Genomic DNA, 43,421 nt, shown 5'->3' on the forward strand with positions numbered 1-43,421 from the left:
GGCGTTTGAAATTTATTATTCCATCGGAGGTGGGTTCATCGCCACCGCTGACGAACTAGAAAACGGCACGCAACAAGATGAAGTCGCGGTACCATTTCCTTTCACATCAGCGGATGAGATGCTGGAAAAAGCCGAGACTAACGGTTTTAGTTTGGGAGGTATGATTCTACAAAACGAACTGGCATTCCGCTCAGATGAAGAAATTAGCCAAAGAGCAGAACAAATTTGGAAAGTGATGTCGCTCTGCATGCAACGTGGTTTCGATACGGAAGGGATTTTAGAAGGTGGTCTCAATGTCACTCGTCGTGCACCAAACCTTTTGAAGAAGCTCGAAGCCAACGCTGCAGTTGAGAATGATCCAATGGAGATCATGGATTGGATTAACCTCTTTGCCTTTGCGGTTAGCGAAGAAAATGCAGCTGGCGGACAAGTCGTTACTTCTCCAACTAATGGCGCTGCGGGGGTGATTCCGGCGGTATTGATGTACTACCATCGCTTCATCAAAGAGCTTGATATTAAACAACTGAAAGACTTTCTCGCAGTCGCTGGCGCTATCGGCATCTTATACAAAACTAACGCGTCAATTTCCGGCGCCGAAGTGGGTTGTCAGGGAGAGGTCGGGGTTTCTTCATCCATGGCAGCCGCTGGTTTAACGGCACTCAGAGGCGGCAGTAACGAGCAGATTTGTATTGCTGCGGAAATTGCGATGGAGCATTCATTAGGAATGACTTGTGATCCGATCGGCGGCTTGGTTCAAGTGCCTTGCATTGAAAGAAATGCCATGGGCGCAATGAAAGCCATTAATGCCTCACGTATGGCATTAAAGCGCACGAGCAAATGCCTTATTTCATTAGATAAAGTTATCGAAACCATGTATCAAACTGGTAAAGATATGAACAAAAAATACCGTGAAACTTCCTTAGGTGGCTTGGCCGTCATTCATATGGCACCGCCATGCGAATAGTCAAATAAGCCCGCTATATCATTGCTGGCGATGCACTTCGTCAGCAATTTCCTTTCTCGCAAGACCTCTTTTTATTTGCCGTAATCCTATAAAACCCCATTAGCTCCAATCAGTAACAAATACAAAAAAATTAAACAAAAATAGAATTAAGCACTGCTTTATTCAAATTGATCTAGAACAACACATTAGCATTTAGCCACCTAAGCATTAGAAAATATAGTGCAGCATTTCCACGTTATGCGACAATTATTTCAATACTCAATCTTTCGTTTCATTACTATTTAATAGAAATAACAATACCTACCTTTCTCCGCTAATGTGAGTACAAAATTATGTGGAATAAACTCAATAAATCCATGATGTTCTGCCAAATGATGTTTGGCTTATCATTTTACGGTGTATTAGTAAGTCTAACTCGATTTTTTCTAGAGGATCTAAATTACAACGAAGCCGATACGATGATGATCGTTGGTGCTTTTTCGGCGATCGGGCCACTTTTCGCGATCGCGGGCGGCTTTATTGCAGATAAGTTTTTAGGCGCTTATCGCTCACTTTCTATCGCATATTTCGCTTTTGCATCCGGTTACGTATTACTCGTGTTGGGGGCTTCTGCTTCTAACGTTCCACTTTCAATGTGTGGTATTGCGCTCGCCAGTTATGGCCGCGGCCTGATGTCACCCTCTTACCCTAGCCTCTATAAACGAACGTTCAAATCACAAGAAGATTTTGAAAAAGGATACCCAATCAATTATTCAGTGAATAATGTTGGCGCCTTTTTAGGTCAATATTTGTTCCCAATGATTGTCCTTGTGATCGGCTTTAATGGCGGTTTTACCATCTCTGCTGTTATGGCAGCAGCGGCATTGATCATGCTATTGGTATTCCGCAAAGATCTTGTTGGCGTAGCCTCTGAGCTTGATCAAAAAACCGTAAGTTTAAAAAACTGGGTACTTTTTGCATTGATTTCATTGGCAATGATCGCGTTGGTATTTTTCATGTTTTCAAACATGGATATTGGCCAAAATATCGTATACGCCATCGGAGGGGCGGCGATCGCATACTTCATATCTCTGATGCTTAAAGCAAGCAAAGCTGAGTCTTTGAAGATGGGGACCATCTTAATTGTGACCTTGCTGACAACCTGTTTCTTTGTTTACTACGGACAAATGATGACCTCGATGAACATGGTTGCTATCAACACATTAAAAGGCTCTCTATTTGGTTTTATTCCGCTCGAACCAGAAGCAGCAATGGCAATGAACCCGCTTTGGTGTATGGTTGGTGGCCCTATCGTAGCTGGCTTTTTTGGGTTGCTGGAAAAGCGTGATATCTACCTCTCTACCGCGACAAAAATCGCCTTGGCATTTGTACTGACCGCGATAGCGTTTGGTATCTTGACGTTTGCCGTGACTACCGTGGGTGAAGATGTCGTGATCATGCCAGAAATCTTTCTCGCTATTCACTTCTTCCAGGCGATTGCAGAAGTCATCGTGGGTTCGATGGTCGTAGCGTTTATTCTTTCCGTCGCGCCGAAGCACATCGAAAACTTCTCTGTGAGCCTATTTTCTGTGGCAATCGCATTAAGCGGTATTATTGGTGCTGCATTCTCAACCTCTATCGCGTTAGAGAAAGGACAGACCATCACACAAGACATTGTACAAAACGTATATGGTGATTATTTCCAATTACTCACTGTCCTTGCTGTTGTGATGGTCGCTATCGCAATGGCAGCGTCACTCATTATTCGCAAGATGCTTGATGCGGCGAAAGAAAGCAATACTCAAGCGCAACCAGTCGAGATCGAAGCTGGGGTTGAAGTTCAAAGCTGAGTTTGATGATTTACCTATCTCAAAATATAAAAAATGCCGCGATATTCGCGGCATTTTCTTAACAACATGTTCGATTAATCACGTCGACCACGAAGTTCAATTTTTTGTGTAGCAGCATCCGTTTGGATGATTACCCCGCCATAGGCCGTTTCATTTCGACCTTTCAGCGTCAGTTGAGAATCTGCGCGCTCGACGTCGACCTGATTTTTCGTAGCCATCGTCATATCAATCGTGCCCGTGTATGACCCATCGCCAGCTAATGCTATGTTTGTTGAGCAAACCATCAAACCAAGTGCGATTAATTTTTTCATACGTCACCTCTGTTTTTGTTCTTACTTTCTTTCGATGAAAAAACTGTAACAACAGAAACATGTTCATACGAGGAAAGTCATCATTTACCAAATGGAAATCCAAACCACTAAATTGATATGACCAAGCATATTTGCTGTCCACCGTCGCCTTCAATAAACCATAAGATACGACAGCATGCTTAAATTGACCGAACGTTGTCTTTTATTCAGAAATTCAGAGATATGATTTCTCGGCAGAAGATAAATGAGACGATGTATGAGCATTAATCTGGACATTCAAAACATATTGGTACTAAAACTGATGTATGAGTTACGTAGCGTCCGATTGGTGGCAGATTCACTCGGAAAGACATCAGGATCAATCAGCAAAAACCTGACAAAAATGAAAGCGCAGCTCGATGACCCTTTGTTCATTCAGACTAAAAATGGCTTTGAACCGACCACTTTTGTCGAGGCGAACATGCCACATTTTGAACAAATCCTCACCAGTATTGATTCCATCAAACCACAGAGTTTTTCACCCGCTAATTTTGACGGCTCGATCACTATTTATGCGAACACATTGTTTTGGGATTACTTTGGTGACAAGTTTTACTTAGAATTACTAAAACACGCCCCAAAAGCAAAGTTCTCTTGTTTACGTTGGGGGAGCGACGCGAAAAAGCGATTAACTGAGGGTGAAAACGCTATTGCGATTCATTATTTTGATGAGGATCTTCCGCAGTCAATTATTCAAAACGAACTAGGTCGAGGAAAAGCCGTATTTTTTGTTCGAGATGAGCATCCCGCTCAACATTTCCAAGAGCTAGAAAACTACCCCTTTTTACTTTTCAAAACGCCGGGATGGAACGACTACCGATACCCGTTGTTGGAAAGGCTCAACCATATGGGGTTCAGAACCACACCTAAGGTAGAAATTGAACACCCTGCGATGATTCAAAAAGTGCTCCTACAAACGGATCATTTTGGTATAACCATGAGTGGACATGTGCCTAAGGGCTGCCGAAGTATCGCGCTTCCTGGCGGGTTAGAGCTTGATGTTCGCTACGTGATGAGCTGTCGTCGATCACAACAGCAAGCCCCGATAAACCAGTGGTTATTCAATGTCATTAAAGATATCACCCAGCCCTAACCTAAAAGTCCTAGGGTGATGACTTGTCTATGTTTTCTTAGGTACTCGATATCGTTGAGGTAAGCGGTATGATGGCAATCTTCTAGGTTCGCTTGAAACCTATCATCACCTTGAGCTGCGACCCCTCTCATATAATCAACTAACGCGGAGGGTCGATGTGTCATCACCTCCACCAGCTCTTCCCGTTCCAATCTCGAACACCCATAAGCGTCACAGAAAAGTTTTGCACGCTGAATTTGTTGCTCCAAACAGCCCATTTTATCGCGCTCATCGGTTTTAAATGGTGCCCAACCATAGACCGAAAAAGCGACGTCCCAAACTCTTGGCGCCGGATGCGCCGTATCAAAATCAAACACACCAACGACAAACTCTCCACGGAGTGCCACGTTATATGGCATGAAATCACCATGACAAATCACCTCTTGTGGTGTTCGTGGTGGCAGCATCCAGTGCAGCGTTTCATTTTGATATTGCTTAAGGAAACTCTCAGATGCATCGTGCATATCGCGTAACATTTTTGCCGCAGATTGGAGCGCGGAAACAGAAGCAATGTTGCCAATCAATGGATAGTTGTAAGTCTCTCCTTCGACATAGCTAACCCACTCTTTTCCTTTTTCAATACCAACCGCTTTAGGGCATGCCGTAAAGCCTCGTGAATGAAGATAGGTAAGTAGCAGATGGACAGTCATCGTCCAATAACTGGCAGGACGAGATATCAAATTCCCTTTTCGATAGATGGCATTTTCTCTACCGCCTTGCATTGTTTCCATAACAGTATCCTGTGTGGATTAAGCGCGCATCAGATAACGTAAAGCTAGATCATCATACACTCAAAGCTTTTAGAGAAGGTTGACTGACCCTATAAGAAACCGCGCATTTTGTTAGGTAAATCGCAAGAATAAGTACCGCTGTAAAAATAGACCGTAAAACATCAAAGGCTTTGTATTAACCATTGGGCAAAGGTGTTTACGTCTGACTTTTCTGATGCTCTAACCATCATATAGTGTGCGCCGGAGCTGGGCATGCCCCAATCTCCGATTTGCACTAATATCCCTTTTTGCAACTCATCCTCAACAAGAAAGTCTCTCACCAGCAAGACACCAAGTTGATTGGTTGCAGCTTGAATAGCAAGCAATGAATGTTCAAATTCTGCTATCACTTTGCTCACCTTGCCTTGATAACCTTGGTACGCAAACCATACCTGCCAAGATTCATGATAACCGCCGGTGCAGATTTTAGGTGTTTGAGACAGCTTCGTGAGGTCATCAATCGGATTTAACTGAATAAAGCCGGGGCTTGCTACAACGATCCAGTTTTCTTGGGTAAGCTGAATAGCTTGTTGTTCTTGCCAATCGCCATCTCCGTTAATAATTTCTATATCTGCAATCGCACTGGCGTTTGGAACCGTATTCGCGGTTGTCGAGATCTTAAAGGAAACATCTGGAAATTGACGCTGAAAATCGGCCAGCCTTGGCATTAGCCATTGCGAGCAAAAACTGTGGGCGACATGTAAGGTAATTTGCTTGTTCTGTGGGCGAGTAAATAAATGATGGGTCGATGTTGATAAGGTTTGAAGCACATGGTTAACCACCGGCCAGTATTCTTTTGCTGAGCTGGTCAGCGTAAGGTGCGTACCCTTGCGCTCGAATAATGTTGCATTTAACTGCAGTTCTAGCGATTTCACCTGCTGACTGACGGCCGCACGGGTCACATTTAGCTCCTCTGCGGCTTTAGTGAAGCTCTGTAATCGCGCCGTGGCTTCAAACGCTCGGAGCAAATTAAGCGGCGGTAAACTTTGCATAACACTCTCCCAAATACTCAGTAGCCATGGTATGAACTGGTGATGACAAATTGATGAAAGTGCTGAGTTTGTTAAGCGGGATCAAAAAAGCCAGCGTGATACACGCTGGCTTTTGGAACTGTCTCTTAAGCAGGAATTATTCTGCTTTCTCAGTGGTTTGGTATTCAAACGCAGGGACAACTACTTCAACACGACGGTTCATTTGACGACCTTGACGTGTTTCGTTGCTTGCTACTGGGTTAGCTTCACCCATGCCTTTCACTGTCATACGCTCAGCCGCAATACCTTTTGCTTGGAACTCGTCAGCAACGGCTTTCGCGCGTTTTTCTGTAAGTTGCTGGTTGTACGCAGCAGAACCCGTCGTATCACTGTAACCCGTGATCTCAACTTGAGCTTGTGGGTAAGTGTTCATCAGATCAACGGTACCAGAAAGGGTCGATGCATCTTTCACTTCTGCACTTTCTAGGTCGAATTGTACTGTCGCTGTTGTTTGAGCAGGGTAAACATGCTCAACAATGCGTGTTGCAGGGCGTGTTTCTACTACTTCCTCAACCACTTCTTCTTGAACTACTGGTTCAGAGCCGAACTTGTAGTTAAAACCAATACCGAAGAAATCTGAATCCATATCTTCAATCACGTCATCAGACATATCTTGGTAACGTTGGTATTCAGCACGTAGGCTCCAGTTGTAGTTGATTTTGTACTCAGCACCTAGAGAGCCTGTTGGTACGAAATCTTTTTCGTCACCCGCCATCATGTATGCAGCACCAACTTTCGCGAATAGATTCCAAGAATCCGTTAGCGGTAGGTTGAATTTAGGAGCAAGAGTCAACGCCCAAAGATCACCGTCAACGGTGTTTAGGCCCGGCTTTTTGAAGTTTGCAGTGAAGTCACCAAGGTAATCAACACCGTACTCTGCTGCAACGTACTCGTTGAAGCTGTAGCCCAGGTGCATAGATGCTGAAAAACTGTCGTCGTCACAAGGTTCGTTTAGGTAACACGCATCATTTAGAGAGTTGTAACCTACTTTACCGCCCATGTAAGTGTCAGCAAGTGCAACGTTTGAGATCACACCACCAGCAAGTACAGTAGCCACTGCTATAGCGATTTTTTTCATTATTCTTTTCCTTTTTCTTGTACACAAAGCAACACATCGAGGCAGCATACTGCCGTAAAATATGAAGCCGTAACTTTCTCTTTTCTTCGAACAGAAATAGCTAAATAGCGTAGGAAAGAATCAAAAAATGATATTCAAACGCCAATGACGTAAAACGGAGAAAGATAACCTCAAGACCATCTATTCATGAGCTTCATCCGCATACCCAACCGAGAAATAAAGTCTCGTTGCGTTGGTTTAGCCATAGTCAATTCGTTGCGGAGAATATCACAAAATAGCCAGTTTTCTGTGACGCAAATCACCATAAAAACCCATATTCTCAAATTTAAGAATCGACATTTAAGCCTGTGAATGGCAACAAATTTTTACAGGAGAGAATGGATACCGAAGGCATAAAAAAACAGCTCATTTAAAATGAGCTGTTTTCGAAATAATGAACAGACGTTAAGTTATCGAACTAGATTTTATCCGCCACGGTAAGCGTTGCAGCTAAGACATCTTGCCCAAATAATACACTGCGTTCTGGTGACCAACCATAAAGCGGATCTGGGTGATTGTTGTTATCTTTAAATGGCATCTCGATCGTGTACGACAGGCATTTGAACTGCTCCGCGACCCAGTTTGAGCCTACCGTCAAATTCGCTTTACCCGGCTCATCTTTATCATAACCAATCTCATCTTGGAACTCAGGTGTAATAGTCAGTAACGCTTGCTTAAATGATGCCTCTAAAGTGGCAAGATTTTCATCGTAAGAAGGAATACCTTCTGAGCCAGCGACGAAGTTGTAAGGAATTGCTTCATCACCATGGATATCTAAAAACATGTCAACACCCGTTTCCAGCATACGTTGACGCACAAGGTAGACTTCTGGACTTTTCTCCATAGACGGAGTTTGCCATTCACGGTTCAAGTTCACGCCTACCGCGTTCGTACGCAAGTGGCCGCGAATACCACCGTCTGGGTTCATGTTTGGTACCACGTAAAGCACTGCTTTTTCCAGTAATGCACGCGCAACAGTGTCATTTTCATCCAGTAAACGTTGGATCATGCCTTCCATGAACCATTCAGCCATGGTTTCACCCGGATGTTGGCGTGCAATCATCCAGATTTTCTTTTTGCCTTCTTCCGGCTCACCAAACGTTAGCAAGCTCATGTCATTGCCGTCTAATGTGTGGCCTAATGTTTCTAGTTGGCAGTGGTGCGCACTTTGTGCCATGTGTAACAAGTCTAAATGACGATCGTATGTGTAAGGCGCAAAGTACGCGAAGTAAATTGAGCTACGCTCAGGGATAACAGTGAAAGTCAGCGTGTCGCCATCGAACTCTGCTGGTATACGGAACCATTCTTCACGGTCGTAAGACGCCGCGACATCGTAACCTTGCCACCCTTCTGGATAAGCCGACTTAGCCAAATCAAGCAGTTTGATCGTGTGCGACTGCTCGGCTTCGGTTTCTAGACGGAAATGGAACCACTGGTAGAATTCCGACATATTGTCATTAGGGATTTTAAGTTGGATGTCATTTTTGTCGTCCGCTTTCACTACGTGAATGCTGCCGCTATCGAAGTTGCTGAATACTTTCATTATATTACTCACCTTTTAAATCTGAGCTTGAAAGACAGAGGCTAACACAAGGCTACATCGCCCCCCAATGACTTTCACTGCAAACTGTCTCGTTTGTGGCTAAAGTCTTCAGTTTAGTCGAGCTTATCCGCTTTGCCTGCTGGTCCTGCGAGTTTCGCTAGCCATTTATCCCAAACAAACGGATGTTTCTCATTGTCTTCCGCTTCCTCTTTTCGGCGAACAGCATTTCGTACCATCATTGCTCCCAGCCAACGTATTGGTTCTGGTGGAAAATACCCAAGCGGTCCTTGCGCTAAACCACTTCGCGTCCATTCGTTATCTAGCCCTAACACCAACGACGATAAAATTTTTCCACCCATTCGAGTTTGGGCAACGCCATTACCTGAATAACCAAACCCGTAAAAGACATTACTTTGCTCATCCAATTGGCCAAAAAAAGGAAAACCAGTTGCGGAACGATCCGAACCGCCAGTCCAAGAGTACTCAAATTCAGCCCCTTTTAAGCGAGGAAAAAGGTTGTCGAATGATTTTTTTAGTAGCGTTTGATAACGCGTCGGCTTGTTAAACATCGCATCAACTTGGTTGTTGAAAGAGAACTGATTACCGCCTTTACCTAGCATCAAACGGCCATCTGGCGTATCTCGGTAATAATGTACGAAGATGCGTGAGTCCAAGACACTCGAACCTGCTTGCCAACCAGATTGAGACAACGTATCACCAAGCGGTTTGGTAATAACCATATCCGAAGACACCACAACAATACTGTTTTTGAACTGCTTAAATTGCTCAACCATCCATGCGTTCAATGCCAACACCACCTTATGTGCTTGAATTTTGCCTTCAGGAGTACAAACAGTCGCAGGTTCTCCATAATCTAGACGCGTCATTGGCGTGTTCTCATAAACTTCTACACCCAGATCAATAGCAACACGGCGTAACCCTCGCGCGAGTAAGGCGGGTTGTACGTTAGCAGCAACCGGAGAGTGATAGCCTTCAATATGGCGAGGTGAACCCGCATTGGCACGCAGTTCCTCCACCGAGCAACGACGCCAACTGTTCACATCTAGCCGTTGTAACTCGTCGACAACTGGTTGCATTCCACCTTTCTGAGCCTGATTGGTTGCGGTGTAATAAACCCCTTTTAACGATAATTGCGCATCGATATTGTATTGCTGACAAAAGTCGTCAATCTCCAACACCGCTTGTTCCGACTCTTTTACCAACCAAACAGCATGTTCTTCACCGAATAACCGTTTCAACGTCGGGAACTTGGTAGACCATGTCAGCATACAGCCACCATTCGCGCCAGATGCCCCACTGCCACACAAGCCCTTTTCGATAACAACCACCTGTTTTTCAGGAGATTGCTGCTTAATCATAATCGCTGTCCAAAGTCCGGTGTAGCCACCACCGACAATAGCAATATCGGTATCAATATTTTGATGTAATGGTTGCGGCGTTTCTGGCTGTTCAGCTTCAATGGCCTGCTTGAACCAGTATGAACTGTGTGTCATCGGATATCCTTGTTAGTGCGTTGCATCGTTTCTGTAAACACTTTACAAACGATGAGCACAATCAACGAGCAAGAATATCTAACGCTGAGCGATAGCAAATGTTGCGCTGAGAGAGTGGAAGTTTCCGCTATCAATGAATACAAAAAAGGGGAGCAGCGCTCCCCAAAACAAACAGCAAGGATATAAATTATCGGAAAATCGAGACCGTCTTACTGGTTAGTATTTACCGGTTTCACGCATGCGGTACTCGTATTGAACATTGAGAATAGGCTGGTATACAACTTGCCCGTCACTTTGCAAGAACTCATTCACCATGACTTTTGAGTCGGTGATAGAAAACGACTGGCGATCAACATACTCTGTAAGGCTTGTAAACTCGTCACGAAGCTGACCTGGTGATTTGCTTTGATAGTTCTGAATCATGTCACGACCCATTTCATAAGCCGCTTGTTTGCTATCCATAACATCACCATGGATCGTTTCGGTATCGTTTGTCCACTGATAGCCACCAGCAAAAACAACAGAAGGTGCAGCAGTCAGAGCAATCATACTTGCTAAAGTCATTAAGCGTTTCATAAACCTCTCCTTACTTACCTTTATATCGGGCCTAAATTGGCTCGATACTTATAAGGTACGTATAAAGACCAGAAACACGTCAAAATAATTTCAAATAACGTTCAATTATTGTTCAACTCATTTCACTTTAACTTAGCAACACGGCATCATACTCTGCCAACACGAGCATTTTTCTACCTCGTAATCACAACGTTCAAAGTGGCTTCCAAACTGACATTTCCTTACCAACCCGTACAATACCTAAGGTCAATTTTCTCTTAGAATCCCAACAAAAGAACAGTGTTCAAAACCTTATATAAACGTCGGGCACAGCAAAACCTCCCCTTTTAGTAGTGCTTTGCATTTCCCCCTTTTTCGGGTTCTTCGCTGCTCGTCCGTCGGTTCTTAATTGTGGCTGTTGAGCACACGTTAATCTGGAGTGAAAATGACCGCGAACAAATCCATTTTTTACCATAGCAAATCAATTTACTCAGATGATTATGCTGATGTCTATAAGCCAATTTGGACCTACAGAGCTAAGTTCATCTTGCGCGCACTTTACTACAAACGAGCGTTTAAGCACCTGTCAGATAATATTGAATCGTCATTGCTAGAGATACTTTGTGCACGTACGCACCGATTTTTAGAAAAACCGTTTCGTCCCTACATCATCAAAAATAACTCAGCGTTCGATCGTTCAAACCTAGTGGTTGATCACTACAAAACCATTTCAGAGCTGTTTTCTAAACAGACCATTGAAGAGATCTATACCGATTCGACTGGCTTAACATTAACATCATTTGAAATCGACGAGACATTGTACTCTGTGCGCTTGGTGTACGAAGCGCGTTACCAAAAAGAAGGCGACATGAGCCTAGTGCTACACAGCGCGGAGGATGGCAACTTCTATACGCTCTCATTTACTCTCGGCCACATAGAATCTGGACGCAGCATTATGATTGGCGGCTTGCAAGGGCCACGCAGCAGTGAAGAGAACAACGCGAAAATTAAAAAGTTAACTCGTAAACTTTACGGGCAAAGACCAAAAAGCTTGATGGTGAGTTTGCTCACTTTACTCGCGCAAATTTGGGAAGTGAATACGATTCTAGCGGTAAAAACACAATCCCATACTTATGCTGCACGACGCTACAGTAAAGGACGAATCAAAACGGATTACGATGCACTCTGGCAAGAGTTGGGCGGCACCGAATACAACCGTCATTTCTACTCACTCGATGTGAATGCCCCGCGTCGTGATATCGAAGGCATGTCGCGTTCTAAGCGTTCGATGTATCGACGTCGTTACGAATGGTTAGACAATACCAAAGCGGAGTTCATAACAAGGCTACGTTAACCCAACGCAGCACATGACGCTTTGTTTTTCATTTTATGATTCGGAGTTTTTATGTCTTACAAGTACGCCGTTGCATGCTTACTGTCCGCACTTTCCTTAACGGCTCATGCACAACCAACCCAACATGTTGTTGGAGCAAATTTAGGCTACGGTAATGTTAGTTACGATGTGAACAATAGCCATGATGAAGGTGACATGTTCCTTGGTGATGTATATTACCGTTACATGTTCGATCACAACTTTGGTATTGAAGCCGGCTATAAGGGCGCATTTAACGGCATTGGCTCCGTACTTATCAGTCCCTTAACAGAAATCACCGATGTCAGTTATGGCGGGCCTCGACTCAGCGGTTACGCAAGTTACCCTCTGGGAGCTGGCTTTGAGCTTTACGGGAAAGGTGGTATCACTTACTACACGTTAAGTTACACGCTTAAAAACAATGGTCAGAATAAAGAATATGACGAGTCTAGTCTTGGCGGAGAAGCCGCTGCTGGTGTCGCTTGGGCCTATAAACACTTTGGTTTGAACTTAGAGTACAACTACGCCAAGAATAGCGATTTTGATTCTGGCGGTGTGATGTTTGGTGCACAATTGCGATTTTAAAAATTTAGCTGTGCCAAGGCACCGAATCGACATCGGTGCCTTATACCTCAAGCAGAGCTCAATGACATAATGATTCCGCTCAGGATCAACAGCACCCCGACGCCTCGCGTGAAATACCATTTTTCAGCCAACAACCACACGCCCATTAATAAACCAAATACAATGCTGATTTGTCGCAAAGCCACAACAAGGCTGACGTTATCAGTCATAGTCATCGCAAACAGCACCAAGCCGTAGGTGGATGCCATCATGATGCCAGCCATGCTCGCACTTTTGCGAATCATCCAAGCGGTTTGTAGTTCTTGCTGACTCCCCGAAACAATACACCACAATAAAACCGGTACTCCCATAACCCAAAACTGCACGCCTAGATAAAAAATCGCGCTATAGTGGTCGTTAAGAATGGTCGATGTTTGTTGAGTTAGCAGATTCAGTGCTTGCTTGTCCACAACGGAGTAACCCGTCGTGCCAAACGCCGCAATCAAGGCCCAAAATACACCAACATTCAGGTACTCCCCAAGAGTAATTTGACGAAAACTGGTCACTGGAACTAGGACACAACCTAAAGTAATAAGCAGGAAACCCAACCACTGCTGAGCATTCAACTCATAACCTAAGGCGACGGTGAGTGCGCCCACCATCATTACAGGAAGTGCTCTCGCAATCGGATAAATCACTCCCACATCGGCGTGCTTGTAGGCCACGATCAAACCAACCAAATAGACGATTTGAGATAAACCACTGATAAACAGCATTCCCCAAAACACGCTGGGCAACGTCGCCCAGCCAATGTTAAAGAGATACCAAATAAGGTAGGGCGTGAGCAGAAGGCAAGCAGATAAACTTGCCGCCATCGTAAACGCGAGCCCTGAACCAGCGTTGCTTTTACCAAGAATATTCCAGCCAGCATGCATAACCGCAGACAATACAACGAGTGCTATTGCCAAGAGATCCATTCCGTTTTCCTGTTTATGATATTTAGATACCCTCATGGTGCTTGGGTACAACAAAGGCCCCAATATGGAGCCTTTGAATTTGAGATATAAACTGCTCGCCGCCAACTAGACAGATGACCAGCAAACAGAGATTAATTCAGCTCTGCGACAGACTCGATGCTGATGGCATCATGACGCCAGTATTCGATGTCACAGTCAATCAACTCACCATGTTGGTTGTAGTTGATACGTTCAACCACCATTGCAGGCGTACCAGAAGTCGCGCGCAATGCCTGTGCCACCTCACCCAACAAAGTACTAGTCGAAATGCGGTAACGAATTTTTTGATACGTCACACCGTAGTGTTCACGATAAATGTCGGTTAACGAGTTTGATAAATCATAAGACAATAAGTTGGGAAATATGTCTGGTCGAATGTAGTTCGTGACATAAACCACCGGACGCTCTTCTAGGTAACGAACGCGGTCGACACGAAATACGTCTGAAAACGGCTGAAGGTCCAACAAACGAGCGGCCAATTTATTAGCCAAGGTGCCTTTTGCGGCTATCACTTCTGTTTTTGGCACGCGATTTTGCGCTTTCGCCATGTTCGGGAAGTTTAGCGTTTGGGTAGGGTCGTAACGCAATGGCTCAGGTGAGATAAACCAACCTCGGCGATCTTCGCGATAGATTCGACCTTCCGCTTCGAGCAGTGATAAAGCTTCACGCAGAGTGACACGTGTAGTATCGAACGACTCCGCCAACTTACGCTCTGCTGGCAGTTTTTGACGCGGCGATAGCATGCCCGCTTCAATCTGTTCAACAATCGAATCTTTAATTTTTACGTATTGCACGAAGTGTCCTTATCTTTTGCGCCAAGCTTGTGTGCGATTCTCTAACAATTTACCCAAAGTCATCTGAACAATCTTCGCAATTGCGGCAGCAATCATGATCATCACAGCCATTGCCGCTGCAGCGCCAGTTTGACCTGCATCGTCCATATTCAGAATCGAGACCGAAGCCGGAATCGTATCGGTTGAGTAAAGGAATACTACCGCAGAAGTGGTGGTCAATGCATTAACAAACAAGTAAGTCGCAATGTCCAAAATCGCAGGTAAACACACAGGTAATGTCACTTTAAAGAACAACTTGTATTGAGGAAGCTTCACCGATGCTGCTGTGGCTTCAATCTCCGATGGCAACTGCTTTAGCGCTGTCAGTGCAGTCATGTGACCCACCGTGTAGTAATGCACTACCGTGTTAATTACCAAGAATGCCATGGTGCCATAAAGCACATTCAGAGGATTGTTCGCATCATTGAAGTAAAAGATGTAACCCAAGCCAAGCACCATACCCGGAACCGCCATTGGCACCACGCTAAGCATTTGCATCACCTGACGAATTGGACCGAACGCACGCCCTTTCTCAATACAGTAAGCACCGACAAATATGATGGCAGTACCGATCACTGCCGTCCAACCTGCCAGCGTTAGCGAGTTGAAGAATGGGCTCCAACCGTAAGTGCTCATTTCAGCAAAGTTGTAGTTGTTTAGCGTCAGCGCTTTGTTCCAAGGCCAGAACGTAACTAACGAGCCATACACCGCCATGCCAAGCACAGCCAACACTGCGATAGAAATGATGCTGCAGTAAACCAAACAAATGCTGTCGCGCGCTTTGTTAGGTTCTGGCTGGTAAGGCACTGAACGTGTGTCGAACAAGCTCTTCTGCTTTTTCTGTACCCAGCGGTCTGCGCCGAATGCCATTACCGCAGGGAATAACAACATAATGCTGGTCACTGCACCCATAGCAAAGTTTTGTTGTCCCACAACTTGTTTGAAGATGTCAGTCGCCAGAACGTTGTAGCTGCCACCAATCACTTTCGGCACACCAAAGTCCGTGATAACCAGTGTAAAGACCACGATAAGCGTACTGATCAAACCGTATTTCGCCGCAGGTAACGTCACCATAAAGAAGGTTTTGATGGGTGATGTTTTCAGTGCGCGGGCAGCTTCATACAAACGGGCATCAGAAGTACGCAGTGAAGTGGTCAAAATCATCAATGCATGAGGGAAGGTCCAGAAAATCAAACCCATCGAGATACCAATCACGCCGTAAACCGAGTTTCCTAACAGCATCTCTTTGGCAATGCCTTGATTACCGAAAAGGAAGATCAAACTGATCGCCGGCAACAACGAAGGCGCGAGAATCGGCGCAGTACCTAGGATTTGGAACAAACCTTTAAACGGCATACATGAACGAGTCAGCGCGTAGGCATAGCCAAACGCAAGCACACCCACTACCGAGGTCACTATCACGCCCAAAGTGAAGGTGTTACCCACCGACACCCACAAGCTTGAAGAAGAAAAGTACGTCGCAAAGTTTGCCAATCCGACAAATTCGCCATTGGCATTTTGTACACTCTTGGTCAACATTGCCCAAAGCGGCATTAAGATGAACAGCACCATCATGGTCGACAAACCAGCGAGCAAACCGAACAATACTAGGTTATCGCGGCTGACTCGTCCGAGTAGGGATTTTGCTTTGTCTTGTGTGGTCAGGCTATTCATCGTCATTGTCTTCGCATCCATGTTTACACCTACGCCGCTAGCGCTTTATCAACCGAGGGCACGGCGTAACCATGCAACCCTTCTTCAGCAAACTGGATGTAACGTACATCGCCCGCTTTGATATTGAGTTTTTGAACCGTTTCCACAGGCACATCCACTACGATGGTTTTCGTTGAGCTGTCGTTTTGCAATACACAATCAATGCGGAAAAACGCCCCAAGAAACTCGGTTGCGGTAACTCGCACAGGTAAAGAGTTGGTGTAGTTTTCAACGAATTTGATGCTTTCAGGACGCACCGCAAGGTCGAAGCGGTCACCACGTTGGATCTTACGATTGGTCAAGCTTGGCGTTGGCATTAGGGTTTCTGCAATGCGTACTTGGGAGTCCGTTGCGACTGAGGTTTCAATAAAGTTCATGCTACCGACAAACTCAGCGACAAAGCGCGTTGCTGGTTGTTGGTAGATCTCTTGAGGTGTGCCGACTTGCTCAATCACACCATGGTTCATTACCACAATACGATCCGCCATTGACAGCGCTTCGTCCTGATCGTGCGTAACCATGATGGTGGTGATGCCAAGCTTGCGTTGCAGCTTACAAATTTCGTCACGTAAGTGAACACGTACTTTTGCATCCAGCGCTGACAGCGGCTCATCCAATAACAGCAGACCCGGAGACAACGCTAATGCGCGAGCGAGTGCCACACGCTGCTGCTGACCACCAGAAAGTTGGTTAGGGAATTTCTCACCAGAGGTTGGAAGACCAATAGTTTCTAACCAATAATCTACTTTCTCTAACGCTTCTTTGGTCGACATGCCTTGGTTCTTCAAACCCACCGCAATATTCTCTTGCACAGTTAGGTTCGGAAACAAAGCATAAGATTGAAATACAATGCCGAAATCGCGCTTCTCTGGTGGCAGGAATGTGGTCTCTTGACCGTTTTGAAAAATCGCACCAGACGTTGGCAAGTCTAAACCTGCAATAGCACGTAATAGAGTGGTTTTACCGCAGCCAGAAGGGCCAAGAAAACAAACGAACTCGCCCTTTTCAATCGCTAGCGAGATTTTCTTTAATGCAGTGAACTGTCCGAATTGCTTCACTACATTTTCGATATTTAGGTAATGTTGGTTAGTTGACATAACACACGCTCCAAATGGTATATACCAACTTTAGTTTTGGAGTGTTACGTTCCAATGACAAATTTATAGCCAGAAGATGACAAATAGATGAAGGGAGATGAGGTTTGTTTAAGTGGTAATTAGAGATTCCCGACTCACTCCTTCGTCGCTCTCGAGAATGACGTTGTGAGTGTAGGTAGAAGCTCCCAACTTTCTTAAGTCCGTCATTCCAGCGAACCTAGGTGAGACTAGGAATCTACTTTCAACAAACTCTGAAATAAAAGAGAAAACAAAAAATCCACCTCAACCGAGGTGGATTTCAACATTCAACTCAAAGCAAATTCCATTAAGACTTTGGCTCTGACTTCGCATCAAATTTTTCAGACCATGCCGCTAGAATCTCTGCACGCTTGCTGCCCATTTGCGCAAAGTCCATCTTCGCCATGTTCTCTTGAACGTTCGGGAAGTTAGATACTGTCGCTTTCACTTCTTTATGTGCAACCACTGGGTACATTTCCACGTAAAGCTCGTTTGCTGCTTTAGAGATTGACCAGTCGACAACGCGCTTTGCTGCATCAGACTCTTTTACTAGACCAACGGCTTCTGATTCCCAGCCGATGCCTTTTGGCGTGATAACCGCTAGTGGTGCACCTTGTGTTTTCAGCTTCGCGCCGCGGCTCGCCATCGAAATACCGATAGCCACTTCACCCATACCCGCTTGAACACATGGCTTAGAGCCCGAGTGCGTGTAGTGTGCAATGTTCTTGTCTAAGTCACGCATGTAGTTCCATGCCTGATCTTCACCCATGTTTTGTAGCCAAGCAGAAACCTGCATGTAGCCAGTGCCTGAAGAAGCTGGGTTAGGCATTGCTATGTGACCTTTGTAAACCGGCTTTGTTAGGTCTTCCCAAGACGTTGGTTTAGGCAGATTAAGCTGTTTCGCTACCGCTTCGTTGAAACAAACTGCGTTAAAGAACGCATCGTTACCAAACCAAGCTTGGTTTGATTTAGGGTCGTTTAGGTTCGCATGCAGCTCTTCCAAACCTTTTGGTGTGTAAGGCTTAAGAAGACCTTCATCTTTAAGCAGTGCCATTGACGAGCCAGCAAGCCCCCAAACCACTTCCGCTTGAGGGTTGTTCTTTTCTGCCAGCAATTTCGCCGTCATGATACCTGTTGAATCACGAACCCACTTAATCTTGATATCTGGGTTGTCTTTCTCAAACGCAGACTTGTATTTAGCAAGAATGTCAGTTTCGAAAGCGGTGTAAACCGTGACTTCCTGTGCTGCCATTGCATTCGTAGCTAGCAGAGAGACAAGTGCAGCCAGCGATCCTTTCATCAAACGGTTTTTCATCATTTTCTCCAGTTAATTTGGCCAAGTTTTCATTTGGTCTGTACCAGTTGACGATAACCACCCTACTGAGCCTTTGTGACGAAATCATGACCATTAAATGGCAGTTTTACGAAAATTTGCGATGAATAATCGTTCAATTGATCCGCAATTTTCTGGATATTAAAGTTTTATGAAATTGGACATTCGCCTATTTACTGCCCTTTTCTTCCTCGCTAGAGTTAACTCGAAATTTGGTGTAGACCAATTAGCCTATTCTGATGGAAATCGAGATGAAAAACGAATACCTACTACTGACTCCAGGTCCTCTATCTACTTCTGAAACAGTACGTGAAGCCATGCTAAAAGACTGGTGTACTTGGGATGATGAATACAACAAAGACATTGTAGAAGTGATCCGCACTAAGCTTGTAAAACTGGCGACGGAGCAAGACGGCTACACCAGCGTACTAATGCAAGGTAGCGGCACCGCATCAGTAGAAGCAACGATTGGCAGTGCCATTGGCAAAGCTGGAAAATTGTTGGTTGTCGACAACGGTGCTTACGGTGCGCGTATCGCTCAGATCGCTGATTATCTAAATATTCCATGCCATGTAGTTTCCCCAGGCGAAACATCACAGCCACACTTGAACGAGGTGGAAACTGCATTGGCATCGGATCCTACAATCACACACGTGGCGATTGTTCACTGTGAGACAACCACTGGCATGCTTAACCCAATTGAGGCATTTGCTTCTGCGGCAAAAGCACACGGTAAAGTGGTGATTCTCGATGCCATGTCGAGCTTTGGTGGTATTCCTATCGATATAGCTGAGCTAGGCATCGATTTTATGATCAGCTCAGCGAACAAATGTATCCAAGGCGTACCGGGCTTTGGCTTTGTGATTGCGAAACAAACTGAGCTAGAAAAGTGCCAAGGTCAGGCACGTTCTTTGAGCCTTGATCTTTACGACCAGTGGCACTGCATGGAAGTGAACCACGGCAAATGGCGTTTCACGTCTCCAACGCACACGGTTCGCGCTTTCTATCAAGCCTTGCTAGAGCTGGAGCAAGAAGGCGGCATTGAGGCTCGTCATCACCGCTACCAAACTAACCAGAAAACACTGGTTGCAGGTATGCGTTCTCTGGGGTTTGAGCCACTACTGAGTGATGACCTTCACTCGCCAATCATCACTTCTTTCTACTCTCCGACGCACAGTGATTACCAGTTCAAAGCGTTCTACACGCGTTTGAAAGAGCAAGGTTTTGTGATTTATCCGGGTAAGGTATCGAACGCAGATTGCTTCCGTATCGGCAACATTGGCGAAGTTTACCCAGCAGATATCGAGCGCTTAATCGGTGCGATTGAAAAAGCAATGTACTGGCAAGTTGCGTAAAGCAACCTTCTGATTGAGAGAGCGTTATGACTCAGAATATCAAACCGACCCATTTCCGTAGCGAAGGCGATGTCAACACGACACCAGCGCGCCAAGCTTGGAATGCATCGATGGATGACGAACGCACGCAAGCCTTGTTGAAGCGTGATTCGGAGGTCTTTCTTCATCAAGCCATGTCGACGCCTTGCTTAGATACCTTGGAAGCAGCAGAAGGCATCTACATCCAAGATTCTACGGGCAAAAAGTACATGGACTTCCATGGCAATAACGTCCATCAGTTGGGCTACGGTCATCCGCATGTGATTAAACGTGTGCAAGAGCAAATTGCCAAACTGCCGTTTTCTCCACGTCGTTTTACCAATGAAACCGCGATTGAATGTGCCGAAAAACTCACGCAAATCTGTGGTGGAGAATTAAACCGCGTTTTGTTTGCTCCGGGTGGCACATCTGCGGTTGGCATGGCACTTAAACTAGCGCGCCACATCACGGGCAACTGCAAGGTAGTGTCTCTTTGGGATTCCTTCCACGGCGCATCGCTAGATGCCATCTCAGTGGGTGGCGAAGCGTGTTTCCGCCAAGGCATGGGACCATTAATGGCAGGTGTTGAGCGCATTCCACCAGCAGTGTCTTACCGTGGCGCTTTCCCAGTCGCGGACGGCAGCGATGTGCATTACGCCGATTACCTTGAATACGTGATTGAGAAAGAAGGTGGCGTGGGCGCGTTTATCGCAGAAGCAGTTCGCAACACGGATGTTCAAGTGCCAAGTAAAGCCTACTGGAAACGCATCCGTGAAATCTGTGACAAACACAATGTCATGCTGATCATCGACGACATTCCTAACGGCATGGGTCGCAGCGGTGAATGGTTCACCTACCAAGCCTACGACATCGAGCCAGATATACTCTGCATCGGTAAAGGTTTGGGCGGAGGCTTAGTGCCTATCGCAGCCATGGTAACCAAAGACAAATACAACACTGCCGAGCAAATCTCCATGGGTCATTACACTCATGAGAAAAGCCCTATCGGTTGTGCTGCAGCACTGGCCACCATGGAAGCCATTGAGCAAGACGGCTTACTAGATAAAGCCAAAGCCGACAGCCAGTTCATGCGTGAAAAGCTGCTAGAGATGAAAGCTAAGTACCCAGTGATTGGTGATGTTCGTGGCATTGGCATGTTGTGGGGCATTGAACTGGTCACCGACCACGAAAGCAAAGCACGCGCGTATGACGAAGCGGAAGCTGTGCTGTACCAATGCCTCAACAATGGCGTGAGCTTCAAGGTATCGCAAGGTAACGTGATTCAACTCAGCCCACCGCTGATCATCACTCGCGAACAACTGACAGAAGCGTTGGCGATCTTCGAAGAAGCCATCGCCAAAGTGTGTAAAGACTTTAACTACTTTTAAGGTCAACTGACCTCAACAAAAACCAATTTACCCAGAGCGTGGTTCAACGTGTAGGCAAGCGCTCTGGCAAGCAAGAAAAAGGATTGAACATGAGCAAATCACCAATTCAAGCAGTGATCTTTGACTGGGCTGGCACTATCGTCGATTTCGGCTCTTTCGCGCCAACCAGCATCTTTGTGGAAGCGTTCAAACAAGGCTTTGATTTCGATATTGACCTTGAAGAGGCGCGTGAACCAATGGGGCTTGGTAAGTGGGACCACGTCCAAGCTGTGGGTCGCATCCCTGCAGTTGATAAACGTTGGAATGAGAAGTTTGGGCGCTCAATGACCAACGAAGACATCGACGCAATTTACGCGGCATTTATGCCTCTGCAAAAAGCAAAAGTGGCTGACCACGCAGAACCAATCCTCAACGCAGTTGAAGTGGTAAACGGTCTGAAAGACAAAGGCATCAAGATCGGTTCTTGTTCTGGTTACCCCCGCGAAGTGATGGACGTGCTGATTCCAGTGGCAGCGGATTACGGCTACAAACCAGATTACGTAGTAGCAACGGATGACCTGCCTCAAGGTGGTCGCCCTGCACCATTTATGGCACTGAAGAACGTGATTGAGCTGAATGTTACTGACGTTAATGCGTGTATCAAAGTGGATGACGCAGCACCGGGCATCGATGAAGGTCACAACGCCGGTATGTGGACCGTTGGCTTGCTGCTTTCTGGTAACGAAGCCGGTCTAACGTTTGAAGAATACCAAGCTGCGGACGAAGCAACGCTTAATACTGCTCGTGAAAAGGCGCGCGCGAAGTTTATCAAGAGTGCACCTCACTACTTAATCGACACCATCTCCGATCTGCCAGAGGTGATCGGAGATATCGAACAACGCCTAGCCGCGGGCGAACGTCCGTAGTTTTCGCTCGCGAATTCAGAATGTAAAAAAGCCTCTCCATATTGAGAGGCTTTTTGTATTTATGGAAAGCGGAAGTGTCAATTAATCGCGGTACTTGCTCGACGCTTTAGCTTAAAGCCCATACTGGTTGGCCTTTCTTCTGGCTCACCTTTGATGGCATGCAACAGTTTTTCTGCCGCCTTGGTGCCCATGCGCTCGTAATCAAATTCTGCCGATGTCAAACTTGGGTAAGCGTGCTCCCCCATAGAAGAGCCTTCAAGACAAATAATGGCAATGTCGGTCGGGACTTTGAGCACGCGGCGATGGCACTCAAAGAGCGCACCAATTGCTATCTCCTCATGGCTACACACCAAAGCATTCAAGCTTGAATCGCGCAGCAATAACTTCGCCAATCCTTCCGCACCCAATTGTGAAGATGGCGCTTCATGAGTCGTCAGAAAATGATCTGGGGTGAGATAGTTTTCAATCATCGCACTTTGCCAACCGTGTAACTGGCGTTGCAACGTTGAGTGATTCCCGCGCGCCCCAATAAAACCAACGTTCTTAAAACCTTGTTCAATCAGGTGTCTGGTACAGGCCTTACCCACTTCGAAGTGATCCACGCCAATGTTGAGATAACTGGCCTTTGAGCTCAGTTCGGCAATCTCTAACACTGGCGTATTTGACGCCTCTAACAGTTGATGCGTTCGCTGACTATGCTCACTTCCAAACAGTACAACGCCCGCAGGACGGCTCTCTAAAAAGGTCGAAAGCAACTTTTCTTCTTGCTCAATCGAGTAGTCGCTGTAACCCAGTAATAATTGATAACCCGCTTTGTTTAACGCCTGTTGGAAGCTTGGTAAGAAATGCGCGCATGCTTTTTCAAACAGTGACGGAATGATAAGAGCGATGGAATAACTTTCTGCAGATGCGAGTGCCCCTGCGGCTTTGTTCGGGATATAGCCGAGCTCATCAACCACTTGTTGAATTTTTTCTCTCAGCTTATCGGATACCAGCTCTGGCGTTCGTAATGCTCGCGACACCGTCATAGTGCCTACGCCTGCTTGTTTGGCGACATCAGCCAAAGTGACATTGCCGGTACTTCTTCGTTTGCGAGGTTCGCTCATTGTTTTTATTTAATGTTCTCTAATTTCAGCTGCGACATCTTATCACAGCGCTTTAATGGTTTTGATATTAGCGCATTAGAACTCGAACACCAGCACATGAAACTTCGATGCCTGATAAAAATGATAGCGCTATCACAATTAATGGTAGCGCTATCAGATAGCGCTACCATTTGTGATCACTATCAGGTTTTTCTGGCAAATTGATCGATAAAGTACGCAGCAACAAAACAACAAATCGGAAACATTCCAATGCTACGTGAACTGATTACCTCTGATGTCATTCGCATCCATTCTGACGCAACCGACTGGAAAGATGCGATCAGCAAATCTTGTGAAGCTTTGATTGAAAATGGCGCGATAGAACCAAGTTACGTTGAGGCAATTTACCGCTCGCACGAAGAGCTTGGTCCTTACTACGTGGTAGGTCCGGGCATGGCGATGCCACACGCTCGCCCTGAAGATGGCGTTAACCGCTTGTCATTGGCGATCACGGTGATCCAAAACGGCGTCAACTTTAACTATGAAGAAAATGACCCAGTAAAAATGCTGGTCACGCTAGCGGCAACGGACAGTAATAGCCACGTTGATGCGATTTCGAAACTGGCGGAATTGTTTATGAATGAAGAGCATGTAGAGGCCATCTGCAACGCTCAAAGCAAAGAAGATGTTCTTGCGATCATCGACAAATACTAAGTTTTACTCCTGACATACCCCATTCACAAATGGGTATACCCCCTATAAAAAAGAAAAGGTCTGAATTATGAAAATTATGGTTGTTTGCGGTCACGGTCTTGGTACTAGCCTAATGATGGAAATGAGCATCAAAAGCATCGTAAAAGAATTGAACGTCGATGCCGCTGTAGATCACATCGATCTTGGCTCAGCAAAAGGCACAAGTTGCGACATTTTCATCGGCACAAAAGACATTGCAGAACAGTTGGAAGCACTTGGCGTTGAACAACGTATCGTAGCGCTTGATAACATGGTCGACAAAGTCGCAATGAAAGAGCGTTTATCTGTGGCACTTCAAGAGCTTGGCGCTCTATAAGGTGGCGTTATGGAATTCTTCAGTTTCTTAATGAACGATGTCCTATCAGAGCCAGCGGTTCTGGTCGGTCTCATCGCTCTAATCGGCTTAATTGCCCAGAAAAAACCAGTCACCGAGTGCATTAAAGGCACGGTAAAAACCATTCTTGGTTTCATCGTGCTTGGCGCAGGTGCAGGCTTAGTTGTGAGCTCGCTAGGCGACTTCGCGACCATTTTCCAACACGCATTTGGCATTACAGGCGTGGTTCCAAACAACGAAGCTATCGTCTCTATCGCGCAAGAAGCGTTTGGTAAAGAGATGGCGATGATCATGTTCTTCGGCATGTTGGTGAACATTCTGATCGCTCGTTTCACGCCGTGGAAATTCATCTTCCTAACCGGTCACCACACGCTATTTATGTCGATGATGGTGGCGGCGATTCTGGCATCTAGCGGCATGAAAGGTGTTCCACTGATCGCTCTTGGCTCTGTGGTTGTGGGTTCTGTAATGGTGTTCTTCCCTGCAATTGCGCACAAATACATGAAGCAAGTAACAGGTTCAGACGACGTTGCGATTGGTCACTTCTCAACGCTTTCTTACGTCCTAGCTGGTTTCATTGGCAGCAAGTTTGGTAACAAAGAGCACTCAACTGAAGAGATGAATGTCCCTAAGAGCTTGCTGTTCTTACGCGATACGCCAGTGGCTATCTCGTTCACAATGGGCATCATCTTTATGGTGACGTGTTTGTTCGCTGGCGGTGATTTTGTCCGTGAAGTCAGTGGTGGTAAACATTGGTCTATGTTTGCGCTAATGCAATCCATCACTTTCGCCGGTGGTGTGTACGTCATCCTGCAAGGTGTACGTATGGTTATCGCAGAAATCGTTCCTGCATTTAAAGGCATCTCAGACAAACTGGTTCCAAACGCAAAACCTGCACTGGATTGTCCGGTTGTGTTCCCATACGCACCAAATGCGGTATTGGTGGGCTTCCTATCTAGCTTTGCAGCCGGTCTAGTGGGCATGTTCCTGCTGTACGTGATGGGTCTTACTGTGATTATCCCGGGTGTCGTTCCACACTTCTTTGTGGGTGCGGCTGCGGGTGTATTTGGTAACGCAACAGGTGGTCGTCGCGGCGCAATTCTAGGTGCGTTTGCACAAGGTCTACTGATTACTTTCCTACCTGTCTTCCTAATGCCAGTACTGGGTGATCTTGGCTTTGCAAACACAACATTCAGTGATGCTGACTTTGGCATTGTAGGTATCCTACTTGGCCTGATTGTGCGCTAAGCTTTTATTCTTATGAATGCAGAATTAGGCTCGTCGGCATTCATCTTTCAAAGGCTCTAGCAGGAAAAGCACTCAAACAAAACGCCCCTCACGTGAGGGGCGTTTTTTCATATTGAGGCTATCTTATTGAGACAACAACTTTCTCGTTGGTTCTTGCTCGGTGTATTCAACGGATTCATTACCAGATAGTTTATCGACGTCCGCTTGTTCGCCGCTCACCACCAGTACCTGTTGCTTCACCAACGCATCAACCACTTTAAGGTTATGTTGACGAAGAAGCGCTCTCACTTCGCTCTCTTTCCCTTTGTGATACTTAACAAAGTAACGCGTAGGTTGTTGCTCAGCTTGTTCAGAACGTTCATCCACGAGCGGAAACCCTTGATTGTTCGCCAAGCTGGCCGAGCTTAGTCCGATTGCCAATAGTGCGGTAGCACTCACCGCAGACAAAGAAAGTAAGGTCAACTTCTTCATAGCCACTCCTTATTGAAAAGTCAGAGTCCAACTGTTGATTGTGCCTGTGTCTCTTCTGGCACTGTCTACCGCTTTTAGTTCCCAAGAACCTTGTGATTCAAAACCAGAGAAATCCGCTTGGAAAGTGGCTTTGATATCGTTAGCGCTGCCGCCAGTATTATCGTGAAGCACGACTTCTCCACCAGTCGGTGAAGTTAGCGTCACTCGTAGGTCACCGATGTAAGTGTGGCTAATATCAACGTCAATACTTACTGTACCTGAATCACCAGAGCGATCGACATCTACTGCGCTGATTGCGCCAGAAGATTTGTTGTCAGGAATCGCAACAGGGCTGGTGTTTGAGAAGCTAGAGTCCGAAGAGCTACCGCCACCGTCAGGACCGTTACAGCCCGCATCCAAGAACAGTTTCGCCGCTTCCGCATTCACTAGGCCGTGACCTGTGCGGTTGTCTCGTCCAGCGACATCAATGTCTGTTGCCGTTTGAACTAGGGCATTACGTACTTGCGCTGCTGTACACGTTGGGTGGTAACTCCACACCAAGCCTGCTACGCCAGTTACATGAGGTGTTGCCATCGATGTACCATTGTAGTACTCGTAATCTTCACCAGAGGTGGTTGAAACCGTAATTTCTTGACCAACATACCCCAACAGCTCTTGACCAAATGCACGGTCAACCGTCACCGAAACCATACGATAAGCGTTGTTTGTGTCAACCAAGAATGGGTTTTGTAAACCAGGTAGTTCAGAGTTGCTGTATACGATTGCCGCTCGTGCACCTGCATTGTAACAAGCTTGAACCGCATCCACTTCTGGGTAGTTACCTGAAGACTGGTTGCCAATACGTTCAGTCAAACAGATTTTGCCTGACATATCACCACAGTTAAAGTTACCGCCAGATACATCACAGCTATCTAGCATTGCTGTTACTGAACCAGCAATTGGATCTGGCACATACGAAGAACCGTTATTAATCAAACGATTGTGAGGAACAATCCCACGATCAAACTGACTTACACCATTCAAGGTAATATCAGAAAGTTTACCTTCGCCTACCGTAACCGTTGATAAAATCGCCACCCCAGGGCCAGAGATCTCAACTTGATCAGTAGATTGCGAGAACGCCGCATGATCATTTTGGTTATCGACAGCAGCAACAGACATAACTGAATCGTAAGAAGCTGGGTAGCTGTGTGCTGTGTTACCGTCATTACCAGCTGCGGCGATTAGCAGAACGCCTTGATCGTAAATGTTTTGCAGTGCATTTTGCTCAGTTCGGCTTGATTGACTACCACCAAGACTCATGTTCACAACGTTGGCACCATTATCTGCACACGTTTGGATCGCTTTAACAAGCCCAGATGAGTAACCCCAACCTGATTCGTTAAATACTTTCACGATGTGCAAATTCACATTCTGGTTTGGCATCACACCCTTCACACCTTCGGTGTTGGCAATCGCTGCGATAGTACCTGCTACGTGAGTACCGTGGGCGTTATTGTTACCCGGATCGCTCCATGATCCTGTACCACTATCGTTAGTACCTGCAACACGGTTACCGCTTAGGTCGTTGTGCGAGATGTCGTACCCTGAATCGATAATACATACAGTGCGATTACCAGCATTGAAGTCGTCTAACTGTTGAGCATTAACCGCTTCATAACCCCACGGGGTAGTTTCGCTGAGCAAATAGCGAGGCGGATCGACTTCGACATATTCCACATCACTGCGATTACGAAGTGGTTCTAAGTCATCACCATCCAACTCAACGCTGTAAATGGCGCGATTACCCAATTTTTCCACCTTACGTGCCTTCACCTGTTGTAAAACAGACTCCTGCGCGATTCGTGGTCCCCAAAATGAGTTACCACCCATTGAAGATCGGCTGACTGCATCTTCTTTGAATTTGACGATGTACTTCGTCGGTAACTTAGATTCATCAAATCCCATTGGTGGAGCCGCAAACGCTGACATAGAAGTGGTCAGTGCTATCGCTACGGCAGACAACGAAAATAAGCCTTGTTTTTTGCTTGTTGTGTAGTGCATTTGCCCTATTCCTTATTTGAGCTAATTTTTATTCACTATATTCTCATGAAAAGTCATCACCATGATGTTCGCATGAGAGCTTCAGCTATAGTTTATAGGCCAAAAATGCCAAACAATTTGTTTCATGAATATACAACTTTGTACAAAAGATCATTCAATAAACATTTTTAGTTAACATCAAAAAGCATAAACAAAACCTTATAAAGCAATCACTTAATTAACAAAAAGTGCATGTTAAATTAATGTTAGTGAGTAATTATTCTAAATAATACACATTTAATCGATTGCTATGCTGAATGGATTTTTTGACTGTGGTGCCAAAACTGAAATATTGAATATTTAGTTGTTGACTGTCTTGAGTATTTACTCAGAATTAGAAGGTTTAGTGAGAAAAATTCTCATCTAAATACTGTTATAGCCGAGCGTATTCACGTATTCGGAACCATAACCATTACAAGAAGAGTGAATGATGAAAAAAACAATCACACTATTAACTGCATTACTTCCGCTTGCCTCTGCCGTTGCAGAGGAGCCAACATTATCACCAGAAATGGTTTCTGCGTCTGAAGTGGTCAGCACGCAAGAAAATCAAACCTATACTTACGTTCGCTGCTGGTATCGTACGAGCCACTCTAAGGATGATGCGGCTACCGACTGGAAATGGGCAAAAAACCAAGATGGTAGTGACTTCACTATCGACGGTTATTGGTGGAGCTCTGTTTCATTTAAAAACATGTTCTACACCAACACTTCACAAAACGTGATTCGCCAGCGCTGTGAAGAAACACTAGATCTGGCGAACGAGAACGCAGACATTACGTTTTTTGCTGCTGACAATCGCTATTCTTATAACCACACGATCTGGAGCAATGATGCTGCAATGCAACCAGATCAAATCAACAAAGTAGTGGCTTTGGGCGACAGCTTATCTGATACAGGCAACATCTTTAACGCTTCCCAATGGCGCTTCCCTAACCCAAACAGCTGGTTCTTAGGTCACTTCTCGAACGGTTTTGTTTGGACGGAATACGTGGCTAAAGCCAAAAACTTACCGCTTTATAACTGGGCAGTTGGCGGCGCAGCAGGTGAGAACCAATACATTGCGCTAACAGGTGTCGGCGAACAAGTTTCTTCTTACTTGACCTACACAAAACTGGCGAAAAACTACAACCCAGCAAACACATTGTTTACGTTGGAGTTTGGTTTAAATGATTTCATGAACTACAACCGTAGCGTGCCGGAAGTAAAAGCGGATTACGCTGAAGCTCTGATTCGTCTAACAGACGCGGGCGCGAAGAACTTCATGTTGATGACACTGCCAGACGCAACCAAAGCACCACAGTTCAAATACTCAACGCAGGAAGAAATTGAAACGATTCGCGCGAAAGTATTGAAAATGAACGAGTTCATCAAAGCACAAGCGATGTACTATAAAGCTCAAGGTTACAACATTTCATTGTTTGATACGCACGCGCTGTTTGAGACGTTAACCTCGGCACCAGAAGAACACGGGTTCGTGAATGCAAGTGATCCTTGTCTGGACATCAACCGCTCATCTTCTGTGGATTACATGTACACCCATTCATTACGCTCTGAGTGTGCGGCATCTGGCGCAGATAAGTTTGTGTTCTGGGATGTGACTCACCCAACCACAGCCACGCATCGTTATGTTGCTGAAAAAATGTTGGAAAGCAGCAATAACTTAGAAGAGTTTCGCTTTTAATAAGACTTTCTTATAGGTTAAACTCTTAATCATCATAAATACGTTGATGATTAAAAATGGCCACGATATTTCGTGGCCATTTTGTTTTCATATACATGAGTCTAATTTATATTTAAATATAGATGAACAATAATTTAAATACAAAATTTCAAGTTATAAGTATTATAAACAAAACTTTTAAATACCAATAAACCAGTAAAATAAAAAATTATTCAATATGCCATCCATTAAAATTTAATTATGGTCATTTTGATTATGCATTTAAAGAGGAGTTAAGTAGCAAGTTAAATAAAAAATACCCACATAACACAGGTAAGACCGAGAGGAGTGTGTCATGTGGGTTTAAAACGATAGTTCTCTTGCTGATTCGAACTACCAACGTTGGGATGCAATGGAAATACAAATGACTCAGAGTTTCCATCACGGACACTTTATCGCTGGATTTCCCTCTATTTGTTAGGGAACAGTCAGCACAATAAAAATAGAGAAGTAATACCGCAAAAATAAAAATAGAGGCTCTGAGTTTAATTTACACGTAAAATAACCACCACATTCACGACATGAACCATTAATAAATTCACAAATAAATATTTATTAAGTTAAATTTATTTATTGTCAACATACTGTTAGTTTTACCCCTAAATATACTGATCAGATTTGTTTATTTTACTGCTTTTCGTTGCAATACAACCTCTAATTAATTCATGAGAAAAAACATGCAGCGACAATTCACTCTTTCACCGATTTATTTATTAATCGGTTTAGCCTCCTCGACAGCGTATGCCGGTGGTTTTCAAATTAACGAACATTCGGCGACGGGTCTTGGTCGTGCTTTTGCTGGTGATGCCGTCATTGGTGATAATGCGTCTGTAGTCAGCCGTAACGCCGCAGCGATGACGCTGTTTAAACAAAATGCCTTATCGTTCGGCGTCACTTACGTCAAACCTGACGTTACCGTTAAAAATGCGCAATATCATCGAGCTAATATTAATGCAGATGTCAATGTTGGTATGGGCGGTTTTCCTCCGTCCCCTCAAGTTGACATTACCCCGTCCTTCTCTCAAACCGTGACCGACATTGATGACGTCGATGGCGTCGGTCAACCAGCCGTTGTACCCAATTTTTACTTTATTCACCCTATCAACGACGACTGGTATCTAGGCTTATCGGCATACTCCAACTTCGGAACCGACATGGAGTTTAAACCAAACTATGGCGCACCTGTTTTTGGCGGTGTCACCAGCGTAGCGAGTGTCAACCTTGGCGCAAGCTTGGCATACAAGGTGAACGATCGTTTTAGTATCGGTGGTGGTATTGATGTGATTTACGGCTCTGGTGAGCTGTACCGCGATATGGACGTGGGTGTTTGCGTTGGTGGGAACATACTTGGAAACGAACTAGAACAACGCTGTGGATCCGTAAAAGGCAACGCACTTGATGTGGAAGCTGGCGGCATTGGGCTTGGCGCGAATATTGGCATGATGTACGAGTTTAACGAACGTCATCGCTTAGGTTTAAGCTACAAGCACAGCCCTAACATCGATGCCAAGGGTGACATCCACTTTGCTGGCGAATCGTACGACTCACTTGCTATGCCGCTACCGGATATTGCGGAGTTTTCCGGTTATCACCGCGTCTTACCTAAATTTGCCCTGCACTATTCTGTGCAGTGGATTGGTTGGTCAGCATTTGACAGCTTGAAAGCTGATGATCAGTTGCTAAAAGATTTTCAGTGGCAAGACTCCGCGCACTACTCCATCGGTGCGACTTGGTACGCCAATGAACGTTGGACACTACGCACGGGTTACATGTTCGACAAAACACCTGTCGATGAGCTGACTTCGCTTTCTATCCCAGATTCGAACCGTCACTGGTTATCTGCGGGCGCCTCTTACCAATGGTCATCAGATACCACGGTTGACATCGGCATGACGTACTTGATTGGTGAAGATGTCAACGTAGAAGAGTACGCGTATGAAGGTGTTCCTGCACCTATGGTGACGGGCGTGACCCATTCAAATGCGTTCCTAATTGGTGCCCAACTCAGCCACCGTTTCTAATTTGTCAGGCAGTGATCAAACCTCTAGGTCATTGCCTTGTAACAACGCTTATCGAAGCGACCGAACAGAGACATTATTATGAACAAAACACTACTTGCTTTTTCACTCTCACTTCTCACTCTAAGCGCGGCTCAGGCTTCGGAATGGGGCTATGGCAATGACAAACACGGGCCAGAGCACTGGGGAGAAATCGCCAAAGACTGCGCAACCACGAAAAACCAAAGCCCAATCAACATCGACAACCCAGCCGACGCAAAACTGGAAGCACTGAACCTTTCGTACACTGGTCAGGTCATTGGTTTAACCAACAATGGTCATACGCTGCAAGCGCAAGTGAACGGACGTAACAGCTTCACCATCGATGGCGAGACGTTCGAGCTGCAACAGTTCCATTTCCACACACCTTCAGAAAACCAAATCAAAGGCCGCCAGTATCCACTTGAAGCGCACTTTGTGCACGCCAACGCAGACGGCGAGTTGGCGGTAATTTCGGTGATGTTTGATGCTGGCGATCAAAACGCAGCACTATCTAAACTGATCAGCGCAATCCCACAAGAGAATCAAACCACGTTCTTTAAAGATACGTTTGAGATTAACGACTTACTGCCAAAAACTGCAAACTACTATCGATTTAACGGCTCTTTAACCACACCACCATGTTCAGAAGGTGTGCGCTGGTTTGTGCTTAAAGACACTCAAACCTTATCCAAAGATCAAGCCGCGAAACTGATGGAAGTCATGGGACAAAACAATCGTCCGCTGCAACCGCTAAATGCGCGCGTTGTACTTTCTAACTAATCGCCAAATCCGATAAGGGGCATCGTATTTGCTCCTTATTTGATTCGCTCTAACCTCACTTCGTTACAGGAACCCCCAATGAAAACTCCATCTGTTCTGTCACTCTTACTCGCACTCGCCCCGACACTCGCCTTCTCTCATAACCTTTCTGTCGGTCAAACCACCCCTTCCGTCAACATTGATACCTATGGCGAAATGACGCTGCGAGGAGACGATGTGGCTTATCAACCTTGGGCAACTCAGCAGATGTTAGGCAAAGTCCGTGTGATACAAGCCATTGCAGGTCGTAGTAAAGCTAAAGAGATGAACGCGCCGCTGATGTCAGCAATCACTGCCGCTCACTTTCCTGAAGATCAGTATCAGACCACAACCGTGATCAACCAAGAAGACGCCATTTGGGGGACCGGTACATTTGTAAAATCGTCGGCAGAGGACAGCAAAAAGACATTCTCTTGGTCTTCCATGGTGTTAGACAAAAATGGCGTATTAGCAACAACTTGGGATCTACAGCAAGAAAGTTCTGCGATTATCGTACAAAATAAACAAGGCGAAATTTTATTCGTGAAAGAAGGGGCTTTAACTCAAGACGAAGTCACACACGTCATCGAACTGATTAAACAGAATATCTAAACCTAAGGTAAGGAAAAGCTATGAAACTGTTCAACACCATCGCACTCTGTCTTTTAGCGGCTGTAGCCTCTTTCCAATCGGTTGCTGGAGACAACGATTGGGACAAGATTGCAGATAAAACCGTCAGTTTTAAATCGGAAACCGACACAGTCAATCCACTGTCCCCATTTGCTAACGCTCGTTTCAGCCACATAAAAATCAAATGTACGCAAGGTACGGTCGATCTGAAAAGCGTTAAAGTAATCATGAAAGATGGTCAGGAAAAGACGTTCGATAGTTTAGGTGTTCTGACTAAAGGCATGTCATCAAGAAGCTTAAGCCTACCAACAAAAGATAACGCGAAGTTAGACAAAATCGAGTTGAACTATGAATCGGTTGGCAGCACTGCGCTGCAAGTCGCGGGGGTGACCAAAAAAGCGCAAGTGGAAATCTTAGGTAAGAAAATCGACGAGTAAGCGATGGCTCAACGAGCTCACCCAAACTAAAAACAGCGGCACTAGGCCGCTGTTTTCATTAAAAAACCGTCATGGATAACTAAATGAATTTCTTCAGCTTCGCCAAACCATAAGCCGCGATAGTGACACAATCTTTGATCGTGCCGTCGATCATCATTTGTTCGAACTCCTCAACAGAAAAAGCGCGAGTGATCAAATCCTCTTCTTCACTGTCGAGTTGATTGCCCACGTCCGTTAAATCACTGGCGAAGTAGACGTGACATGTCTGATTCAAAAAGCCGTATGCGATAAACTGCGCGCCGACATACGCCATGGCGCTCGCCTGCATGCCCGTTTCTTCACGCAGCTCGCCTTTGGCAAGCTCAAGATGATCCGCATCTGGGTTTGATTCCCACGCCCCTTGTGGGATCTCCCAACAACGTTGACCTACGGTGTAACGGTACTGCTGAACTAAGTGAATCAACCCATTATCGATAGCCAGAATCGCAGCACAATCAGGTTTGTCGACCACACCATAGATGCCCTCTGCGCCGCTTAGACGTAAAATTTTGTCCTCACGCACCGTCATCCACTTGTTCTGATAAACGACTTTGCTGTCTAGCTGTTTGATGTCTGACATGGTTATTCCTTGATTTTTCTGAGGGTTACTGCGGAATAATACCCGATTCGGTTACGCCACCAAAATGTTCTTTAGTTCACTCAAAGACTCAACGGTGTAATTTGGTGCGATACGCTCATCGACGCTTGCGCCTGTGGTATTTAACCAGCAAGTTTCAATACCAAAGTTATTGCCACCAAGAATATCGGAATGCAGGTTGTCACCCACCATCAGTACGCGCGTTTTGCATGGGTTGCCCATTTGCTGCATCGCGTATTCAAAAATACCTAAGTCCGGTTTTGCTACGCCCACTTGTTCAGAGATCACCACTCTATCGAAGTACTCAGTCATCCCTGTGCGCTCAAGGCGAATTGCTTGCAACTCTGTAAAACCGTTGGTGATGATGCCCATTTTAGCTTTGCCTTGCAGCGCTTCCATCAGCTCTTTTGCACCTGGCAACAAACTGCAAATATCGGCCATCGCTTCTAAAAATGCGCTGTTGAGATCTGCTGTTGTGGTATTCAACTTCTCAGCCCACTCGGTAAAGCGGTTATGTTTTAGCTCATCTGCCGTTACTTTGCCGTCTTGGTAATCCACCCAAAGCGGTTTGTTTACGGTTTGGTAATGAGCAAAATCTTGTTCAGTAAAATCTACGCCTTTGCGAGAAAACATAAGCTGCAAACCTTTGAAAGCATCAAAGTGGAATAAGGTTTCGTCAGCGTCAAACAGGATCCAATCGTACTTCATTTTCTTCTTCCCAAAGTCAAGGTCGTAATACTGGTGCATAGTCTAGATTGTTTTCTTCTTGAAGATAATCTCTATAATTGGAAATTAATTGTATCCTTGTGCTCAACAATAAATGCTTCACGATAATAGGAGATTGATGTGAACGCGATTGCCTCCCTGCCCGTTTTTGTTGCTGTTGTCGAATGCGGCAGCTTTTCCCTTGCGGCCAAACAGCTGAATCTGACGAAATCGGCGATCAGCAAACGCATCAACCAACTAGAAGACGATTTGGGCATTCGTCTCCTTAATCGAACTACGCGTAAGCTGAGCCTGACCGAAGCGGGAGAACGCTATTTTGAGTACGCCTCTCAAGCGCTCAACCTAGCCCAGCAAGGCGTGGACGCGGTATCGGAACTGCAAGGCTCTCCACAAGGTCGGCTCAAAATTACCGTGCCGATGTCTTTCGGTGTGCTACATATCGCGCCTTTGATCAGCGAGTTTCTCGCTCGTTACCCGAAAATTGAAGTGGATTTAAACCTCGAAGACAAAATGGTCGATTTGGTTAAAGACGGTTTTGATTTGGGGATCCGTATTGGTGAACTCACCTCTTCCAATCTCATCGCAAAACGTCTCGCCCCTTGTAAAAGTGTGCTTTGTGCCTCGCCAGATTACTTAGCGGAGTTTGGAACACCACAAAAACCAAGTGATTTAGTCAGTCACAACTGCCTGCGCTACTCCTATTTCCGTGGCGGCGTCGAATGGATGTTCATCAACAATGGCAGCGAATACAAAGTGCTTCCAAAAGGAAACTTTATCGTCAATAACAGCGAAGCTATTCGCCAGTTGCTGTTAAGAGGTTCGGGCATTGCGCAACTGCCAACATTTATTGCAGGAAGAGACTTTGCCGCAGGAAATCTAAAACCGGTGATGGAAGAGTATTCTCTACCAGAACACGCCATTTATGCGGTTTTTCCTGAGCGCAAGCACATGCCGTTGAAAGTAAGAGCCTTTATCGATTTTATCAGCGAAAAACTCGGTACAGATTTACCTTACTGGGATCGTTACAACAGCCCATAAAAATAACCATATTGATGATAAGTGAGTGAGATTTCACTACTGACATGTTCTGACATTCCATCCGCGTAACCTTATTTGGAACTCAACAGGCAATCCGCCAAAACCAATAAGGAATCACAATATGGAAACCGTTATCGAAACTGTGCAATTTCGTCTAACCGCAGGCACAACAGAGCAAGACGTGATCGCCGCTGCCAAACAGTCACAAACGTTTGTGAAGAATCTGCCGGGCTTTTTGTACCGTTCGCTCAGTCACGAAGCGACGGACGATGTGTGGACAGACATCATTTACTGGCGTTCAATGGACGATGCAAAACAGGCGGGAAAACAGATTAAGCAAGCCGTTGAATTTCAGCCTCTGTTATCAATGATTGACTGCGAAAGCTTCGAGCTTAAACATCACAACTTAAAAATGTGCAGTGAGCTAGAGAAGTAATCAGCCACACTACCACTAACAACCAGTAGGTCTAGATAAGGAACATCATGAGCAAATCAGAACGACTGTTTGAGCTACTGACGCTTTTGCGCGCAAAGCGTTACGCCGTGACAGCGAAAGAGCTCGCAGAAAGAATGGAAGTTAGCGAACGTACGATTTATCGCGATATTCAGTCGTTGCTTAGTTCTGGTGTTCCTATTCAAGGTGAAGCAGGTGTCGGCTACTTGTTGCAAGCTGGCTCTCATCTCCCGCCTTTGATGTTCTCAGAAAAAGAGATGATGGCGCTTGAACTGGGTATGCGGATGGTTCGAGCCTGGTCGGATGCCGAACTTGCCGAAGCGTCTCACTCTGCGTCCACCAAAATACTTTCGGTATTGCCCGATAAGCTCAAACAACAAGTGGAAGATTGTCCGCTGATTGTGCCCGATTATCACACCCAATCCGAGACTGCCAAACGAGGGCAGCTTCTGCGCCACGCGATTGATCATCAGTTTAAGGTCAGTTTGGATTACCAAGATGAAAGCGGACAGGTGACCGAGAGAAAAATCCAACCGTTAGGCCAGTTCTTTTGGGGCAAAGTCTGGACGCTGGTCGCCTGGTGCGAATTGCGCGATGACTACCGCCAGTTCCGCCTCGACCGTATCCAAGCACTGCGTATGCACGATGAAGAGTTTCAGAGTGCGGAAACCAAATCTCTCAAACATTATATTGCGCAGTATGAATCGAAAGATTGAGTGTTTTTCATCCCTTCATCACAAGGATTCTAAATTGCTCTGCTCAATGCGCGATATTTGGAAAGGCACATTTGGTTAAACTAATGTTTCATTTTTAACAGATGCGCAACCAACCTAAGATCGTTAACTTAAGTAGCACGTCAACCACACCGGAGCGTGAAGCTATGAAAGTACTGATTCAATACACCCAAGCAGGGAAATATCGAGATCAAGCGTGGGAGTCTTTAACTCTTCGATCTAAAGGTGATATGCAGGCCGTTACCCCTTCTTATGCTGCCCAACTTATCGAACAAAGCAAAGCGACACTTGTGATGACAGAAGACGGACAGATCATCTTTCACTCCTAAATTCCATCAGTCCTATGACGAAAAAGGCCTGCATTGCTGCAGGCCTTTGTATGAGTGAATTAAGAGTTATTTACTGGAAACTCACTGCCGTTGGTAGGCGATCAAGCATCTTGTAGTAATCACCAGCCACAGCGCCGATATCACCACGCAAATACGCTTGGATCATATTGAGATCTTTCAGCCAAAGTTCTTTGTCAGCATCTGAAGACGCCATGTACCCTGCGTACACATTGTCGACCGCGAACATCATGTCTTCGGCGTGATCGTTGTAAATCAAAAGCATCGCATCTGTGTAAGCTTCGAACGCTTTCAGCTCATCGTGCGCTTTACCACCTTTATAGCTCAATGTGCCCGAAGTTGCATCGATGACCAAATCACCCGAAGTCACATTCGCTGTCGTAAAGTTGATGAAAGACTGGCTAAACGACAGCACACCTGCCGCAATATCCGCGTCAATGGTTCGCTTCATTGCGTTGACCATTGGCGCATCCAGCAGCAATACAGGATCGTGGAACGCTGGGACAATCGCTGTTCGGAATGGCCCCCAAGCGCTATCGATGCTCTCTGCAACCTTGTTTAGTGTTGCAGGCTCATAGCTATCTAGGTACGTTTTTAGATCGTAACCTTTGGACGTCACCAGTTGGTTTGCGTAGTCGTAAGCCAGCTTGTTTGCTTTTGTTGCCACAAACTTCTCGCCGTCGATAACAAACTCAACTTTGTCACCCGCGATGATACCGTACCGGTCTTGTTGCTTCGTAAACGTATCAAACTGAGATTGACCACGAGTCTTCACTGTGTAGTCGTAAGACTTCATTTGGCGCACTCCCATTCTCAAGATGACATCGCCAACACGTCCGCGGCCTTCTGCACCAATATCAAGGAATCTTGCAATACCACGAGGCATTGGTGGTAGGGACTCCATTTGCTCAGTGATGTGTAGGTTCACGGTAACACCTTTTAGATTGGTGTATTCCTTACCGTCTTTACCCACCAATTTAACTGGCGTATTTAACGCGTCATTTGCCACGATGTTGCCCATAATGTCTTCGTATTCAGCTTGCACCCCAGGGATATCAAGCAGCGATGCAAAGCTCACCTCATCGGTAAAACGGTTCGAGAATCGACGTGCTAAGAAGTGGCTCGCCAACGCTTTATCTGGCCAGTTACCCAACACAGACACCGCATTTGACCAAGGGTAATCCGGGTCAAAGCTACCAATTGAGTTTAGGAAGCGTCCATTCGCAGTTTCCGCAACAGCTATATAGCCCTCATCTGAATCTTCGATAAAGCGTGCTGCCAAATCATCAAAACAGCTGGCTGTTGAAAGATCGTAATCAGCCGGAATTTGGTGTGAGTTGTTGTCTAACAGTTGACCAAAAGAAATCACTTTTTGGTTGCCTGCCGCATTTTCTATCACACATTGATGCTCTGGTGTGCGCAAGATATCAAGGAAGAACGCCGCGGATTTTTTCGCCCCATTCGCGTAATCACAGAACCATGAGTTATCGGCTTTGCCTTCGCTACAGTATTGAGGGTTTGAAGCAATGCGCAATAAGAAATCACCCGGCTTATCCGTTGACGAAGTGTAACCAAGATTGGTGTACAGGTTATCGATGCGCTCAAGATCTTCCATCTTGTCACGGATAGCGCTCATTTCCATATAACGGCGCACTAAGTAACCAGGATAATCGGACGAGAATAATCCCGTCGTCCCATATAACTCCAAGTTGCGTCGATCATAGCTATCGAGATAGTTCTGCCACTCGTAAGAAACAATTTCTTCTAGGTTTGTACCTTCGTCAAAACGGTTACAGTCGCTGTTTAGAGAAACGTTCCCATCGGTACAGAAATCGTAAGACTTACGCTCAATTTCATTCACTTTATCTAGGTAGTAAAGTGCGCCATAACGAGTTTTCGCATTCAGTTCAGGATCATCAGACAACGCGGCGGTATCGAATCGGCTGAAGTCACAGTTGTAGAGTGATTTGCCTTTCTCGTTCCCCGTTAGCGCCTTCACTTCAGAACACACCATCAGCGATGTGTTGTCTGGATTGTTGCCAAACTTGTATGCAAAGCTTTGTTGGTAGGCTTGCTGATCAGCGAGGTAACGAGCGTATGCCGCTTTGTCTTCATCGCTCGCACTGTCTGCCGGTTTCGCAACAGGCGCAGGAGCTGAACCTGAAGAATCTTGAATCGTCTCGACTTTACGACCGTAGCCAAACTTAAACGCCGCAATGTCGTACAGACCCCAAGTTGGCGTTTCATCCAACATGCTTGGTGCGTAGTCCATTGTCGAACTGTAAGCAGGAATGTTGTTCAAACCAAGTTGATGCGCTTGCTCTAACGTGTAGTAGTTCGCTTTGTCATTTGAACCTTTAAAGTTATGGCGCAGACCCATGTTATGACCAAGCTCGTGAACAAGCGTATTGCTGTAAGTCGCAACCGTAATCGCATCTGCGGCTTTCACTTGCAACTCTTTTGGCAGGTATTTCCAACGCTTAAGCTGACGCGATACTTCGTTACCTGCGTCATCAAGTTTGATCTCAAAGTAACGCTCGTCATCCAACTTCAAGTTGTCCAACATGGCCTTGTTGGTTGAAGAAACCCACGACGCTTCGATTGGATAGACGTTGTTCTCTGCCCAGAAAGACAAACGGTTCTCTTCAACTTCAACCACCTTTTCAAACTCCATGTCATCATTGAAGTTTTTCATTAGCTGAGTTGGGCTCTTCGTCGCTGCTTTTCCAGAAACGATGTCTTCTTTTGAAACGAGCGGCGCATGAATGTTTTCATCCGATTTCAGGCTCGCCATCGCCGCCATTGTAGAAAGCGCTTCAATTCTATCCGCGACTTCTGTTTTCACAGATTCGCTGCTGGTTGGCAATGGTTCTAAGCCATCTAAGTCCAGTTGATTACGATTATAGAAACGCGCCAAGTTATCCCAATAGAAAGGTACACCCGTTCTTGCAACACCTGCGTATTGGTTCACGTGGCCTTTGATGATTTCCCCCGTCATCGGGTTAGAAACCGACGGGCCGTAGCCAAGCAGACCGTTCGCTAGAGGCTCGTCAATCAGGTTAATCACGTTGTAACGCAGATCACCTGGGTGAATACCAGCCGCTTTGGTTTTGTTCACAATCTCGATTTCAGGCTTGCCTGCATCCGCCCCAAATACATTCAGCGCTTGGTTCATCTTGTCGATCGATTGCAGCGTTGCATCCAAGAACAACTTGTTCTTCTCTTCAAAGAAATTGTCGCTCAAGTAATATTTGATAGAGCCTTGATCTGGGTTGAAACGATTGAGGTAAACCACATCACGGTCGTATTTATTCGTGACTGGGTTAAGCTTTTTCGTCGACGTGGTGAAGAAACCAATGTCGTTCTCATCACCCACTGGGTACAAGATCGGTTGGTAACCTTTGGTTGCCACTTCACTTTCGTGCACTAACGAGTAGTAGAAACGAGATTTAAACGCGCCATCTACAAGCGCTTCATCCAAGCTCGCTTTCGTTGCAAAGTTGATGTAGTCGGAAATATTATCTAAATCGATACGGAACGTGCGCTCTAGTTCGAAATTGAGAAGACCGTTTTTAGGGTCAAAGTCCCACGAGATCAATCGTGGTGCGCCAATTTCATCAATGCCCTCGGTAATGCCGTACAGATCTTCCATATTGAATTCTGCAATTTCGAGATCTTCAGGACGAGGAGTGAAGTGGGTTTTCTTCTTGTAGTTTAGGCTTGCGTCTTCGTTGGTTTCTTCTTTGTTGGTGCAATCACCATGCGCGTCTTCTTGACAGCGATACGCCGCAAAGTCACCCGGAATCGTCAGCACTTGCGCGAAGTTAACGCCGTCGTCGTCTGCGACAAATTTCTCTTCGCCGCAGTAATTATTGGCATCTTTGCTTAGATGCGCGTCTGGGTAGTTTTTATCGTAACTGCGAACTTCCAGACCTTCTTTGGTAAAACAAAGCTCAACGTAACGAGGTGAACCTTGCAAGAATGGGAATTGGTTCAGAGCAAAGCGTGGCGCGGCACCAGTCGTCGGAACGTAAAACCAACGACCGTCTTTAAGATCTTTTACTGCGACTTCTTTTGCATCTCTTTCGACATAGTCATACGCCTGATCATCTGCGCCACAGCCTGCAAGTGCGGCCGTTATTGCTGACACCAGAGTCAATTTTTTAAACATTATTTGGATATCCTTAATTGTTGTTATTTTCCTAGAAGGAGTAAGTCACTGTCGCGATGTAAGACGCTTTCTCTTGGTCCAACAAATCGATGTTGCCCAAGGTGCCTCGCTCTGCATCTTGATAGAAACCCGTTGATGACGCCGCGAGTTGCAATGACCAGCTTTCATCAAACTCGTATGTGCCGTACAACGCCCCCTCATACTGCCAACTGCTTCTGCGCGTACCTTGATAACTGATGCTGTTACCACCTAACGCCGTGATCCCCACTGCGAACGATTCCCACGACTTTTCCGCAACAGCAAACAATGAGTAAGTCCACTCAGTCAGCGAGCGTCCCCCCATGGTTTTGTATTCGTGGAAATTTTTTCTCAGTCTTGGCGAAACCGAAAAATCGACGCTCCAAGCTGAAAAAGAGATCGGCACATCTAAACGAACCGCGGTGTGCAGTTCATCTTTACGAGATGTTTCTGAAGTTGGAATGGTGAGCTGACCCGCAACGCCGATTTTCCCTGTATCTCCAAAGCGATATAGGTTCGTGTATTGCAAGCCCAACACCGAATCTGTCGCGTAGGTGCCGACTTCATCTTCTAGGGCACGATAGCCACCCGTAGAAAAATAGGCTTTTGTGTCGCTCGAAAAGGAATAAACGAGATCGCCTCCCCACGAGAAATTGCGGACAGAACGGTAGTCGTCTTTATCGTAAATGTTTGTATCGTAAGATAGGTAAACGGCCCCACTAAACTTACAAACAATACAGGACGCATCTCCTTCATTTTGTGTAGATTCAGGCGTGCTAGTGCTATCAATTACACTCGTTTCCACCGCGAATGATGGCGCTGAAAACAGCGTACCCAACAACATTGCAAGCGGCGTCATCATCCACTTTGTTGTGTGCTGCATGTTTTGAAACTTCCATGAGAATTAAGTTTATTAGAATAAACTTAAAGACAAACAGATTATTGGGATGAAATTCCATAAAAATTCAGATAATCAACCCCAATAAACCTATCAACCATAAAATTACTCTTATGGTTAAATCCTTATTTAATTTTTTAATACTATTTATCTGAGTATTGTCGCGTTCTACTTTGCTTAAAAACGTACTTTAAAATGACTTTTTATAAATAAAACCACTCACCACAACATTAAAGAAGCAGCAAAGCAACGCCATTAAAATAAAAGCTAAAAGACAATTATTATCAACAACTTAAAATCAACAAAAACAGTTAAAATGAATGAGTGAAAATGTATAAGTTAAAATACAAAAAATATAAGAACATCATTCCTGTCTCTTAT

At 45.5% G+C, this 43,421-nt stretch carries 39 protein-coding genes (1 of these 39 running past the window's edge); 20 read left to right on the top strand and 19 right to left on the bottom strand.

Annotated elements, in window-relative coordinates:
- Window positions 1-964, top strand: the 3' portion of a protein-coding gene (locus EX191_RS07325; RefSeq protein ID WP_005395319.1) for an L-serine ammonia-lyase. 407 nt of this gene lie to the left of the window's left edge; 964 of the gene's 1,371 nt are visible here — the last part of the coding sequence; the start codon falls outside the window, past its left edge; its stop codon occupies window positions 962-964.
- A gap of 332 nt (window positions 965-1,296) precedes the next feature.
- A complete protein-coding gene (locus EX191_RS07330) occupies window positions 1,297-2,793 on the top strand; it encodes a peptide MFS transporter (RefSeq protein WP_193447454.1) in 1,497 nt (498 codons plus the stop codon).
- A 74-nt stretch (window positions 2,794-2,867) separates the two neighbouring features.
- On the opposite strand, the gene EX191_RS07335 is transcribed toward EX191_RS07330, so the two are convergent.
- Complete coding sequence (locus tag EX191_RS07335) at window positions 2,868-3,104, bottom strand: VPA0252 family protein (RefSeq protein ID WP_005395322.1); 237 nt, start codon at window positions 3,102-3,104, stop codon at window positions 2,868-2,870.
- Window positions 3,105-3,360: 256 nt separating this feature from the next.
- Between EX191_RS07335 and EX191_RS07340 the strand changes: the two genes are divergently transcribed.
- A complete protein-coding gene (locus tag EX191_RS07340; protein WP_193447455.1) occupies window positions 3,361-4,236 on the top strand; it encodes a LysR family transcriptional regulator in 876 nt (291 codons plus the stop codon).
- Here the strand turns inward: EX191_RS07340 and EX191_RS07345 are convergent.
- The 6 genes from EX191_RS07345 to EX191_RS07370 form a co-directional block, all read right to left on the bottom strand.
- Window positions 4,233-5,006, bottom strand: a complete 774-nt coding sequence (locus EX191_RS07345; RefSeq protein WP_193447456.1) for a phosphotransferase enzyme family protein — start codon at window positions 5,004-5,006, stop codon at window positions 4,233-4,235. The two genes, EX191_RS07340 and EX191_RS07345, sit on opposite strands and share 4 nt — an antisense overlap.
- 161 nt (window positions 5,007-5,167) lie before the next feature.
- Entirely contained in the window at window positions 5,168-6,037 is an 870-nt protein-coding gene (locus EX191_RS07350) for a LysR substrate-binding domain-containing protein (RefSeq protein WP_193447457.1), read from the bottom strand.
- A gap of 136 nt (window positions 6,038-6,173) precedes the next feature.
- A complete protein-coding gene (locus EX191_RS07355; protein ID WP_193447458.1) occupies window positions 6,174-7,154 on the bottom strand; it encodes an OmpA family protein in 981 nt (326 codons plus the stop codon).
- Window positions 7,155-7,611: 457 nt separating this feature from the next.
- On the bottom strand, window positions 7,612-8,736 hold the full coding sequence (locus tag EX191_RS07360) for a M14 family metallopeptidase (RefSeq protein ID WP_182034438.1): 1,125 nt from the start codon (window positions 8,734-8,736) through the stop codon (window positions 7,612-7,614).
- Window positions 8,737-8,849: 113 nt separating this feature from the next.
- The gene (locus EX191_RS07365; protein WP_193447459.1) at window positions 8,850-10,250 is read right to left on the bottom strand and encodes an FAD-dependent oxidoreductase; all 1,401 of its coding nucleotides are present in this window, start codon (window positions 10,248-10,250) and stop codon (window positions 8,850-8,852) included.
- Window positions 10,251-10,466: 216 nt separating this feature from the next.
- On the bottom strand, window positions 10,467-10,826 hold the full coding sequence (locus EX191_RS07370; RefSeq protein ID WP_005395335.1) for a DUF3316 domain-containing protein: 360 nt from the start codon (window positions 10,824-10,826) through the stop codon (window positions 10,467-10,469).
- A gap of 424 nt (window positions 10,827-11,250) precedes the next feature.
- Here EX191_RS07370 and EX191_RS07375 point away from each other — a divergent pair, with 424 nt between their 5' ends.
- Both EX191_RS07375 and EX191_RS07380 read left to right on the top strand, forming a co-directional pair.
- On the top strand, window positions 11,251-12,159 hold the full coding sequence (locus EX191_RS07375; protein ID WP_193447460.1) for a VirK/YbjX family protein: 909 nt from the start codon (window positions 11,251-11,253) through the stop codon (window positions 12,157-12,159).
- A 51-nt stretch (window positions 12,160-12,210) separates the two neighbouring features.
- Window positions 12,211-12,762 (top strand): porin family protein, encoded by a 552-nt coding sequence (locus EX191_RS07380; protein ID WP_047008000.1) that lies wholly within the window; start codon window positions 12,211-12,213, stop codon window positions 12,760-12,762.
- A gap of 47 nt (window positions 12,763-12,809) precedes the next feature.
- On the opposite strand, the gene EX191_RS07385 is transcribed toward EX191_RS07380, so the two are convergent.
- From EX191_RS07385 to EX191_RS07405, 5 genes are all read right to left on the bottom strand, one after another.
- Entirely contained in the window at window positions 12,810-13,718 is a 909-nt protein-coding gene (locus EX191_RS07385) for an EamA family transporter (RefSeq protein ID WP_193447461.1), read from the bottom strand.
- A 131-nt stretch (window positions 13,719-13,849) separates the two neighbouring features.
- Window positions 13,850-14,551, bottom strand: a complete 702-nt coding sequence (gene phnR / locus EX191_RS07390; RefSeq protein WP_053808131.1) for a phosphonate utilization transcriptional regulator PhnR — start codon at window positions 14,549-14,551, stop codon at window positions 13,850-13,852.
- A 9-nt stretch (window positions 14,552-14,560) separates the two neighbouring features.
- Window positions 14,561-16,285: a putative 2-aminoethylphosphonate ABC transporter permease subunit gene (locus tag EX191_RS07395; RefSeq protein WP_193447462.1), complete on the bottom strand. Its 1,725-nt coding sequence runs from the start codon at window positions 16,283-16,285 to the stop codon at window positions 14,561-14,563.
- A gap of 8 nt (window positions 16,286-16,293) precedes the next feature.
- Window positions 16,294-17,400: a putative 2-aminoethylphosphonate ABC transporter ATP-binding protein gene (locus EX191_RS07400; protein WP_054866913.1), complete on the bottom strand. Its 1,107-nt coding sequence runs from the start codon at window positions 17,398-17,400 to the stop codon at window positions 16,294-16,296.
- Between the two features lie 325 nt (window positions 17,401-17,725).
- A complete protein-coding gene (locus EX191_RS07405; protein ID WP_193447463.1) occupies window positions 17,726-18,736 on the bottom strand; it encodes a putative 2-aminoethylphosphonate ABC transporter substrate-binding protein in 1,011 nt (336 codons plus the stop codon).
- Between the two features lie 266 nt (window positions 18,737-19,002).
- Here EX191_RS07405 and phnW point away from each other — a divergent pair, with 266 nt between their 5' ends.
- The 3 genes from phnW to phnX all read left to right on the top strand — a co-directional run bounded on the left by phnW (window position 19,003) and on the right by phnX (window position 22,417).
- Window positions 19,003-20,106: a 2-aminoethylphosphonate--pyruvate transaminase gene (gene phnW / locus EX191_RS07410; RefSeq protein ID WP_193447464.1), complete on the top strand. Its 1,104-nt coding sequence runs from the start codon at window positions 19,003-19,005 to the stop codon at window positions 20,104-20,106.
- 26 nt (window positions 20,107-20,132) lie between these two features.
- A complete protein-coding gene (locus EX191_RS07415) occupies window positions 20,133-21,512 on the top strand; it encodes an aspartate aminotransferase family protein (RefSeq protein WP_140337901.1) in 1,380 nt (459 codons plus the stop codon).
- An 89-nt stretch (window positions 21,513-21,601) separates the two neighbouring features.
- The gene (gene phnX, locus EX191_RS07420; RefSeq protein ID WP_193447465.1) at window positions 21,602-22,417 is read left to right on the top strand and encodes a phosphonoacetaldehyde hydrolase; all 816 of its coding nucleotides are present in this window, start codon (window positions 21,602-21,604) and stop codon (window positions 22,415-22,417) included.
- Between the two features lie 77 nt (window positions 22,418-22,494).
- Here the strand turns inward: phnX and EX191_RS07425 are convergent, their stop codons facing one another.
- The gene (locus EX191_RS07425; protein ID WP_005463961.1) at window positions 22,495-23,523 is read right to left on the bottom strand and encodes a LacI family DNA-binding transcriptional regulator; all 1,029 of its coding nucleotides are present in this window, start codon (window positions 23,521-23,523) and stop codon (window positions 22,495-22,497) included.
- A 249-nt stretch (window positions 23,524-23,772) separates the two neighbouring features.
- Between EX191_RS07425 and EX191_RS07430 the strand changes: the two genes are divergently transcribed.
- From EX191_RS07430 to EX191_RS07440, 3 genes are all read left to right on the top strand, one after another.
- On the top strand, window positions 23,773-24,216 hold the full coding sequence (locus EX191_RS07430; RefSeq protein ID WP_140365283.1) for a PTS sugar transporter subunit IIA: 444 nt from the start codon (window positions 23,773-23,775) through the stop codon (window positions 24,214-24,216).
- Window positions 24,217-24,283: 67 nt separating this feature from the next.
- Window positions 24,284-24,571, top strand: a complete 288-nt coding sequence (locus tag EX191_RS07435; RefSeq protein WP_005463968.1) for a PTS sugar transporter subunit IIB — start codon at window positions 24,284-24,286, stop codon at window positions 24,569-24,571.
- 9 nt (window positions 24,572-24,580) lie between these two features.
- Window positions 24,581-25,837 carry a PTS ascorbate transporter subunit IIC gene (locus EX191_RS07440; protein WP_075984400.1) on the top strand — a complete coding sequence of 419 codons (1,257 nt, stop codon included), beginning with the start codon at window positions 24,581-24,583 and terminating at the stop codon, window positions 25,835-25,837.
- Between the two features lie 123 nt (window positions 25,838-25,960).
- Here the strand turns inward: EX191_RS07440 and EX191_RS07445 are convergent, their stop codons facing one another.
- Entirely contained in the window at window positions 25,961-26,308 is a 348-nt protein-coding gene (locus EX191_RS07445) for a hypothetical protein (RefSeq protein ID WP_005395359.1), read from the bottom strand.
- Between the two features lie 9 nt (window positions 26,309-26,317).
- On the bottom strand, window positions 26,318-28,351 hold the full coding sequence (locus EX191_RS07450) for a S8 family serine peptidase (RefSeq protein WP_046873865.1): 2,034 nt from the start codon (window positions 28,349-28,351) through the stop codon (window positions 26,318-26,320).
- Between the two features lie 466 nt (window positions 28,352-28,817).
- Here EX191_RS07450 and EX191_RS07455 point away from each other — a divergent pair, with 466 nt between their 5' ends.
- The 5 genes from EX191_RS07455 to EX191_RS07475 all read left to right on the top strand — a co-directional run bounded on the left by EX191_RS07455 (window position 28,818) and on the right by EX191_RS07475 (window position 34,017).
- Window positions 28,818-30,074, top strand: a complete 1,257-nt coding sequence (locus EX191_RS07455) for a type 2 secretion system lipase (protein WP_005395362.1) — start codon at window positions 28,818-28,820, stop codon at window positions 30,072-30,074.
- Window positions 30,075-30,790: 716 nt separating this feature from the next.
- Window positions 30,791-32,134, top strand: a complete 1,344-nt coding sequence (locus EX191_RS07460; RefSeq protein WP_017819742.1) for an OmpP1/FadL family transporter — start codon at window positions 30,791-30,793, stop codon at window positions 32,132-32,134.
- Window positions 32,135-32,212: 78 nt separating this feature from the next.
- Window positions 32,213-32,932, top strand: a complete 720-nt coding sequence (locus EX191_RS07465) for a carbonic anhydrase (RefSeq protein ID WP_005393702.1) — start codon at window positions 32,213-32,215, stop codon at window positions 32,930-32,932.
- A gap of 78 nt (window positions 32,933-33,010) precedes the next feature.
- Complete coding sequence (locus EX191_RS07470; protein ID WP_193447466.1) at window positions 33,011-33,562, top strand: YtfJ family protein; 552 nt, start codon at window positions 33,011-33,013, stop codon at window positions 33,560-33,562.
- Window positions 33,563-33,582: 20 nt separating this feature from the next.
- Window positions 33,583-34,017, top strand: coding sequence for a hypothetical protein (locus tag EX191_RS07475; RefSeq protein WP_005480927.1), 435 nt, complete (start codon window positions 33,583-33,585; stop codon window positions 34,015-34,017).
- 79 nt (window positions 34,018-34,096) lie between these two features.
- Here EX191_RS07475 and EX191_RS07480 read toward each other — a convergent pair whose 3' ends face one another.
- Window positions 34,097-34,636 (bottom strand): NUDIX domain-containing protein, encoded by a 540-nt coding sequence (locus tag EX191_RS07480; RefSeq protein ID WP_193447467.1) that lies wholly within the window; start codon window positions 34,634-34,636, stop codon window positions 34,097-34,099.
- Window positions 34,637-34,687: 51 nt separating this feature from the next.
- Complete coding sequence (yjjG, locus tag EX191_RS07485; RefSeq protein ID WP_193447468.1) at window positions 34,688-35,362, bottom strand: pyrimidine 5'-nucleotidase; 675 nt, start codon at window positions 35,360-35,362, stop codon at window positions 34,688-34,690.
- 138 nt (window positions 35,363-35,500) lie between these two features.
- On the opposite strand from yjjG, the gene EX191_RS07490 reads away from it, so the two are divergent.
- The 4 genes from EX191_RS07490 to EX191_RS07505 all read left to right on the top strand — a co-directional run bounded on the left by EX191_RS07490 (window position 35,501) and on the right by EX191_RS07505 (window position 37,935).
- Complete coding sequence (locus EX191_RS07490; RefSeq protein ID WP_193447469.1) at window positions 35,501-36,418, top strand: LysR family transcriptional regulator; 918 nt, start codon at window positions 35,501-35,503, stop codon at window positions 36,416-36,418.
- Between the two features lie 121 nt (window positions 36,419-36,539).
- Window positions 36,540-36,854: a hypothetical protein gene (locus tag EX191_RS07495; RefSeq protein ID WP_005497913.1), complete on the top strand. Its 315-nt coding sequence runs from the start codon at window positions 36,540-36,542 to the stop codon at window positions 36,852-36,854.
- Between the two features lie 47 nt (window positions 36,855-36,901).
- Entirely contained in the window at window positions 36,902-37,588 is a 687-nt protein-coding gene (locus tag EX191_RS07500) for a helix-turn-helix transcriptional regulator (RefSeq protein ID WP_005497912.1), read from the top strand.
- 164 nt (window positions 37,589-37,752) lie between these two features.
- The gene (locus EX191_RS07505; RefSeq protein WP_005393690.1) at window positions 37,753-37,935 is read left to right on the top strand and encodes a hypothetical protein; all 183 of its coding nucleotides are present in this window, start codon (window positions 37,753-37,755) and stop codon (window positions 37,933-37,935) included.
- A gap of 70 nt (window positions 37,936-38,005) precedes the next feature.
- Here the strand turns inward: EX191_RS07505 and EX191_RS07510 are convergent, their stop codons facing one another.
- Complete coding sequence (locus tag EX191_RS07510) at window positions 38,006-42,124, bottom strand: M66 family metalloprotease (RefSeq protein WP_182036964.1); 4,119 nt, start codon at window positions 42,122-42,124, stop codon at window positions 38,006-38,008.
- A 31-nt stretch (window positions 42,125-42,155) separates the two neighbouring features.
- Complete coding sequence (locus EX191_RS07515; protein WP_193447470.1) at window positions 42,156-43,025, bottom strand: hypothetical protein; 870 nt, start codon at window positions 43,023-43,025, stop codon at window positions 42,156-42,158.
- Between the last annotated feature and the right edge of the window lie 396 nt (window positions 43,026-43,421).

The organism is Vibrio chemaguriensis (assembly GCF_012275705.1).
Taxonomy (GTDB): Bacteria; Pseudomonadota; Gammaproteobacteria; order Enterobacterales; family Vibrionaceae; genus Vibrio; species Vibrio diabolicus.

Bases quoted from the DNA above. Each gene is read 5' to 3' on its own strand.
- EX191_RS07330 (WP_193447454.1), top strand. From the start codon at position 1,297: ATGTGGAATAAACTCAATAAATCCATGATGTTCTGCCAAATGATGTTT.
- EX191_RS07335 (WP_005395322.1), bottom strand. From the start codon at position 3,104: ATGAAAAAATTAATCGCACTTGGTTTGATGGTTTGCTCAACAAACATA.
- EX191_RS07340 (WP_193447455.1), top strand. From the start codon at position 3,361: ATGAGCATTAATCTGGACATTCAAAACATATTGGTACTAAAACTGATG.
- EX191_RS07345 (WP_193447456.1), bottom strand. From the start codon at position 5,006: ATGGAAACAATGCAAGGCGGTAGAGAAAATGCCATCTATCGAAAAGGG.
- EX191_RS07350 (WP_193447457.1), bottom strand. From the start codon at position 6,037: ATGCAAAGTTTACCGCCGCTTAATTTGCTCCGAGCGTTTGAAGCCACG.
- EX191_RS07355 (WP_193447458.1), bottom strand. From the start codon at position 7,154: ATGAAAAAAATCGCTATAGCAGTGGCTACTGTACTTGCTGGTGGTGTG.
- EX191_RS07360 (WP_182034438.1), bottom strand. From the start codon at position 8,736: ATGAAAGTATTCAGCAACTTCGATAGCGGCAGCATTCACGTAGTGAAA.
- EX191_RS07365 (WP_193447459.1), bottom strand. From the start codon at position 10,250: ATGACACACAGTTCATACTGGTTCAAGCAGGCCATTGAAGCTGAACAG.
- EX191_RS07370 (WP_005395335.1), bottom strand. From the start codon at position 10,826: ATGAAACGCTTAATGACTTTAGCAAGTATGATTGCTCTGACTGCTGCA.
- EX191_RS07375 (WP_193447460.1), top strand. From the start codon at position 11,251: ATGACCGCGAACAAATCCATTTTTTACCATAGCAAATCAATTTACTCA.
- EX191_RS07380 (WP_047008000.1), top strand. From the start codon at position 12,211: ATGTCTTACAAGTACGCCGTTGCATGCTTACTGTCCGCACTTTCCTTA.
- EX191_RS07385 (WP_193447461.1), bottom strand. From the start codon at position 13,718: ATGGATCTCTTGGCAATAGCACTCGTTGTATTGTCTGCGGTTATGCAT.
- EX191_RS07395 (WP_193447462.1), bottom strand. From the start codon at position 16,285: ATGGATGCGAAGACAATGACGATGAATAGCCTGACCACACAAGACAAA.
- EX191_RS07400 (WP_054866913.1), bottom strand. From the start codon at position 17,400: ATGTCAACTAACCAACATTACCTAAATATCGAAAATGTAGTGAAGCAA.
- EX191_RS07405 (WP_193447463.1), bottom strand. From the start codon at position 18,736: ATGATGAAAAACCGTTTGATGAAAGGATCGCTGGCTGCACTTGTCTCT.
- phnW (WP_193447464.1), top strand. From the start codon at position 19,003: ATGAAAAACGAATACCTACTACTGACTCCAGGTCCTCTATCTACTTCT.
- EX191_RS07415 (WP_140337901.1), top strand. From the start codon at position 20,133: ATGACTCAGAATATCAAACCGACCCATTTCCGTAGCGAAGGCGATGTC.
- phnX (WP_193447465.1), top strand. From the start codon at position 21,602: ATGAGCAAATCACCAATTCAAGCAGTGATCTTTGACTGGGCTGGCACT.
- EX191_RS07425 (WP_005463961.1), bottom strand. From the start codon at position 23,523: ATGAGCGAACCTCGCAAACGAAGAAGTACCGGCAATGTCACTTTGGCT.
- EX191_RS07430 (WP_140365283.1), top strand. From the start codon at position 23,773: ATGCTACGTGAACTGATTACCTCTGATGTCATTCGCATCCATTCTGAC.
- EX191_RS07435 (WP_005463968.1), top strand. From the start codon at position 24,284: ATGAAAATTATGGTTGTTTGCGGTCACGGTCTTGGTACTAGCCTAATG.
- EX191_RS07440 (WP_075984400.1), top strand. From the start codon at position 24,581: ATGGAATTCTTCAGTTTCTTAATGAACGATGTCCTATCAGAGCCAGCG.
- EX191_RS07445 (WP_005395359.1), bottom strand. From the start codon at position 26,308: ATGAAGAAGTTGACCTTACTTTCTTTGTCTGCGGTGAGTGCTACCGCA.
- EX191_RS07450 (WP_046873865.1), bottom strand. From the start codon at position 28,351: ATGCACTACACAACAAGCAAAAAACAAGGCTTATTTTCGTTGTCTGCC.
- EX191_RS07455 (WP_005395362.1), top strand. From the start codon at position 28,818: ATGATGAAAAAAACAATCACACTATTAACTGCATTACTTCCGCTTGCC.
- EX191_RS07460 (WP_017819742.1), top strand. From the start codon at position 30,791: ATGCAGCGACAATTCACTCTTTCACCGATTTATTTATTAATCGGTTTA.
- EX191_RS07465 (WP_005393702.1), top strand. From the start codon at position 32,213: ATGAACAAAACACTACTTGCTTTTTCACTCTCACTTCTCACTCTAAGC.
- EX191_RS07470 (WP_193447466.1), top strand. From the start codon at position 33,011: ATGAAAACTCCATCTGTTCTGTCACTCTTACTCGCACTCGCCCCGACA.
- EX191_RS07475 (WP_005480927.1), top strand. From the start codon at position 33,583: ATGAAACTGTTCAACACCATCGCACTCTGTCTTTTAGCGGCTGTAGCC.
- EX191_RS07480 (WP_193447467.1), bottom strand. From the start codon at position 34,636: ATGTCAGACATCAAACAGCTAGACAGCAAAGTCGTTTATCAGAACAAG.
- yjjG (WP_193447468.1), bottom strand. From the start codon at position 35,362: ATGAAGTACGATTGGATCCTGTTTGACGCTGACGAAACCTTATTCCAC.
- EX191_RS07495 (WP_005497913.1), top strand. From the start codon at position 36,540: ATGGAAACCGTTATCGAAACTGTGCAATTTCGTCTAACCGCAGGCACA.
- EX191_RS07500 (WP_005497912.1), top strand. From the start codon at position 36,902: ATGAGCAAATCAGAACGACTGTTTGAGCTACTGACGCTTTTGCGCGCA.
- EX191_RS07505 (WP_005393690.1), top strand. From the start codon at position 37,753: ATGAAAGTACTGATTCAATACACCCAAGCAGGGAAATATCGAGATCAA.
- EX191_RS07510 (WP_182036964.1), bottom strand. From the start codon at position 42,124: ATGTTTAAAAAATTGACTCTGGTGTCAGCAATAACGGCCGCACTTGCA.
- EX191_RS07515 (WP_193447470.1), bottom strand. From the start codon at position 43,025: ATGCAGCACACAACAAAGTGGATGATGACGCCGCTTGCAATGTTGTTG.